Source organism: Siminovitchia acidinfaciens (genome assembly GCF_003605385.1).
GTDB lineage: Bacteria > Bacillota > Bacilli > Bacillales > Bacillaceae_C > Siminovitchia > Siminovitchia acidinfaciens.
The window spans coordinates 1-57,671 of sequence record NZ_QYTV02000014.1 but is presented as its reverse complement, the minus strand read 5'-3'; the positions used below and the strand labels follow the sequence as shown (position 1 = coordinate 57,671).

At 44.0% G+C, this 57,671-nt stretch carries 55 protein-coding genes, 1 other RNA gene and 1 other annotated feature (1 of these 57 running past the window's edge); of the genes, 4 read left to right on the top strand and 52 right to left on the bottom strand.

Features of this window, described 5'->3' with window-relative positions:
• The 30 genes from D4T97_RS19480 to metG form a co-directional block, all read right to left on the bottom strand.
• Positions 1–804 carry the 5' portion of a serine/threonine protein kinase gene (locus D4T97_RS19480; RefSeq protein WP_126052450.1) on the bottom strand. 135 nt of this gene lie to the left of the window's left edge, so only the first 804 of its 939 coding nucleotides appear in the window; it begins with the start codon at positions 802–804; its stop codon lies beyond the left edge, outside the window.
• Entirely contained in the window at positions 776–1,516 is a 741-nt protein-coding gene (locus D4T97_RS19475; RefSeq protein WP_328588787.1) for a VWA domain-containing protein, read from the bottom strand. The genes D4T97_RS19480 and D4T97_RS19475 overlap by 29 nt, the downstream gene beginning before the upstream one ends.
• A gap of 192 nt (positions 1,517–1,708) precedes the next feature.
• Entirely contained in the window at positions 1,709–4,204 is a 2,496-nt protein-coding gene (gene spoIIE, locus D4T97_RS19470; protein WP_126052448.1) for a stage II sporulation protein E, read from the bottom strand.
• A 1,104-nt stretch (positions 4,205–5,308) separates the two neighbouring features.
• Complete coding sequence (locus tag D4T97_RS19465) at positions 5,309–5,707, bottom strand: S1 domain-containing RNA-binding protein (RefSeq protein ID WP_126052447.1); 399 nt, start codon at positions 5,705–5,707, stop codon at positions 5,309–5,311.
• Positions 5,708–5,797: 90 nt separating this feature from the next.
• Positions 5,798–6,187 (bottom strand): FtsB family cell division protein, encoded by a 390-nt coding sequence (locus D4T97_RS19460; RefSeq protein ID WP_126052446.1) that lies wholly within the window; start codon positions 6,185–6,187, stop codon positions 5,798–5,800.
• A gap of 11 nt (positions 6,188–6,198) precedes the next feature.
• The gene (gene yabQ, locus D4T97_RS19455; RefSeq protein ID WP_126052445.1) at positions 6,199–6,819 is read right to left on the bottom strand and encodes a spore cortex biosynthesis protein YabQ; all 621 of its coding nucleotides are present in this window, start codon (positions 6,817–6,819) and stop codon (positions 6,199–6,201) included.
• Positions 6,816–7,121 (bottom strand): sporulation protein YabP, encoded by a 306-nt coding sequence (gene yabP, locus D4T97_RS19450; protein ID WP_120075636.1) that lies wholly within the window; start codon positions 7,119–7,121, stop codon positions 6,816–6,818. The genes yabQ and yabP overlap by 4 nt, the downstream gene beginning before the upstream one ends.
• A gap of 499 nt (positions 7,122–7,620) precedes the next feature.
• Positions 7,621–7,947, bottom strand: coding sequence for a YnfA family protein (locus D4T97_RS19445; protein ID WP_126052444.1), 327 nt, complete (start codon positions 7,945–7,947; stop codon positions 7,621–7,623).
• A gap of 71 nt (positions 7,948–8,018) precedes the next feature.
• Complete coding sequence (locus D4T97_RS19440) at positions 8,019–8,282, bottom strand: RNA-binding S4 domain-containing protein (protein WP_126052443.1); 264 nt, start codon at positions 8,280–8,282, stop codon at positions 8,019–8,021.
• Positions 8,283–8,303: 21 nt separating this feature from the next.
• A complete protein-coding gene (gene yabN / locus D4T97_RS19435; protein ID WP_206435592.1) occupies positions 8,304–9,767 on the bottom strand; it encodes a bifunctional methyltransferase/pyrophosphohydrolase YabN in 1,464 nt (487 codons plus the stop codon).
• Positions 9,767–11,365 carry a putative polysaccharide biosynthesis protein gene (locus D4T97_RS19430; RefSeq protein ID WP_164525653.1) on the bottom strand — a complete coding sequence of 533 codons (1,599 nt, stop codon included), beginning with the start codon at positions 11,363–11,365 and terminating at the stop codon, positions 9,767–9,769. The genes yabN and D4T97_RS19430 overlap by 1 nt, the downstream gene beginning before the upstream one ends.
• Positions 11,366–12,212: 847 nt before the next feature.
• On the bottom strand, positions 12,213–12,749 hold the full coding sequence (gene spoVT / locus D4T97_RS19425; RefSeq protein WP_126052440.1) for a stage V sporulation protein T: 537 nt from the start codon (positions 12,747–12,749) through the stop codon (positions 12,213–12,215).
• Between the two features lie 421 nt (positions 12,750–13,170).
• Positions 13,171–16,692, bottom strand: a complete 3,522-nt coding sequence (gene mfd / locus D4T97_RS19420; protein ID WP_126052439.1) for a transcription-repair coupling factor — start codon at positions 16,690–16,692, stop codon at positions 13,171–13,173.
• A gap of 71 nt (positions 16,693–16,763) precedes the next feature.
• Positions 16,764–16,994: an anti-sigma-F factor Fin family protein gene (locus tag D4T97_RS19415; RefSeq protein ID WP_126052438.1), complete on the bottom strand. Its 231-nt coding sequence runs from the start codon at positions 16,992–16,994 to the stop codon at positions 16,764–16,766.
• Between the two features lie 63 nt (positions 16,995–17,057).
• A complete protein-coding gene (pth, locus tag D4T97_RS19410) occupies positions 17,058–17,624 on the bottom strand; it encodes an aminoacyl-tRNA hydrolase (RefSeq protein ID WP_126052437.1) in 567 nt (188 codons plus the stop codon).
• Positions 17,625–18,453: 829 nt separating this feature from the next.
• Positions 18,454–19,080, bottom strand: coding sequence for a 50S ribosomal protein L25/general stress protein Ctc (locus D4T97_RS19405; RefSeq protein WP_126052436.1), 627 nt, complete (start codon positions 19,078–19,080; stop codon positions 18,454–18,456).
• A 366-nt stretch (positions 19,081–19,446) separates the two neighbouring features.
• Positions 19,447–20,406 carry a ribose-phosphate diphosphokinase gene (locus D4T97_RS19400; protein WP_126052435.1) on the bottom strand — a complete coding sequence of 320 codons (960 nt, stop codon included), beginning with the start codon at positions 20,404–20,406 and terminating at the stop codon, positions 19,447–19,449.
• A gap of 12 nt (positions 20,407–20,418) precedes the next feature.
• Entirely contained in the window at positions 20,419–21,792 is a 1,374-nt protein-coding gene (glmU, locus tag D4T97_RS19395; protein WP_126052434.1) for a bifunctional UDP-N-acetylglucosamine diphosphorylase/glucosamine-1-phosphate N-acetyltransferase GlmU, read from the bottom strand.
• 165 nt (positions 21,793–21,957) lie between these two features.
• Complete coding sequence (gene spoVG / locus D4T97_RS19390) at positions 21,958–22,251, bottom strand: septation regulator SpoVG (protein ID WP_018708548.1); 294 nt, start codon at positions 22,249–22,251, stop codon at positions 21,958–21,960.
• Between the two features lie 224 nt (positions 22,252–22,475).
• Positions 22,476–22,850: a RidA family protein gene (locus D4T97_RS19385; protein ID WP_126052433.1), complete on the bottom strand. Its 375-nt coding sequence runs from the start codon at positions 22,848–22,850 to the stop codon at positions 22,476–22,478.
• A 15-nt stretch (positions 22,851–22,865) separates the two neighbouring features.
• Positions 22,866–23,699, bottom strand: a complete 834-nt coding sequence (gene purR / locus D4T97_RS19380; protein ID WP_126052432.1) for a pur operon repressor — start codon at positions 23,697–23,699, stop codon at positions 22,866–22,868.
• Between the two features lie 627 nt (positions 23,700–24,326).
• Complete coding sequence (ispE, locus tag D4T97_RS19375) at positions 24,327–25,181, bottom strand: 4-(cytidine 5'-diphospho)-2-C-methyl-D-erythritol kinase (protein ID WP_126052431.1); 855 nt, start codon at positions 25,179–25,181, stop codon at positions 24,327–24,329.
• A 249-nt stretch (positions 25,182–25,430) separates the two neighbouring features.
• Positions 25,431–25,601, bottom strand: coding sequence for a small, acid-soluble spore protein, alpha/beta type (locus tag D4T97_RS19370; RefSeq protein WP_126052430.1), 171 nt, complete (start codon positions 25,599–25,601; stop codon positions 25,431–25,433).
• 366 nt (positions 25,602–25,967) lie between these two features.
• Positions 25,968–26,237: a biofilm formation stimulator Veg gene (gene veg / locus D4T97_RS19365; protein ID WP_126052429.1), complete on the bottom strand. Its 270-nt coding sequence runs from the start codon at positions 26,235–26,237 to the stop codon at positions 25,968–25,970.
• A gap of 369 nt (positions 26,238–26,606) precedes the next feature.
• Complete coding sequence (yabG, locus tag D4T97_RS19360; protein WP_126052428.1) at positions 26,607–27,485, bottom strand: sporulation peptidase YabG; 879 nt, start codon at positions 27,483–27,485, stop codon at positions 26,607–26,609.
• A 77-nt stretch (positions 27,486–27,562) separates the two neighbouring features.
• Entirely contained in the window at positions 27,563–28,450 is an 888-nt protein-coding gene (rsmA, locus tag D4T97_RS19355) for a 16S rRNA (adenine(1518)-N(6)/adenine(1519)-N(6))-dimethyltransferase RsmA (protein ID WP_126052427.1), read from the bottom strand.
• Positions 28,450–29,007 carry a ribonuclease M5 gene (gene rnmV, locus D4T97_RS19350; RefSeq protein WP_126052426.1) on the bottom strand — a complete coding sequence of 186 codons (558 nt, stop codon included), beginning with the start codon at positions 29,005–29,007 and terminating at the stop codon, positions 28,450–28,452. The genes rsmA and rnmV overlap by 1 nt, the downstream gene beginning before the upstream one ends.
• A gap of 412 nt (positions 29,008–29,419) precedes the next feature.
• Positions 29,420–30,634, bottom strand: a complete 1,215-nt coding sequence (locus D4T97_RS19345) for a G5 and 3D domain-containing protein (protein WP_126052425.1) — start codon at positions 30,632–30,634, stop codon at positions 29,420–29,422.
• Between the two features lie 244 nt (positions 30,635–30,878).
• Complete coding sequence (locus D4T97_RS19340; RefSeq protein ID WP_126052414.1) at positions 30,879–31,646, bottom strand: TatD family hydrolase; 768 nt, start codon at positions 31,644–31,646, stop codon at positions 30,879–30,881.
• A gap of 178 nt (positions 31,647–31,824) precedes the next feature.
• Positions 31,825–33,786, bottom strand: coding sequence for a methionine--tRNA ligase (gene metG, locus D4T97_RS19335; protein ID WP_126052413.1), 1,962 nt, complete (start codon positions 33,784–33,786; stop codon positions 31,825–31,827).
• Positions 33,787–34,124: 338 nt separating this feature from the next.
• On the opposite strand from metG, the gene D4T97_RS19330 reads away from it, so the two are divergent.
• Positions 34,125–34,418 (top strand): AbrB/MazE/SpoVT family DNA-binding domain-containing protein, encoded by a 294-nt coding sequence (locus D4T97_RS19330; RefSeq protein WP_126052412.1) that lies wholly within the window; start codon positions 34,125–34,127, stop codon positions 34,416–34,418.
• A gap of 475 nt (positions 34,419–34,893) precedes the next feature.
• On the opposite strand, the gene D4T97_RS19325 is transcribed toward D4T97_RS19330, so the two are convergent.
• The 17 genes from D4T97_RS19325 to dnaX all read right to left on the bottom strand — a co-directional run bounded on the left by D4T97_RS19325 (position 34,894) and on the right by dnaX (position 46,748).
• The gene (locus D4T97_RS19325; protein ID WP_126052411.1) at positions 34,894–35,361 is read right to left on the bottom strand and encodes an S-ribosylhomocysteine lyase; all 468 of its coding nucleotides are present in this window, start codon (positions 35,359–35,361) and stop codon (positions 34,894–34,896) included.
• On the bottom strand, positions 35,358–36,008 hold the full coding sequence (locus D4T97_RS19320) for a class I SAM-dependent DNA methyltransferase (RefSeq protein WP_126052410.1): 651 nt from the start codon (positions 36,006–36,008) through the stop codon (positions 35,358–35,360). The genes D4T97_RS19325 and D4T97_RS19320 overlap by 4 nt, the downstream gene beginning before the upstream one ends.
• 127 nt (positions 36,009–36,135) lie before the next feature.
• Entirely contained in the window at positions 36,136–37,008 is an 873-nt protein-coding gene (gene rsmI / locus D4T97_RS19315) for a 16S rRNA (cytidine(1402)-2'-O)-methyltransferase (protein ID WP_126052409.1), read from the bottom strand.
• On the bottom strand, positions 36,986–37,273 hold the full coding sequence (locus D4T97_RS19310; protein ID WP_126052408.1) for a GIY-YIG nuclease family protein: 288 nt from the start codon (positions 37,271–37,273) through the stop codon (positions 36,986–36,988). Before D4T97_RS19310 ends, rsmI begins: the two co-directional genes overlap by 23 nt.
• Positions 37,257–38,003, bottom strand: coding sequence for a tRNA1(Val) (adenine(37)-N6)-methyltransferase (locus tag D4T97_RS19305; protein WP_126052407.1), 747 nt, complete (start codon positions 38,001–38,003; stop codon positions 37,257–37,259). Before D4T97_RS19305 ends, D4T97_RS19310 begins: the two co-directional genes overlap by 17 nt.
• 420 nt (positions 38,004–38,423) lie before the next feature.
• Entirely contained in the window at positions 38,424–38,759 is a 336-nt protein-coding gene (yabA, locus tag D4T97_RS19300) for a DNA replication initiation control protein YabA (protein WP_232019464.1), read from the bottom strand.
• A 51-nt stretch (positions 38,760–38,810) separates the two neighbouring features.
• Positions 38,811–39,638 (bottom strand): PSP1 domain-containing protein, encoded by an 828-nt coding sequence (locus tag D4T97_RS19295; protein ID WP_126052405.1) that lies wholly within the window; start codon positions 39,636–39,638, stop codon positions 38,811–38,813.
• Entirely contained in the window at positions 39,631–40,629 is a 999-nt protein-coding gene (gene holB / locus D4T97_RS19290; RefSeq protein ID WP_126052404.1) for a DNA polymerase III subunit delta', read from the bottom strand. Before holB ends, D4T97_RS19295 begins: the two co-directional genes overlap by 8 nt.
• Before the next feature lie 19 nt (positions 40,630–40,648).
• The gene (locus D4T97_RS19285) at positions 40,649–41,086 is read right to left on the bottom strand and encodes a YaaR family protein (protein WP_126052403.1); all 438 of its coding nucleotides are present in this window, start codon (positions 41,084–41,086) and stop codon (positions 40,649–40,651) included.
• Between the two features lie 9 nt (positions 41,087–41,095).
• Positions 41,096–41,425, bottom strand: coding sequence for a cyclic-di-AMP receptor (locus tag D4T97_RS19280; protein WP_126052402.1), 330 nt, complete (start codon positions 41,423–41,425; stop codon positions 41,096–41,098).
• A 229-nt stretch (positions 41,426–41,654) separates the two neighbouring features.
• The gene (gene tmk / locus D4T97_RS19275; protein ID WP_126052401.1) at positions 41,655–42,299 is read right to left on the bottom strand and encodes a dTMP kinase; all 645 of its coding nucleotides are present in this window, start codon (positions 42,297–42,299) and stop codon (positions 41,655–41,657) included.
• Positions 42,300–42,441: 142 nt separating this feature from the next.
• A complete protein-coding gene (locus D4T97_RS19270) occupies positions 42,442–42,615 on the bottom strand; it encodes a sigma factor G inhibitor Gin (RefSeq protein WP_126052400.1) in 174 nt (57 codons plus the stop codon).
• A 598-nt stretch (positions 42,616–43,213) separates the two neighbouring features.
• A complete protein-coding gene (locus D4T97_RS19265) occupies positions 43,214–43,480 on the bottom strand; it encodes a pro-sigmaK processing inhibitor BofA family protein (RefSeq protein WP_126052399.1) in 267 nt (88 codons plus the stop codon).
• Between the two features lie 385 nt (positions 43,481–43,865).
• Positions 43,866–44,081, bottom strand: a complete 216-nt coding sequence (locus tag D4T97_RS19260; protein WP_126052398.1) for a YaaL family protein — start codon at positions 44,079–44,081, stop codon at positions 43,866–43,868.
• 15 nt (positions 44,082–44,096) lie between these two features.
• Positions 44,097–44,696 carry a recombination mediator RecR gene (recR, locus tag D4T97_RS19255; RefSeq protein WP_126052397.1) on the bottom strand — a complete coding sequence of 200 codons (600 nt, stop codon included), beginning with the start codon at positions 44,694–44,696 and terminating at the stop codon, positions 44,097–44,099.
• 12 nt (positions 44,697–44,708) lie between these two features.
• Complete coding sequence (locus D4T97_RS19250) at positions 44,709–45,026, bottom strand: YbaB/EbfC family nucleoid-associated protein (RefSeq protein WP_126052461.1); 318 nt, start codon at positions 45,024–45,026, stop codon at positions 44,709–44,711.
• Positions 45,027–45,050: 24 nt separating this feature from the next.
• Positions 45,051–46,748 carry a DNA polymerase III subunit gamma/tau gene (gene dnaX, locus D4T97_RS19245; RefSeq protein WP_126052396.1) on the bottom strand — a complete coding sequence of 566 codons (1,698 nt, stop codon included), beginning with the start codon at positions 46,746–46,748 and terminating at the stop codon, positions 45,051–45,053.
• 445 nt (positions 46,749–47,193) lie between these two features.
• On the opposite strand from dnaX, the gene D4T97_RS19240 reads away from it, so the two are divergent.
• A complete protein-coding gene (locus tag D4T97_RS19240; RefSeq protein WP_126052395.1) occupies positions 47,194–48,198 on the top strand; it encodes a DUF3231 family protein in 1,005 nt (334 codons plus the stop codon).
• Positions 48,199–48,522: 324 nt separating this feature from the next.
• Here the strand turns inward: D4T97_RS19240 and ffs are convergent.
• Positions 48,523–48,787, bottom strand: an RNA gene (gene ffs / locus D4T97_RS19235) — signal recognition particle sRNA large type.
• A 71-nt stretch (positions 48,788–48,858) separates the two neighbouring features.
• Positions 48,859–49,326, bottom strand: coding sequence for a tRNA adenosine(34) deaminase TadA (gene tadA, locus D4T97_RS19230; protein ID WP_408021630.1), 468 nt, complete (start codon positions 49,324–49,326; stop codon positions 48,859–48,861).
• Between the two features lie 113 nt (positions 49,327–49,439).
• Between tadA and D4T97_RS19225 the strand changes: the two genes are divergently transcribed.
• Positions 49,440–50,726 carry a LysM peptidoglycan-binding domain-containing protein gene (locus D4T97_RS19225; protein ID WP_126052393.1) on the top strand — a complete coding sequence of 429 codons (1,287 nt, stop codon included), beginning with the start codon at positions 49,440–49,442 and terminating at the stop codon, positions 50,724–50,726.
• A gap of 188 nt (positions 50,727–50,914) precedes the next feature.
• Here D4T97_RS19225 and serS read toward each other — a convergent pair whose 3' ends face one another.
• From serS to guaB, 3 genes are all read right to left on the bottom strand, one after another.
• Positions 50,915–52,189: a serine--tRNA ligase gene (serS, locus tag D4T97_RS19220; protein WP_126052392.1), complete on the bottom strand. Its 1,275-nt coding sequence runs from the start codon at positions 52,187–52,189 to the stop codon at positions 50,915–50,917.
• 422 nt (positions 52,190–52,611) lie between these two features.
• Positions 52,612–52,829, bottom strand: a binding site (T-box leader).
• 248 nt (positions 52,830–53,077) lie between these two features.
• Positions 53,078–54,373 carry a serine hydrolase gene (locus D4T97_RS19215; protein WP_206435593.1) on the bottom strand — a complete coding sequence of 432 codons (1,296 nt, stop codon included), beginning with the start codon at positions 54,371–54,373 and terminating at the stop codon, positions 53,078–53,080.
• A 269-nt stretch (positions 54,374–54,642) separates the two neighbouring features.
• A complete protein-coding gene (gene guaB, locus D4T97_RS19210) occupies positions 54,643–56,109 on the bottom strand; it encodes an IMP dehydrogenase (protein WP_126052390.1) in 1,467 nt (488 codons plus the stop codon).
• 113 nt (positions 56,110–56,222) lie between these two features.
• On the opposite strand from guaB, the gene D4T97_RS19205 reads away from it, so the two are divergent.
• Positions 56,223–57,176, top strand: coding sequence for a YaaC family protein (locus D4T97_RS19205; protein ID WP_164525651.1), 954 nt, complete (start codon positions 56,223–56,225; stop codon positions 57,174–57,176).
• Positions 57,177–57,671 lie beyond the last annotated feature (495 nt).

Below are 57,671 nucleotides of genomic sequence, written 5' to 3'. Positions count from 1 at the left end.
TTGTGCAGAAAGCGTTACTAGCAGTTCTTCTTTCATATCACCGGCACTTACATATTTTCCTTCAAGGGCTTTATGCAGAATCCGCTCGAAACGAAGCAGCTCCGGATTCTTTTTTATCACCTCGGTTAATTGTCCCAGCCCGCTTTCTTTTCTGGTGAACCTGGAAGGGTAAAAGATATTAATCATCAGCATCGCAACGGAAAATATATCATAGGAGGGCTCCGCCTTTCTGGATCCCATACCCCAGTAGCCACGGTCGAAAAACTCAGTAAACTCCTTGATGGAGCGCCCCTCTTTCGTTGTTCCGCCTACGTCTATGCACCGAATTCTTGTCCGGGGGTGGGACACAATCAGGTTTTCCGGTTTCAAATCACCAAAAATCCAGCCTTGACGGTGCATTTGATCCAAAATATTCAACAGCTGCACAATTAATATTCCAGCCCAATGTCGGCCTTTTTCACGTACAAAAGTGAGCAAATCCGGCCCTTCGATATATTCCATCACATAAAATGGAATCGTCTTGCCAGGACCCTTTTCCCAATCATCCACATCCAATAAAGAAGGTCCAAGGACTGGCCCCTGGACCTTAGAAAAAGCTTTGAGCACATTTACTTCGGATATGATGGACATGCTGTCGTCACTCATTTTGAGTGCGGTATAGCCACCCCTTCCCTCGGCGAGGTAAACGACGCCGTTTGCTCCGCTCCCAAGTTTTCGGATAATCTTATAGCGCTTCCTGTGCCATTTTCCTTCAATAAGAGTTCCCCGCGGAAAATTACATCGATTCGTCCAGGTATTCTTCATCCCTCGAGAGAAGCCCCCTTATTGAGCGGTTTTTTGAGAAAGAGGCAACAGCTTCTTGAATGGCTGGTCCTGTAGGTGTAACGCCGCCCGCGGCTAATTTTGGAAAAATGCCGGTCAATTTGTCTAGATGCGGTGTCCAATCCAACAACTTTTCCACATCCCGTCTTTTTCCGGGAAAGACATGCACAGAAAAGGAATTGCTGCCTGAACGGGCATTCAAGCTCAGTGAGAGATCCAAAAGTGCGTCCTTCACTGTCGGAAGCTTGAACTTCATGCTGGCGCTTGTGTCAATAAGAACCAAGACCTCCAAGTCGGATGTTTCCCCGAGTTCATCAACCACTTCCATCACTTCTCCCCTTTGATCAGGTGGAAGCTCCTCAAGAGAAGTATTGCTGCCCAAAATTTGCCGCAGCTCCCGGTTCACGACTCCTTGCAACGTCTGTGTCATCGCTTTCCTTGTTACCATTTGAACCGTTTCTGATAATTTTTGCGCGTAAACGATTTGGCTGATTCCACCGCCGGCCATGGCAATTCCTTCGATTTCTGCCATCCCTTTTTCATCTATCGCATCGTTTTCCATCACGCCAATCACATTGACGGTAATGCCTTTTTCCCGCGCCAGCGATGCCATGGCAACCGGGTCTTCCCCCTTATTGGAACAGCCGTCGGTAATTAACAATATTTGTTTTAATGTGCCTTTTTTCAATTTCATTTCCTCCGTTTCCGTTAGCGGCGCAGCAGCCGTTCGACATGCTATCATCCTCGCCGGATCAGGAGGTTTTTATACTCGCAAACCAGAACTCCGTGACTAATAATAGTGTGATGAATGGGTACAACGTTCTGTTAAGTTTAAGCTGGAAACTCAATGAAAATATTTGCCCATGTACATGTCATTGCGTATAAACTAACTTGCTCCCGATAATCTGGCAGTTTTTTTTCTGACAGGGATTGCCGCCCATTTCGGTGTATTGCGTTTGACTTTTGCCACAACAATCGTCATATCATCCTGTATCACTCCGGAACGTGTACGGATCACTTCCTCCATAATGAGGTCTGAAACAGCCTGCGGATCATCCGTCTGCAGCTCTTTCAGCTTCCTCTTCATCCATAACTCATAATTTTCCACATGCTTCGGCCCTTCAAAAACACCGTCACTCATCATGATGATCAAATCTCCGTCCTTCAACTGCTCAGAGACAACATCAAAATCGAATTCATCCAATATGCCAATCGGCAAGTTGCCCGACTCAACCTTTTTGATTTTATTCCCGCGTTTAATAAAGCTCGGTGTGGAACCAATTTTTAAAAACTTGGCTTCAATCGTCTGCAAATCAATCATGGCCAAGTCCAGGGTGGAAAAAATCTCATCATCGGTTCTTAAAGAAAGTACAGAGTTGATTGATTTAATAGCCACTTTTTCCTCAATTCCCGATTGAAGGATCTTTTGTAATAATTTCAATGTTTCATTGCTTTCCTTGTGGGCCCTCTCACCATTGCCCATTCCGTCGCTGATAGCCAGCGCAAATTTTCCTCCCCCCAATTCAATGGTCGAATAACTATCTCCTGACAGAAAGCCTCCCCCTTTTGCCGCATGGGCCACGCCAGTTTCAACGACATAGGCTTTGGCAGACCGCAGCGTTACATAATGGTATCCATTGGGATATTGAACATCTTCTTTGTTTTGGACAATCACCGTTTCCCCCATAATATCCGAGATAAGCGGAGCAATAAGTTTTTCACACTCTCCATTTCCATACCAGTTTGGAATCATCAAATCTATATCAATACTCCCCGCTTCCAAGTTATAAATTTCCACATATTCAATATCTATCCCGAAATCCTGCAGGGTATCAAGCAGCATCTCCTCCTGTTTGTGATGATTATTCTGTTCGCGCTTAATTTCTCTCGCGAAGTCGCCCATGACTTCCGAAACGCCCAGAAGTTGCTCTGCCACAAGCTTCCTGCTTTCCTGCACCTGTTTTTTCAACTTTTGGTTTGCCTGATAGACTGCTAATTCTTGGTGAATGGCATTTTTCACATTGGCCGCTTTGTTGCAGTGCTGCTCCAGCTGCCGGTGTACAGGTTTTGGCAAAGCCCCGGACTCCTCGTCTATTTCATGCATAATATTTTTCATCAAGTCATATGTTTTATCGAAGTTCTCTCCCCAGCATTTGTTTTTCCTAAAACATATTTGACAGGTTTTCTCGGTGACATTGCTTAAGAACAAGTCGAATTCCTGATCATCATTTACGGAATCCTTCCATTTTTCCGGTTCAGAGAAACTGTCTGAAAGCGCTTCAAAAACAGAGGAGAACTGTTCTACTCTCCTGACAGTGATATCACGCACTTTTCTGGCATACTGCTGCTGGTCCTGTGAGTATTCTGCTGTTCCCGGAATATGGCGTGCCAGCTTTTCTATTAATGTATATGGAGTGAGGAGCAATAGAATTGCAGCCGCGGAGGACTCATATATCGTTGTTGCCAGTATGCCGGTCCCTTCCCCGTATATGCCGACAAGCAATGTGGCAACGAGAAGGCCCACCGCCGTGCCCGCACGCTTGCCTTCTTTTAGGAGGCCTCCCAGAAGGCCGGCAAATGCAAGCAAGCTCATCTGGTAAAAACTGGACATGCTGGCTAGACTGAAGATAAGGCCTGTCACAACTCCGACAGTGGACCCGACGGTGGCACCAGCAGTAAATGCAAACAAGATGACAAGATATCTGGATAATATATGTTCAATGGACAAACCGTATATGTTCCATCCTATTGTTCCCGTCATGACTGAGGCAAGCAGGATAATCAAGCTGATCACTTCTTCTGTCTTTAGCGCTTTGGCTCTTTTTCCAGTCGTTAGAAAAGGTGTACTCTGGAGAAAAATAAAGACAAGCACCAGTGAAAGTCCGGCTTCCACAGCAGCCATGACAGCATCATAATTTGTAAAGGCCTGTCCATTCCGCGCATAAATGAAGAGACACTTCGTAAAGAAGGAAATAAAGAATACATAGTAAGGCATTGCCTTGATAGGTACGGAGTGAATTCTCTCAAGCAACCGGAAACTCACAAGGAAAATAGCACAAATGGAGAAAATAAATAGCGTATTGCTAATTGAAATTGTAAGAGAGCCGGCCAGCAGTCCAAACAATACAAGAGGCGCATTCCTTCTCCTCGTCATAAAAATGGCTGCAAAAAATGGTAAAGCGAACGGAGTCAACTGTGATAAAATTAATGCTCGTCCCAGCAAGACGCTTACAATCAACAATGCGAGCCCTTTTTGCAGAAACCAATACTCCATCTTTTGCTGGAATCTCTTTAACCCGGTTGAAAAATCCAGATCTGCCCCTTGCAAATCCGCAGTCCCGACGGAATCGACGATACCTTGATCTCCCTTTTCCAATTTCATCTCTCCCCCGCATTAAATAATTGGTTCCAATTATAAAGCGGCCAAATATAAAACTTTGTCACTTTAAAGGGTGCATGCCATAGAATCGTTCGACTAATTTGGGCAATAACATGAGTTATCGACCTGGAAAGTCGAGAGAAATAAAGAGGCGTCGAAAGGGATAAAAAAACAGTGCAGTTAACAAGTCGATGTCCTGATAGACTAGTCACAAGCGAACGGGAAAGCCGGCTGATCCATGAAAGAGCCTGATCATAAAAGACGGCGGCTTAAGCAGTACTATGTCATCCGGCCCGTCGAAAATGGACGCATCAAAATATGAAAATGTAGGATAACCATTTTATGTGTTGTAATTTAATAATTTCCGTTGACGTAACACGGCCAAGATTGCCATGGGCCCTTCATCTTGCCCGTGTTTGCGCTAATTTTCTACTTGCAGGGGCATGATTAGCCCTTAATGTTGCCCATCTTTGATATTTTTCTGCCGACACGGGCATGATCAGCCCTCAATGTTGCCCATCTTTGTATTTTTCTGCCAACACGGGCATGATCAGCCCTCAATGTTGCTCATCTTTGCTGTTTTTCTGCCGACACGGGCATGATCAGCCCTATAAGTCCTAAAAATATCAAGATTGTACCTTCAAATGATTTTAAAATCTACAGGTTTGATAAAAATATCATTCAACTTATATAAATAAAAAGCGAAAGAACTTTTTTATCGTTCTTTCGCTTTTCCTTTTTTATGGAATTAGTCCAGTATGATTCATCAGGATCTTTCGGTCAATACATAATTTAAAAGGTATTTTTGCTTTAATTATTGTCCAGCTACAGGGCTGGGGCTCGTTCGAGGTCGCTTCAAAAAAACAGTGAAGGCAAAGAGCGCCTTCACTGATTCTTTTTCCAGCACTTGTCACTTCTGGACAAGCACCTTTCGCTTTTCTATATTGTCTAGCTACAGGTGCCAACGACTAGCAGACTTCGCGCCTCCTCCTACGATAAGTCAACATCGGCTCCTACGTCGCCGTGTTTCCTTTATCTCGTCAGAGACACTCCAGTCTGTACGTCGCTAAACGGCACCTTTCGCTTTTCTATATAATAGACAGCAAGTTACCCCCGCCTGGAGCCACGTCCACCTCGTTTAGACTCGGTGTGGCGCTTTAAAGATGACAACCGATCTTCACTGTCTTTTAAGAAACGATTCATCTTTTGCTCAAAGCTTTCCTTTGAACGAAAATCGTTCGCCCTGCTTTGTCTTGCACGGGCTGGTGGCTGATCTTTGGCCTTGCGGATTGACAACCCGATTTTTCCGTCCTTCTCTACATTCAAGACCCTTACAAGTACTTCTTCGCCAACTTTTAGATGCTCGTTAATATCTTTAACATAATTGTCGGCTACTTCACTAATGTGAACGAGTCCTGTCGAGCCACCGGGCAACTCTACAAACGCCCCAAAATGAGTAATGCCTGTTACCTTACCTTGTACCTTGCTGCCTACTTCAATCGACATAAAAAAATTTATCCTCCTTAAAGTGTTTACAAAATAAACTTTACTTTATATTATAACGAAATTAAAAAAAAAGTGTCAATATGAGCCTGTTCAATCCTTTTTTTTCTCTTTTTCCTTGGGAATATTAAAAATGATTTCACCTTTATCGGATAGGAAATATTCACTCCTGGCCAGCTTGGCTATATATTCATCATCATTCAGTTTGACAATCTCGTTCTCAAGGATCAATTGCCTCTTCTCAAGCTTGGCCAATTTTTCCTCCGCACGGGCTTTTTCGGCTTCTTTGGCCTTTAGGACAGACTCCCTTGAAATTACGGTTGAGATTAATAAAGTGCAAACCACAACCGCGAACACGAGGAAAACGGATAGGCGCCGGATCAACAGTTTCCTTCTTCTGGCTGCCGAGCGTGCAAAAGCCTCTTGCTCTATCATATATTTATTTTCCAGTGAAGTAACAGTGTATTTTGGCTTGACACCCATCCATAATCCTCCTATCTCTTTTTTTGAAAAAAGTTCAAAGCTTTAATGAATGTATTCTTGCTGCCTTTTAAATATCCTGCTATTTTTTTTCGCAATTGAGCGACAAGTTTTTTCGCTGATTCAGGGATGAATTTTTTTAATATCCATAAAACTGGCGTAAAAAGAGTCTTTGTCATCCATTTTACCATTATCCAGACTATTTTTACAAGAGACAATAACAAGCCATATAAATAAAGAATAATAGCAATTAGTAGAAGGCATAGTCCCTTAATTGGCTTGTACACCAATAAAAAAACCGTCCTGTAAGTCAATCTGGCCATCATTTTGACAAACCTGATCAATGACTCCAGCAGACTTAAGTAGATTTTTTTAAATAATGCCTGATAGGCTGAAAAGCCGCAAAGAAGTGCCAGAAAAAGATAAAATCGCAGCTCACCATAATTTACCAGAAAAAGTACGTAAAAGATGATGATCCCTTGTATAAACCAAAACAGGAGATCATTCAAAAAGACTATCCACTTTTTTCGGTTGCCCCGCTTTAGAAATCTCTGATACGTATCGAGCATGGCTCCAAAGAGTATACCCATTCCGATCATGGACAGCAGTGTATAAAATTGTACCGGGAGACTCATTTGAACAGCTTGCCAAAGAACCCTTTAGCTTTCCCCCCATCGTGATCATCGAGGTAAACAATATCATAGACTTTCCCTTTGATGGAGACGATGCCTTTGTCGACATCCAAGTTTTTCATTTGCAGGCTATGGCCCCTAATCGCCAGAAAGCCCATCACTGTCTCAAGCAAAAACTCCTCATTATCAAAGCTCTCTACCTGCTTTACTCCAGTAATATCAATTAATCTGCGCCCCCGCATAACAAGATCATGGTCAGGAACCGTCCCTTTGCCGGCTTGGTTCGGATCATAGTATTGGCTCATCTTCATCCCTCTTTTTCGCACCGATTTTGATACATATTTATGTGCCGAGGGAATCAAATAGAACAAGCCCTTTAGAAAAGCGGAAACGCCTTGATCAGCCCCGACAAGCATAAGACGATTCCCGAGGTGGCAGTTTTTCAGCCACCACAGGGAATTGGCTTATGACCTCGAGCCGATGGCACTCGGCAGGCTCAAAACGCGACATCCTGTCGCTTCGCTTGCACTAGCACATCCTGTGCGTCGCAGCCGGACAACACGCGGAACGCAGTAGAGCGATGTTGACTTATCGTAGGAAAGCTGCTGATTTCAATCACATCATGTGAGACATCCTTGAAAATGCTTCGTGCAGCTTTGCGACAAGGTAACATAGCTTCCTGAAAAAGCTTTGCCTTAGTCCGCGAAGTCTGCTAGTCGATAGGCACCGCAACTGGACAAAAAGATTTTTAATTTTTAAACCAGATGCTTAATTATTAACACTCGATTGCTGTCACTTCTGTATCTAATTGCGCGGAGCAAATAGGATGACAGCCACACCGGCCAAACAGATAAGCGCGCCTATCCAATCGTACAGATCAGGCGTCTTCCTGTCGATGCCCCATCCCCAAATAACAGATAAAATGATAAATACTCCACCGTAAGCGGCATATACCCGTCCAAATGTTGGAAATGCTTGAAACGTAGCAATTACACCGTAAAGTGCTAAAGCTAAACCGCCCAGCATTCCCCAATAAAACGGCTTGCCCTCTCTCAACCAAAGCCAGATCAGATACCCTCCGCCAACTTCAGCAATTCCCGCGATAATAAATAAGATGATTGCCTGTAACATTTATATCACACCCCGTATCCGTCAAAATAAAAATCGAGTGCCACTACATCTGCACCCGATCAAAATACATCCTATTCTTCTTCCACACGCTCTTCCTTCAACAGGCGGTACATGTTGGCTGAATCTTCCTTTTTCGTGGATTCCTGCAATTCCTCCACTTTGACTGTCACGATCTTCTGCCCGAAACGAATAGACAGCTCGTCACCGACCTTCACATTGGAACTTGCCTTCGCCTGCTGGCCGTTAATTGATATCCTCCCCTTATCAGCAACTTCCTTGGCAAGGGGACGTCTTTTAATCAGCCGTGACACTTTTAAAAATTTATCCAACCGCATGGTTGCCACTCTACTCACCCTCTATTTTCCCTGTTTTTTTGCTTCATTCCAATATTCATCCAATTCTTCTAGTGAAAAATCATCGAATGGCCGTCCGCTTTCCTTTACTTTTTTCTCTATGAAAGTAAACCGCCGGTAAAACTTTTCATTGGTTGCCTGCAGAGCTTCTTCAGGATGAATTTTCGCCAGCCTAGCCGCGTTGACCACAGCAAAAAGCAGATCTCCGAGCTCTTCCAACTGCCCCCTGCCTTCTTGTTTCGCCAGCTCCTCTTGAAACTCCTTCGTTTCTTCTCTTACTTTTTTCATCGCTTCTTCTGCATTGCCCCAGTCAAAGCCGACCTTCGAAGCTGCTTTTTGAACTTCGTAGGCGCGCAGCAAAGCCGGAAGCCCCTTTTCAATTTGATCAAGCAAAGACATGCTATTCAATGGACTCCCTTTTTCTTCTGCTTTGATCTGCTCCCAGTTCGCAACAACTTCATCCGCATTTTCAGCGTCTGTTTCCCCAAACACATGAGGATGCCTGCGAATCATCTTTTCTGAAATGCTTTCCAGGACATCGTCAATGGAAAACATGCCGTCATCCTCGCCAATCTGCGCATGAAGCATCACCTGCAATAGCACATCGCCGAGTTCTTCAATCATGTCATCGATATCATCGCGATCAATGGCATCGAGAAGTTCATACGATTCTTCAATCAAATATTTTTTCAAAGAAAGATGGGTCTGCTTTTTATCCCACGGACAACCGTTTGGTCCACGTAGATCGGCAATAATTCCTCTTAGTGTCGAAAACTCTTTCATCGTCAAATCTCTTGTTATAACCGGTGGAACATATACGCTTGTTAAATTATCCAAAAAAGGCTGCCTGTCCAATTCAAACAATGGAATCGTACTGATCTTTTCACCTGAGCTTCCTGCCGCCGTCACCACAGTAATTTCATAATCATCCGGGTATTTCTCCATCAATGTCAGCTTGACATCTGAAGCGACCATCTGGTCATACACCTGCCCGATGATAATATGCTGGCGGATTTGTATATCTTCCGGCCTCATCGACGTTCCGTCAAGCAACTGAAAACCGTCGATTGGATCAACACGGACAGCTGTAAACAAAGCGTCCAGAAAACTCTGGCCCCCTTCAACCGTCACTTCAATACCGCGTTCACCGCTTCCGTCTAAAAGCAATTGAACTGTTTTTTCAGCAATCAGCGGATGGCCCGGGACTGCGTAGATGATATCTCGTTTGGTTGCCTCGTTGAATAGAACTTCGGTAATTTCTTCGTATACAGCTTCGAATTGATCGTGTTTTTCATATATGTCATCAAATGATTGGTAAGATAGCCCTTCTTCCTCCAATTGTTTGACGACAGGGTGTTCTTTTGTCCTCAAAAATAAACGATCTGCGCCTTTAAGTAGTCTATATATGCCGAGGGGAAGCTGATCCAGATCGCCTGCACCCAGTCCCGCAATCTGTATTTTATTCATCATTGTTGCCCCCTTCTTCCGACTCCAACGAGTTTTTTTAACTTTGAAAAATATGGAACATGGTTGATTTCCACTTCAGTAAACAAATTGGTCCGGACTGTGACGATTAGAAATACAAACCCGCCGATTACAACTCCTGTCAGTGCTGAAACCGCACTCATCAGGCGCCCAGTCAAATGTAAATAATCAAATATATACAGCCATCCTTGCAAAACTACCGTCATGGCTACAGCAGCCACTGCCAGACGGGTAAGCGAATGCCCTAGAACGGAATTGATGGAAAAGAAGCTTTTCAATCTCAATAAAATGAGCAGACTCGCTCCAAGCAGTCCAATAACCGTGGCCCATGCAGCACCTTCCAAGCCCCAAATCGGCACAAGGAGAAGGTTTCCTATATATTTGCAAACAGTACCGAACAATATATACTTTGCCGGCGCCATCATCCTGCCTAGTCCCTGTAACACTCCTGACAAAGTAATAATTACCGATGCAAAAAAAATAGCTGCTGCCAATACAGCAAGAGCAGCTGTACCATCTGCATTTTTAAAAAGCATGATGTTAGTAGGCTTGATAATATTGATAAGACCTACAGCCGCTCCTAGACCGATTGTCATGCTCACCTTTAATGACGTATCCACTTTCTTTTGAAGCATTTCCACATTTCCCTGCGCCCACGCCGCTGTCACTGTCGGAACAAGCGCCAATGACAAAGAGGTAGCTGCTACTGTCCCAAGCTGGATCAGCGGCTGGCCTCGGTCGAAAACACCTTTTAAAGCCTTGGCTTCTTCGCTTTCCAAGCCAGCTTGGACAAGAAGCGAGTATAAATTCAGTGAATCGACTAACTGAAACAATATAAGAAGAAGTCCGCTGAAGCATATGGCTGTGCCATGGACAAGGACTATTTTCCCTGTAGACAGCAGTTCCCGAAAAGACAGCCGCTGCATTGCAAACAGATGCCAGCCGGTTTTTCGGACGTACAATCCCAGCACAAGAAGACCTATCACGCCGCCAATTATCGCGCCAGTCCATGCCCCTCTACCTGTATCGTAAAGAGAATGCCCTTCGTTTACTAAAAAATAGGAAATGACTAATATTGCAGCCACCCTGATAAACTGCTCCGTCACCTGGCTGATTGCTGTAGGCGCCATATTTCCAAGCCCCTGAAAAAAACCTCTCCAAACGGATAAAAACGGAAGGAGCAAAAAAGGAAATGCGATCACTTTTACAACAGGGGCAAGCAACGGGTCACCCATCCAGCCTGCAATCGTTTGAGCGCCAAAAAACACTAACAAGAATAAAGACACTCCCAGGAAGAGAAGCACAACAAATACCGATTGCAAGATTCGCTGTAAGTCCCCTTGCCCTTTGACTGCACCATTTTGTGCAACGAGCCTCGATATGACAACAGGGAAACCGGAAGCTGCCAAGACGGAAGCAATGCCGTACAACGGATATACTTGCTGATATATGTAAAAGCCCGTATCACCTACAATATTCTGAAAAGGTACGCGGTAAACCGCGCTTAAAATCTTAATGACAAAAGCTGCCACCGTCAGTATGACGGCACCTTTCACCAAATGTCTCGAATCATCCGGCAAGCTCTCCCTCGCCTTTCTGCATAATTTCATCCGGATGCAATTATAACATATTAAAAAAGCGGAGGGCGACGTTCAGCGACGTACAGACTGGACGACTTCTGACTNGGGCGACGTTCAGCGACGTACAGACTGGACGACTTCTGACTAGATAAAGGATAAGGAAGTGCGAGAGTGCCTGCTTATCGGCGACAAGCATAAGACGAGCGCTGGCGAAGGTGTGGTTTGCCTTCAGAAGCGATTGGCTTATGACCTCAAGCCGATGGCACTCGGCAGGCTCAAAACGGCGACATCCTGTCGCTTCGCTTGCACTAGCACATCCCTGTGCGTCGCAGCCGGACAACACGGCGATGCCAGAGGCGAGCCGATGTTGACTTATCGTAGGAAAGCTGCTGACTTAAAGAACATCGTGTGAATCTTCCTCGAGTAAACTTCAAGCCGCTTTGCGACAAGGTAACATAGCTCCCTGAATAAGGCTATACCTTGGAGCACCCAGAGGAGGAAGTCTGCTAGTCGCTGGAGCCCGTAGCTGGACAGAAGAAAAGCAGAGGGCGGCTGCCAGGGACGGCAAGCTGAATCTCGATAAATTTGGCGCAGTTTCACACACCGACAACTGTCATTGGCTTATGCTGCCAATGACAAGGTGGGTGTTACTTAACGAAAATGAACATTTGCGTTTTCCATAAAACCCATTTGAAGTTGCTATATAGGTCGGAATTAAAAAGATGCATTCATGATTTGACTCCCGGCAATTAAACCTAAAGAAAAAGCCGTCCAGAAAAGTCACTGTTCACAGACTTTCCGGACGCCTCCGTTCGTTTTATTAAAAAGATATTAATTCAAGATTAATTCAAGATTCCATTTGCCTGGCTAAAAAGCTGGCTGCAGTCTCTGCTGATTTCTGTTCAATTTCTCCGATAGTTTTATCCTTGGAAAAAATGACAACAGCACCGATTGGGTCGCCGCTTGCAATGATGGGAGCAATTGCGTAGGAAGCTATCTCTTCGTCAAAACCTTCCACAAGAGACAATGTACCGGCAGTAGTTTCCAATTTGGATGTACGGTTGGCCATAGCCTGCTCAATCATTTCACTGTTGTTTTTATTCATATAATCCTTCTTTGAGCCGCCAGCGACGGCTATCACCGCATCCCTGTCGCAAATCAGGACCGAGCTGCCAAGGCTGTCGAACAAAGCTTCACCATATTCTTTTGCGAAATCGCCTAATTCATTAATGGGGGAGTATTTTTTAAGTATGACCTCGCCTTCGCGGTCCACAAAAATCTCAAGTGGGTCTCCTTCCCGAATTCTGAGAGTTCTCCGAATTTCTTTCGGTATTACTACTCTTCCCAGATCATCAATACGACGAACTATACCTGTTGCCTTCATCTCTAAGTTGCCTCTCTTTCATCAGATGATTTTCCGGATTGCCAAAAATGGAATTCAAGGGTGCCCACTGGATGAGGCAGCCCTTTTCCTTTACCTGCAAAGACCTCTTTTTTCAATACATTATCTTCTGGTGTTGGAAATAGTATTTTTCAAAAAAATAGGTTCTATACATATTCTGTTCATTTTTGGCTCAAATTTCTTTTTTTTTTACTTTCTCTGATGAAATAAGGGGCATGGGATTGTCTTCTATTTTCTAGCTCCTGAGTTAGGGGATCGAGGTCGCTTCCGCTTTCCTTGCTGTCCAGCTGCAGCGCCCAGCGACTAGCAAACTTCGCACTCCTTCACTACGATAAGTCAACATCGGCTCCTTCGTCGCCGTGTTTCCTTTATCTCATTGCGGAGTGCTCCAGTTTGTACGTCGCTAAACGGTCGCTTCCGCTTTCCTTGCTGTTTTTAATTCTACGATTATATCCGATGCTATGGAGAGCCACTCATCTGTTGACAGCCGGTTGATTTGAAGGCTAATTTTCAATTGGCTGCCCTCCATTCCAAGACCCACAATCCTTCCGTAGCGGTTCGTCACCTGGAATACTTTACTGCCGTCAATTTCATTCGTGCCTTCCTCCGAAAAATAAATGACGACTTCCCCTTTGGACTGCTTAATGGATGTAAGTTTAATAGCCCTGGCATGTACTTTCATTTCGGCCACTGTGAACAAATAGCTCACTTGCTCCGGATAATCGCCGAAACGGTCGATCATTTCCTCTTTGAGCTCTTCTATTTCTTCCAATGACTCTATATTTCGGAAACGCTTATACATCTCAATTTTCTGCTGGCTGTCGCCAATATATGCATCTGGAATATAGGCATCCAATTCCAATTCCACTTCGAACAAAGGAGCAGTTGCCGGAGCTCCTCCCTTACGCTCATCTATGGCCTCTTTCAGCATTTGAGAGTACAGGTCAAAACCGACAGAGTCGATGAAGCCGTGCTGCTGTGCCCCGAGCAGATTTCCTGCCCCCCGGATGGATAAATCACGCATGGCAATTTTAAAACCTGAACCCAGCTCAGTAAATTCTTTAATGGCCTGAAGCCTTTTTTCCGCAATTTCGGTCAGTACCTTGTCTTTACGATAAGTAAAGTAGGCATAAGCAACCCTATTGGAACGTCCTACCCGTCCCCGCAGCTGATACAACTGGGAAAGCCCCATGCGGTCTGCATCATGGACAATTAATGTGTTGACGCTCGGAATATCTACGCCTGTTTCAATGATCGTAGTTGTCACGAGCACATCAAATTCACCGTCCAAGAAGCTTAAAATGACCGCTTCTAACTCCGATTCTCCCATCTGTCCATGGGCATAGGCAACCCGGGCATCAGGGACAAGCATGGAGATTTCCTCAGCTTTCCTTTCAATGTCCTCCACACGATTGTAAAGGAAATAAACTTGACCATCGCGGGCCAACTCACGTTCAATCGCTTCTTTTACAAAAATTCCGTTATACTCCATGACATATGTCTGAACCGGGAAACGGTTTTCCGGCGGCGTTTCAATAACGGATAGGTCCCGAACTCCAAGCATGGACATATGAAGTGTTCGCGGGATAGGTGTCGCCGTCAAAGTCAGGACATCTACATTTGTTTTCAGCTGTTTGATTTTTTCCTTATGGGTAACACCAAAACGCTGTTCCTCGTCAACAATTAGCAGGCCGAGATCCGCAAATTTAATATCTTTAGATAACAGACGATGGGTTCCAATGACAAGATCAATCGTTCCATTTTTCAAGCCTTTAGTTGTTTCAGTCTGCTGTTTCTTTGTTCTGAAACGACTGAGCAGGCTGATGTTAATGGGATAACCGTTGAATCGTTCTTTTATTGTTTCAAAATGCTGTTGGGCAAGAATAGTTGTTGGTACAAGAACAGCCACCTGTTTTCCGTCCATGATGGCCTTGAAAGCCGCCCGGATGGCGACTTCAGTTTTTCCATAACCGACATCTCCACAGAGCAGCCGGTCCATCGGGCGCTCCCTTTCCATATCACGCTTGATTTCAACAATCGACCTTAGCTGATCATCCGTTTCCTGATATGGGAATGATAATTCAAACTCCCGCTGCATATCGCTGTCCGGTGCAAATGCGTACCCTTTTGTCGCTTCCCTCTCCGCATATAGTTTGATAAGTTCATCAGCTATGTCCTTGACTGATGACTCTACGCGTTTTTTGACACGCTTCCAGTCATTTCCGCCAAGCTTGTACATTTTCGGATCTTTACCTTCAGATCCGACGTATTTCTGGACAAGCTCAATTTGATCCACCGGAACGTACAGCTTATCGTTCCCCTGGTAGGAAATGTGCAAGTAATCTTTGTGGACACCTTTGATCATCAACGTTTCAATGCCTAAATACTTTCCGATCCCATGATTCACATGAACAACATAATCCCCCGGGTTCAATTCGGAATAGCTTTTGATCCGCTCGGCATTGGACAATTTTTGGCGGCGTTTCATTTTTCTTGTTTTTTTATTGAAGACTTCTTCCTCAGTTATAACAGCCAGCTTTAATGATGGCAGCTCAAATCCGGTATTCAAGGCACCTCTTACAATTTGTACACCGGCAAACCTGCCCGGTTTCTCCGAAATGGCCGCTTCCACCCCATAATCACGCAAAACTGACTGCATTTTTTGGCTGCGCTCTTGATCAGGTGCCAGGAAAACAACAGACATCTCATTTTTTCTCCAACGCTCCACTTCGGCAGCAAGCAAATTCATCTGTCCGTGAAAATTTTGCATCAGCTTGCAAGGAACATTTGCAATGTTTTGCGGGCTTGTATTGGGAATATGACGTAAAAACAAAGATAAATAAATCCGAGGCAAAGAGGTTTCCGCCAAAAGCTCATTAAGGGAATGAGCAAGTTTCAAGTCATGGGTGATCTCCCCATGTTCCAGGACAGACATGAACCACTCCGCCTCTTCCTTTTCCAACCGCTCGTTCATTTCCTGGATCCGGCTCAATTCGTCAAATATTAACAGACTGTCGGAAGAAACGTAATCTAGCAAACTTACAGACGGCTCATAGGCTAATTGCGTATACTTAAAAAATTGCTCAGGCTTTTGGCCATTTCGCATTTTCTCGATATCAGCTTTAATATTTTGCATCAGCTGTTCTTTTGTCATTTCTTTTTTAACTTTCTTTAAAGAACTGCTCAAGCTTTTTTCAAGCTGTTCCGCCGCACGGGACAGCTGTACAGCATCAACAGGCGACTCTGTTGCCGGTCCGATGATAACATGTGACAGCTTTTCCTTTGATCGTTGGTCTTCGATGGAAAAAGTCCTTATTGAGTCAACTTCCACATCAAAGAGTTCTATTCTGACAGGGTCCTCCTCAGTCAGCGGATAAATATCTAAAATCCCCCCACGCAGACTGAATTCCCCCGGTGCACTTACCATGTCCGAACGGCTATACCCCATTTGGACAAGGAGTGGGAGTTCCTTTTCCAAATCAAGCTCTGAACCCATTTCAATATGAAGCTGAAGCTTTTTCCATACAGTTGAGGGCGGCAAAGCTTTTCTAAGTCCGGCCATGGGCACGACAAAAACACCCTGGCGGCCGGACACCATATGATTAAGTGTCTCAATCCGTTGTGACCTGAGCTCCGGGCTTGCTACACCGAGTTCGGACGCTATCAGTTCATTTGCAGGGTATAAAAACAATTGGTCTTCTTCAACCAGTTGTGAAAGATCTTCATAAAGTTTTTGCGCTTGAAGCAGGTTATGAGTGACAACAATCAGTGATTTATCCGTTTCTTTAGCTGCTGCAGCAATAACCAAGGTCCTCATCGACCCTGAAAGCCCTGCAACAAGCTGCTCGCCTATTCCTTCCTTGACGCCGTCAATCACTGACTGCAGCTCATTTTGCTGTAATATTAGTTTTCGTAAACCTTGCATGACTTTCTCCTCTTTCCAGAAAATGGAACACAGGTCGGAACGGAAAAATGCTTTGGTCCATGGCCAAAGCTTTAATGGATCAGATAATCATATTCATGCAGGTTGGGATTACGCGAAAAAGCCTCGTGGCAGTCTTCGCAAATCGCCTGGATATGAACATCTCCGTCCGGTTGATATGTGATCATTTCCTGTCTTTCTTCTTCCGTTAGTTTGTGTAAACCCAATTGCTGGGATTGTATCATATTATTTTCGATTGAGCCTAATTTTGCCGAACAATGACGGCAAAAATAATGAACAGACATACATCTCACTCCTGTCGCAGGCAAATTTTACTTTTTAGTATAAACGCCTGCACCGGGAGTTATTCATCCTTTGGAATTAAACCGATTCATCACTTCAAGAAAAGGGGCTTCCATCCATTCTTCACACGCATCTGCACATGTTTGAATGACTGACTGCATTTCCTCCCACTCTTCTCGGGAAAATTTCCCTAAAACATAGTCAGGGACCTTCATGTCTCCCGGCGGTCGGTTAATCCCGATCCTAATCCGGTTAAACTCAGGTGTACCCAAATGCTGAATTGTTGACTTTATGCCGTTATGCCCGCCTGCACTTCCTTTTTGCCTCAGCCTAATTTTACCAACCGGTAAATCAAGGTCATCATAGATAACAAGTACATTTTCTATAGGAATCCTAAAATAATCCATCAACGGGCGGATACTTTCCCCTGATAAGTTCATATATGTCAAAGGTTTCAATAAAATGACCTTTTTACCATTATTGCGAACATTGGCATATAAGCCGTTAAATTTTGATTCGTTTAACGTTGTTCCGCTTCTATTGGCTAATTCTTCAATGACTTCAAAACCGATGTTGTGTCTCGTTTTTTCATAACGGGAACCGGGATTGCCCAGTCCGACAATCAGCTTCATCCAATACACCCCAAACCTTTAATCGGCAAATTGTTTTATACTTTTCATATTTAAAAGTATAAAACTTCAAGTAAATGACTGTCCAGCTTCGACACACACGAAGTGCTAGTACCACCGAAGCGACAGGACAAAGAAAGCTTCAGCACCGCTGCCTCCTCGGGTATCGTCTTGTGCTTGTCGGGGCTGAGCAAGGCGCTTCCGCTTTTTCTTTTTGTCCAGCTCCTGCGCCTAGCCCCATCGAGGTCACAAGCCGCTTCCCTGTGGTGGCTGTAGAGCTGCCTCCTCGGGTATCGTCTTGCGCTTGTCGGGGCTGAGCAAGGCGCTTCCGCTTTTTCTTTTTGTCCAGCTCCTGCGCCTAGCCCCATCGAGGTCACAAGCCGCTTCCCTGTGGTGGCTGTAGAGCTGCCTCCTCGGGTATCGTCTTGCGCTTGTCGGGGCTGAGCAAGGCGCTTCCGCTTTTTCTTTTTGTCCAGCTCCTGCGCCTAGCCCCATCGAGGTCACAAGCCGCTTCCCTGTGGTGGCTGTAGAGCTGCCTCCTCGGGTATCGTCTTGCGCTTGTCGGGGCTGAGCAAGGCGCTTCCGCTTTTCTAGTGTCCAGCTCCGGGCGGCAGGGGCTCGAGGTCGCTTCGATCAAACCAATGAAGCCAAAAAAACGGCTTCACTGGTTTGATCTCCGACGGACAGGAAGTCCTAGTGCCACCGACGCCACAGGATGTGGCGCCTGGAGGCGGCCAGCGCTTGTCGCTCCTAGGCAGCCGCCCTTCGCTTTTCTTTATACAAGCGGGGAAAAAGCGCAACCGCTTTGGCTGCGCCTGTATTACATATGAACTTATTCCCCTTCTTCCGAATCTTTGGTTTCTGCACTTGGTGCTTCCCCCGATTCAGCGCCTTCTTCTGTATCTTCTTCAACTCTCGGAGTCAAAATCGTTGCAACTGCTTCATCATCTTCGTGATTGATTGTCACCGAATAGTTTCCGCGGATTTCCCCGATTGAAATTGAATCTCCGACTCCAAGTCCGGAAATATCAACGCTAATTACTTCAGGAATCTCATCCGGCTTCGCGGTAACAACTACTTCGTGAAGAATCTGTTGAAGCACTCCTCCGTCTTTTAAACCCTCTGCGTCTTCAGACAATTCAACGCGGACATTCGCCTCAATCTCCTGAGACATGTCGACTGCTAAAAAGTCAGCATGAATGACTTCTTTTTTAATCGGGTCTTCCTGGTATTCATGCAAGACGACATTAAACTTTTTCCCATCAACATCAAGGTTAATTACGCCGTTTCGGCCAACCTCTCGCATTGTTTTAATAAACTCAGCATTGCTGATTGAAATTGGGGTATTATCCGTTTTATAACCGTAAACGATTGCCGGAATACCTCCTTGCTCCCTCAGTTCCCTAATCTGGGAACGTCGCTCGCTTGTCCTTTCTTTTGCCTTCAATACATTAACCATGAGCACCTTCTCCTAACCATTTGTTGTCAAAAGTACATTACCCATATTTATACCTTAACATACATTCAGATAAACCTCTAGGCTTGAATGTAATCAATATTCTGATTTATTAACGAGGAATAAGACGGAAGGCGCAATAGACCCGTCAATGTGACGAGCCTTTCGCGCGTTCCGCTTTTTAAAAAGTAAAGAAAGTGTAACTTGTTACGAGAAGCTTTATTTAAAATGAAGCTTTTCTTTGTCCAGCTAGGGGCTGCAGGGGCTCGAGGTCGCTTCGGTCAAGTCAATGAAGTCAAAGAACGACTTCACAGACTTGCCCTCCAGCGCTTGTCGCCCCTGATCAGCTGCCCTTCGCTTTTCTTAATATTAATCAAATAAAGTACTTACAGATTTGTTTTCATGAACCCTGATTATAGCCTCGGCAATCAAAGGTGCCACTGAAAGTTCTTTAATTTTGTCGATTTTCTTTTCTTCCGGTAATGGAATAGAGTTTGTCACAATCAATTCTTTCAAATCGGAGTTTTCAATGCGCTCAATGGCTGGTCCAGAAAGAACCGGATGTGTACAGCAGGCATAGACATCTTTTGCTCCTGCTTCTTTTAGCGCATTGACCGCCAATGTGATTGTGCCGGCTGTATCGATGATATCGTCAATCAAAATAGCCGTTTTTCCTTCTACATTCCCGACGATATTCATCACTTCTGCAACATTTGGACGCGGACGGCGCTTGTCAATGATTGCAATTGGAGCTTTCAAGCGATCAGCAAGTCTTCTTGCACGGGTAACTCCACCATGGTCAGGAGAAACAATGACAAGATCATCATTGGCCATTTCTTTCTCTTTAAAATAGTCGGCCAAGATTGGCACACCCATCAAGTGGTCAATTGGAACATCAAAGAATCCTTGGATTTGCGGGGCATGCAAGTCCAATGTGATGACACGTGTTGCACCGGCTGTTTCAATTAAGTTGGCGACAAGTTTCGCGGTGATTGGTTCCCGTGCACGGGCTTTTCGATCTTGGCGGGCATAGCCATAATACGGTATGACAATATTGATTGTTTTTGCGGACGCACGTTTTAAAGCGTCAATCATGATGAGAAGCTCCATCAAGTTTTTGTTTACAGGTTCGCATGTTGATTGGATGACATAAACATCACATCCACGAATGCTTTCTTCAATATTGATTTGAATTTCTCCATCGCTGAATTGGTTGACCGTACATTTGCCCAGCTCCAAACCGATTGCACTTGCAATTTCCTGTGAAAGGGCACGATTAGAGTTTAGTGAAAGAACTTTCAATGTAGGGTCAAGGTATTGATTAGACATGTGGAGCCTCCATTATTTTTTAGATTTTAGTTTTTCAGCATAATTTTCTTTGTTTACTTGTCGTGCACGTGCTATTGCCAGCGCCGATTCCGGAACATCGTCTGTAATCGTTGATCCCGCTGCGATATACGCGCCTTCTTTGATTGTCACTGGAGCCACCAAGTTGGAATTGCAGCCTACGAATACGTCGTCGTTTATTTTGGTCAAAAATTTATTTTGGCCATCATAATTCACCGTAATGGATCCGCAGCCGATATTTACATTGTCGCCCACTTCTGCATCTCCGATGTAACTTAAATGTGAAGCTTTACTTCCTTTGCCGAAAGATGTCTTTTTAATTTCAACAAAGTTTCCGATTTTCACTTCATCCTGAATATTTGTTCCAGGACGAATATGAGCAAATGGACCGATTTTCACATGGCTTCCAACAGCGCTATCGGAAAGGACCGATTGCTGCACGGTAGTATTGTGAGAAATTTCACAATTGTGAACCTCAGTATTCGGACCGAGTTTACAGCCATCTCCAATTTTTGATTTGCCCTGAATGACTGTTCCGGGCAAAATCACAGTATCGCTTCCAATGATCACATCCGTATCAATGTAAGTATTGGCTGGATCGGTAATTGTTACACCATTTTTCATATGTTCCCTGTTAATGCGGGTTCTCATGATTCTTTCAGCTTCTGCAAGCGCAATACGGTCGTTGACTCCAAGAGTCTCTTCAAAGTCTTCCGTTACATAAGCCGTGACAAGCTCTTTTTTCTTTTTCAGAATTTCTATCACGTCTGGAAGATAATATTCCCCTTGCGCATTTTCATTTGATACATTGTCAAGTGCCTCAAACAGGGCTTCATTATCAAAGCAGTATGTACCTGTATTGATCTCTTTGACTGTCAATTCATCTTCATTTGCATCCTTGTGCTCAACGATTCTTTCTACTTCGCCTTGTGCATTTCGGATAATTCTTCCATAGCCGCTTGGGTCTTCGGCAAGGGCTGTCAGTACCGTCGCTTTTGCCCCGGTCTCTTCATGCTGCTTTACCAAAGCCGACATGGTTGCCACTGTAATCAGTGGTGTATCTCCACAAATAACCAAAGTCGTACCTTTTTGACCGCCTAATGCATCTTTCGCCTGCATTACCGCGTGGGCTGTTCCCAATTGCTCTTCCTGAACCACAAACTCGCTTTTGCCTTCCAGGTGCTCTTTAACCATTTCCGCACCGAATCCAACGACAGTTACCGTATGATTCACCTCAAGCTGTGAAATATTATCCACGACATGTTCCACCATCGGTTTACCGCAGACTGGATGGAGCACCTTATAAAGTTTGGACTTCATTCTGGTGCCTTGCCCCGCTGCCAATACTACAGCGAATCTATTTATCATAAAAGGTCCCCCAATAATTTTTTTCCATTATGAATATAGCTTAAAAGTGGCTTTTTTTCAAGGAAATTTCAAATATACTGGCACCTGTAAAAATGTGGAGAGAGGTTATTTCACAATGAAAAAGAGCCATACTCCGAAGGTAGGCTCTCGATGCTTTTTATATAATTAGGAAGCGCCGGCTTCTTCTAATTCCGGTTCTTCTATTTCACCCAAACGGTGGTATTCCGCCAATACGACATCCTGGATTTTGTTTCTGGTGTTCGAATTGATCGGATGGGCGATATCCCGAAATTCTCCATCTGGGGTGCGTTTGCTTGGCATAGCCACAAACAGCCCGTTGTTTCCGTCAATTACACGTATATCGTGAACAACAAATTCATCATCTAGGGTAATTGAGGCAATCGCTCTCATTCTGCCTTCAGTATTGACACGGCGCAGTCTAACATCGGTTACTTCCATTGTGTTCACCACCTTCTCGCTCTAAATGAAATACTATATGTATGTATTCAACAAACTTTGAAAATCTCCTTCTTTAATTAGAGAAATTTTTTTGAATCTTTTCTATTACTAGAAAAACGCAAGCGCTATCATTTGCGCCGTATTGCTTTTTATTAAAAAGACTACTAAAGCGCTTACTATATAAAAATTTATATGGAACCGCCGTTTTAAACGGCGATTCATTATTATTTCACTAAAGCAATAACTTCCATTTCAAGAAGAACATCTTTTGGCAGTCTCGCCACTTCCACACAGGAACGTGCAGGTTTATGTTCGGAAAAATACTGAGCATAGATTTCATTAATAGCACCAAAATCGTCCATGTTTTTTATGAAAACAGTTGTTTTGACGACAGAATCCAAAGATGCACCGGCAGCCTCAAGCACTCCTTGAACGTTTCGAAGAACCTGATGTGCCTGTTCTTCGACACTCCCTCCAACAAGCTCCCCTTCAGGAGTCAAAGGAATTTGTCCAGAGCTGTAAAACATGTTATTGACAATGATTCCTTGTGAATATGGTCCAATGGCAGCAGGTGCATTATTTGTTTCAACTATACGCATATGTAACGGTCCCTTCTATAAAAAATTTGTCATTTTAGAAAAATAATTGCCTTTGACTACATTGATCTGTTTTTCTTTCGAATTGACGTCCGATAATTTGACCAGGGAAATATAATCTTCAACCAGTCTTTCTTCCACGTGTTCAGACTCAACCAATACTGCAATTCCGGCTACGGAAGCCTTAAATTCCTCCAAAAGGTTGACCATTCCATTAATCGTTCCTCCAGCCTTCATGAAGTCATCGACAATAAGAACATTGGCCCCTTCTTTCAGGCTCCTTTTGGACAAGACCATTGTTTGAATCCTTTTTGATGAGCCTGAGACATAGTTGATTGTCACAGTAGGCCCTTCCGTCACTATCTGATCTCTCCTGACGATTACGAACGGAACGTTCAAAAAGGCGGAAACCGCCTGAGCAATCGGTATCCCCTTTGTGGCAACGGTCATGATGACGTCAACTTTTTTGTCAGCCACTGCTGCAGCCAAATGCCTGCCCACTTCATTTAATATTTCCGGGTCACCCAAAAGGTCGCCCATATATAAGTACCCCCCGGGCAATAAACGGTCGGGGTCAGCAACTGCTTTACAAAGACGTTCTACAAATTCTGATGCTTGTTCCTTATTGACCATGGGAAAGAACTTGACCCCGCCGGCTGCTCCTGGTACCGTTTTCAGCATGCCAATTCCCTGATGCTTAAATATATCACTAATGATCACCAAGTCCTCACTGATGGAAGACTTTGCGGACTGGTACCTCTGGGCGAACCAGGTCAAAGAAACAAGCTCCCGTGGATGATTCATTAAATAATGCGTCATATCAACGAGCCGCTCGCTACGGCGAAACTTCATTCTGTAACCTCCCGTGTAACGTATACGCGAATATTATTATAGAAAATATACACAATTGTACGCCTTTAGGCAAGTGTACGAAAAGAAATCCAACGAATTATTTCTTGTGCCAAATAATAGCCTTCGCGCAAGTCAAGCAACGGACTGAGGTGTTCGATGGGTTTCGATCCAATGCCAGCAGCAAAGGCTAAAAAATATAAGTTTAGAGCGGTGTAAACAACCATATAAGGTTTAGAATGGGCGGCAGGGGCTCGAAGTAGCGTTCTGAACCTACCAGCGCTTGTCGCCCCTGAGCAGCCGTCTTCCGCTTTTCTAATTGTCTAGCTCCATGCGTCAGCGACTAGCAGACTTCCTCCCTCTGGTGCTCCAAGGCATAGCTTATTCGAAGAGGTTGTGTTACCTTGTCGCAAAGCTACATGAAGATTACTCGAAGAAGTTTCTCACGATGTGGATGTAATCAGCAGCTTTCCTACGATAAGTCAACATCGGCTCCGACGGACAGGACGTCCTAGTGCCACCGAAGCCACAGGATGTGGCGGTCTGAGGCGGCCTTCGTCGCCGTGTTTCCTTTATCTCGTCAGGAGTCGTCCAGTCTGTACGTCGCTAAACGACGCATTCCGCTTTTCTTTATACCCCCAACATCCTCACCGCAAATACCTGGTCACAAAAACCGCGCAGTCCATTATATATTCTCTGCAGCCTGGAATCATGGCGTACAAGGCCAAACACAGTTGGTCCGCTGCCGCTCATCAATACAGAGTCAGCTCCGAACCTTTCCATCTGCTTTTTTATATGCAAGACTTCAGGATACATGCGAAGGGTGACACTCTCCAGGGCATTGGACATATTCGCGCAGACACCTTCATAATCATTGTTTTCTAGAGCCTGGATCATGCCCTTTGTATTGGGATGGCTGATATTCCTAACATCCACGTTTCGGTATATTTCCGAGGTGGATACCCCAATAGATGGCTTTGCAAGAACAACCCAGCAAGCCGGGGGTGCTGGCAGTTTCATCACTTTTTCTCCTCTGCCTTTGGCAAGAGCTGTTCCGCCGTATACGCAAAAAGAAACATCCGAACCGATTTCCGAGCCCAATTCGGCTAGCTCATTCAATGACAATCCGAGGTCCCACAAATCATTCAGTCCCCTTAACGTTGCAGCGGCGTCACTGCTTCCCCCCGCCAACCCGGCAGCAACCGGGATGATTTTGTTTATAGAGATTTCTACACCTTTATCAATTTGATATCTTTCTTTCAGCAATTTGGCTGCTTGGTAGGCCAGATTCCGTTCATCGGCCGGTACGAAACGATTGCGGGAAAGGATAGCCACTTGATCCTCTTTGATTTCAGTCAATTCCAGCCGATCAGCCAAATCGATTGTCGTCATGACCATTTCTACTTCATGAAAACCGTCTTCCCGCTTTCCTAGCACGTCCAATGACAAATTGATTTTTGCCGGTGCCTTTACCAAAAGCTTCATTCACACTCACCTGCTTCACTTAACGGACAAGCAACAGAGGCCTCCTGCTCCTCCCTTTTCAAAAGCGGGAAGGGATCGTCCGGGTACCCTTGTTCGTCTTACGTCCATACATAATGTCCATTTTACCATGAACTTTTCCCGAACTCCAAGTAACCAAAAAGAAAAAGCCGAGGCTTTTTTTCGCCTCGACTTTTGCGGATGGTATTTGTTCGTTGTCTTTAGGTTCAAAGTGATCATTCTTCACGATTGTTATTGGCCGAGCTGCCGTTCCGCTATTTCAATTGCACGTTTTACCATATTTCCTGCATCCCTGGCCTTGATGCCGCCCCAGCCCTCTTTCTGGACGACATCATAAAAACCCAACTCTTTTGCCAATTCCTCTTTCAATTGATCCGACATGACTCCTCTTCTTCTTCCCAAAGCCATTTCCCCCTTTGCATCCGCCTTTGTATTTTGTGCAAAGGGATTGTGAATATCCAAGAAAAGTGCAAGCCTCCGTCAAGCGACGTACAACTGATATGCGGACGACGACCGCTTAGAGGCAATACGCTGCTTAAGGCGTAGCGTCCCCTTCAGCAATACTTGGCTTATGGCCTCGAGCCGAGACTCGGCCGTCTCTAGCACCACATCACTGGTACTAGTACGTCCTGTGCCGTCGCATCCGGACAACACGACGACGAAAAAAGCCACCTCAGACCGCCACACCCTCGAAGGAGTACGAAGTTCGCTAGTCGCCCGACGCTAAGCTGGACAAAGAAAAGTAAAAACAGCAGTAAACCTTATCGGTTACTGCTGCCCTATAGCTATATTACCTGCTGTTTCATCGTAAAAAGTAAGTTCAACCGTTTCAGTCAGAACATCTGCATAACTGTATGATACCCGTTCAAATGCATTTTCGTCCTGATCTAACTCAACTACAAAAACTGATGGATATGTTTCCGCCAAAACGCCGGAACGTTCGATTGTTTTCCTGCGTCCTCCGTTGGCTTTTAACATCAATCTCTTGCCCAAATTTGAATCAAGGGATTTTTTAATGCTCGCTAATGTTTTCGGCATTTTTTCGCTCCACCTCACTGTATTTCAGTATAACACGCGGTCCGATAAATGTCAAATAAATTTATAATTTTATCAATGAAACATCATCTTTGTCAATCATTTTTTTTCTACAAGTAACGTCTTTTTACAACAATAGTAGTATATCTCTCTTAAATGAAAAATATGTATAAAGAAAAAAATAGGCGAACAACCTTAGGCGACAAGGAAAACATGTGCTCCATTGAATAAGCCCCTCTCAACTTGTAACCTCGACCCTATGGCACCTTTAGACGGACATATCACATCATTATTAAATAAAAATCCCATCTAATTTTATATTTTCTTTTAAAGAAAAAAAGAAAAGCATTGGCTGATTTCCCAATGCTGATTCTACTCCTCCTCTCCAAGTGGCCTGAAAGGCATCCCGGTCCGGAGTATGCCCTTTGTTTCCAGGCCGCCAAGACCTTTTTGCCCTGTAATTGTATTACGCAGGACGTCCCACACATTGATTCTATCCGTAAAAGGTGTGAAGCTAATTTTGGATACGATATAAACCGGATCCAATGCATGGATGTTCACCCGTTGAGGAGAACTTGCAAAGTTGGCACCTGCAAAGATAAGAGACTCAAAGTGAGATTGGCAAGCGCCGGCAAAAATGACAAGTTGGTCGAGATGGGGCACTTTTTTACGTGCTTCCTTTACTGCCTCCACAAAGTATTTGGAATGGCGGTAAGCATTCAAGTCAATTTTCTTCCCCTTTGCTTTGGAGTAAGCATCATGTCCCGTTATAACTAGAATATCCGGGCGGTACTGATCAATTAGGGATGGCACGAGCTTATACATTTCTTTTTCGTTACAATGAACTCCCTTTACCGTTACCCCAATCTTTGAATATAGATCAAGACACCTTTTCAAATAGTTGGGGTCGCCATCAAGATGGAGAACACGGCCGGGCATTTGAAAGTAATTATATTCCCTTTTATAACCATCTGTAGCTGTATATTCCTGTCGGGACCTGAAAAGGTCCAAATCTTGTCGAAATAATTCCCAAGATTGCTTCTCAAGAGAGCGTACTTTAGATGACCTTGTCAGCTGTTCTTCTTCTGTAAAAGGGACAAGGTCTTCAATCGGCGCATTAGCCACAAGCCTGTAATCTTCCCCATAAAGAATAGCTGTTGTTTGACCGTTAATCTCCTGGATGTCGATGACTCGAAATAAAAGATCACATTGGTGAGACAAGCGGCCGACAATCGTATTTTTTGATATCACGGTCGTCAACTCCAATAAACAGCGCTAGTTATCTATCTGTCATAGGCTATGCTGTTTACCGACTCATTGTGTCTGTTTCATTCAGAGTTGCCAAATATCGGGAAAAGGGCATCACTTAAAGTTCCAAATTCCCCCATTGATAAGGTCTCCCCACGTCTAGACGGCTCTATACCGGCAGCATCAAGTGCATCGGCAATCTCTGATTTTCTCTTCTTTCCATCTGGCAGGCCGCTCGTTAAGTTGTTCATGAGCGTCTTCCTGCGCTGCGCAAATGACATTTTGGCAATGTTAAAGAAAAAGCGTTCATTTTTTACGGACACAGCCGGACTTTCCCGCAAAAGCATTCTAATGACTGCAGAATCCACATTAGGCTGCGGGATAAAAACCGATTTTGGGACGATCATAACGGTCTCAGCGGTCGTATAGTACTGGATGGCAATCGAAAGAGACCCATATTCCTTCGTTCCCGGCTTCGCTGCAATCCGGTCCCCCACCTCTTTTTGAAGCATGACGACAATCCCGCGGATAGGCAAATTTTTTTCAAGCAGCTTCAAAATGATAGGCGTTGTCACATAATACGGCAAATTGGCTACAACCATGATATCTTTGACATCAGCAAACTCTTCATCAATCATTTGGTTAATGTCCGCTTTCAATACATCTTCATGGATGACTTTCACATTTTCGTAAGGTGAAAGGGTATCAGCCAAAATCGGCAGAAGGCGCTGATCAATTTCATATGCAACAACCTTTTTGGCCGTCCTTGCCAGATGCTCTGTCAATGCACCGATTCCCGGCCCAATTTCAATGACGCCGGTCTCTTTGGTCAGACCGGCATTTTCGGTGATATTCCGTAGAACATTTGGATCAATTAAGAAGTTCTGACCAAGGCTTTTCTTGAATGAAAAACCGTATTTTTCCATAATTTCTTTCGTTCTGACCGGTGTTGCGATATCTTTTTGCATTATTGTTTTTCCTCCCGTAGTACGTGTTCAAGAGCATCTGCAAACTCCCGCTGGGAAATTTGGAACATCATCAGCCGTTTGTGCAGCTGCTTGCCGTTCGTATAGCCAATTTTCAACAGTTCTCCAAGCCTTTCCCTGCGGCTTGCAGCCTCTGGCCCTCCGATCAATCCCGCATCGATCAGGTCTTCCCTGGTAATGTCCTCCACTTCTGTATCCACCATGGGATGGGCATCCTTCAATGCAAGGCGGATCGCTTCAGGAGAGGCGTGCTCTACACCAATTCCACGCCCGCTGTTCGGCCGTGCATCTTTTTTATCAAGAAAAGCATGTTTACATCCAGGCACATGCTCAGTGATTGCCTTGCGGATTTTTTCTCCCGGAAAATCCGGGTCAGTCAGAACAATGACCCCTCTCTTTTCATGGGCCAATTTAATTTTCTCCAACGTTTCCTCGGAAATGGCCGAGCCGTTCGTTTCAATTGTATCTGCATCCAGCGACCGCTGAATGGCCCTTGTATCATCTTTTCCTTCTACTACAATGATTTCCTTGATTTTCATGTTTCCTCCGGTAAACAGTTTTACTACTTTTATTATTATAACCTGCTTTGTACAACAAAAACGCAAGCGCCTGTTCATCCACGTATAGCCGGAATGCGGAAATGCCTTGTGAAACTTCTTTGAGTTGCTTCGCTTTGCAATGATTTGAACAAGACTTCTTCGAATAAGCTATGGCGCAGGAGCACATTCTTCTTATTAGCTTAATTGCAGGCTTGTGACCTCGAGAGGCTGGTAGGCATTGACGCTAGACTAGAGCACTCTGTAATGGAACACGGCGACTCGGCTGCCTCAAAGCACCACACCACGTCGAAGTCTAAACCTGGCACATTCTAATTCACATAGAAGACTTAGACTAATTTTATACTTTATTCACTTTTAAAAAAAGAAAAAGCAGAGGAGAATTCTCCTCTGCTTAGTCAATGATACGCACTTTCACACGTTTTCTGCCAAAGTTAATTGCTTGGCCTTTGGATTTGACATGAACGTCAATCTTGTTTCCTTTGATCGCTCCGCCTGTATCTCCTGCGACAGCATAGCCGTATCCTTCCACCCATACTTTGGAACCTAAAGGAATGACGCTTGGATCTACTGCAATCACTTTTGCATTAGGATTGGCATTCAAATTGATGCCGGTAGAGGTGACGCCGGAGCAGCCGTTGCAATCCGCAGTATAAGCTGTGGCATTCATATATAATTCTTTTCCTCCACGCGCAGGTGCCGCATTTGACGGCTGTTTGGAACCGGCAGCCGTTGCTTTCCTTTGCGGAGTCAGTGCCGGCGTCACTTTTGTTCCAATAGCAACAATCTTATCTTTGCTGTCCTTAATATTTTTTTCAGAAACGAGTGAACGTTTGACTTCTTTCCCGTTTTCTTTCGTAACTTCAAATTCTTTTTTTATTAAGCCCTCTTGGCCTTCTTGGATGACTTTTTCAGTCCCTTTTGCCAATTTAGCGTCTTCTTTTTTGACAACATCATAATCGAGCGACTCTTCCACTACATCGGTGACCTTTTCTACTCGGATGACATCAATGGATTTCTCAGATGAAACCATCTTTTCAAGTCCCGGTTCTACACGATCCATTTCTCCCAGCTCTACACTTTGCTGTTGTAAAAAGTCAGCGACAGTAGTCGAAGTTGTCCATACCTTTTCTTTCTTCTTTCCGTTATTAAAAACAACTTGAAACGCTCTCTCGATTTCAATTGTCATGTTGGCAAAAATATTTTTTGAAGGTGATATATTGATTTTATCATGTTCACTCAGCTGTATATCCTCGTCTTTTAAAAGCTGCTGAACTGTTTCTGCAGTGGTCATGAGTTTCTCTGAGTCATCCCCGACTGTTATTGTTACCGGCTTAGCCGGCTCCCAGATAAGAGATGAATTGTTTTTAACCACCGATCCTGGCGCATGAGACAAGTAATCTGAAGCTGTTACATCGACATCCAGCTCCTGCAGCATTTCACCGACCGTTTCAGCATGGGTTTTTACTACAACCTGCTCTCCATCAAGTGTAACGGCAACAGTCTTTTTGGTTCCTTCAGTTATTAAAATCATCAGGGTGGCAGTGAACACAAGAAAACTTGCCACTGCCAACCCTAATTTCCTTCGGTTTTTCAAGATAGTACTCAAAGAAAAAACTCCTCCTTCTTCCCCATTGGCTGCTGCCTTGTCCGGCATGAGCCTTGATGAAGAAGTAAAAATTATATTTAAAGAATCCCATTTTGAATGATGGTATGATACGTCCAGCTTCAGCGCCTAGCCCCTCGAGGTCACAAGCCGCTTCCCTGTGGTGGCTGAAGAACTGCCTCCTCGGGAATCGTCTTGTGCTTGTCGGGGCTAAGCAAGGCGCTTGCGCTTTTATTTATTCAGCCAGTCAAGAAATGCCGAACAGTTTCATTGCATTTTCTGTCGTCTTCTTTGCAACTTCCTCATAGCTGATTTCCTTCAGCTCGGCAATCTGTTCAGCAACCAACTTGACATAAGCCGGTTCGTTTCTTTTACCCCGATAAGGATGCGGAGCCAGATAAGGGCAGTCGGTTTCAATCAACAGCCGATCAAGCGGAACCTCCATGGCCACTTTTTTCGGCTTTTTGGCATTTTTAAAAGTGACAGGCCCGCCGAGTGAAATGTGAAAGTTCATTTCAACACACTCTTTGGCAGTTTCGGCGCTGCCGCTAAAACAGTGCATAATGCCTCCGACTTCTTCGGCCTTTTCTTCCCTTAATATTTGAACAACGTCTTCAGTCGCATCACGGTTATGTATGATGATCGGAAGCTTCAACTTCTTGGCCAGGCCGATCTGCCTGCGGAAAACTTCTTTTTGAACATCTTGAGGTGATTTATCCCAATGATAATCAAGCCCCATTTCCCCAAGTGCCACAACTTTCGGATGAACTGCCATCTCCTCAATCCAGGCCAAATCCTCATCTGTCATATCAATTGCATCCACCGGATGCCATCCGATACTTGCATAAAGGAAATCGTATTCCTCCACCAGAATGATGGCTTTTTCAATTGTCGGCCTATTGAAGCCAACAACGACCATATAGGAGACTCCTGCTTCCTTGGCGCGTTCAATTACTTCCTGAAGATCTTCATTAAATTGTTCGTCATTCAAATGGACATGTGTATCAAATAACATGGCTCAATCTCCTTCAATAGAGTATAAAGTAATTTAAAGTAACATAAGTCACAGCAAGATAACATTTAGATTACAAAAAAAGAACATAGAGAAATGGCTTAAACTCCACGTTTAATAAGCCATACCCTCTATGTTATCAATAATCCCTCTATTATCTGAATATTTATCTATATTAAATTTAGTTTACAATTGCCCCGTTTGAAAGAGTTTGATCCACGGATGCAACTGATAAAATGCCGTCTTTTTCCCCGGCAAGGATCATCCCCTGCGAAAGTTCACCGCGCAATTTTACCGGTTTTAGGTTAGCAACGACAATCAGCTTTTTCCCAATCAAATCTTCCGGCTTGTAAAATTCGGCAATCCCGGAGACAACCTGTCTCTTTTCATAGCCGAGATCAAGCTGCAATTTGAGTAATTTATCCGCCTTCTTCACCGGCTCGCAGTCAATGACCTGGCCTACCCGCAGTTCTATTTTCCTAAAGTCATCGATCGTGATTTCAGGAGACTGCTCTGCTTCTTCCTCTTGCTTCTGCTCTTTTTCCGGAGCGGCAGGGCCCTTCATTTGATCTTTGATATATTGAATCTCCTCTTCCATTTCAAGTCTTGGGAATATTGGAGTACCTTTTGAAACGACTTTCGTATCGGAAGGGATATTGCCGAACGTTTCAAGGCTTTCCCATGTTTGGAATTGCTCTTCCATAATATTAAGCTGTTCAAACACCTTTTTCGGCGTCTGAGTCAGGAACGGCTGCAGTAAAATTGCTGCTCTTCTGAGCGACTCCGCCAGATGTACCATAACGCTGCCTAATTCATTCCGTCTTGCTTCATCTTTTGCGAGGACCCAAGGCTCAGTTTCATCAATATATTTATTTGTTCTGCTAATCAATTGCCAAACTGAAGAAAGGGCTACGGAAAACTCCATGTTCTCCATCGCTTCCTCGTAATCTCTCACTGTTTGAGTGTTCATTTCCAGCAAGTCTTTGTCGAACGGTGTAACTAATCCTTCGTAGGAAGGAATGTCACCGTCAAAATATTTATTGATCATTGCAACTGTTCTATTTAATAAGTTTCCAAGGTCATTTGCGAGGTCGTAATTGATTCGTTCGACAAATCCTTCAGGAGTGAACACACCATCGGATCCGAATGGTACTTCTCTTAAAAGGTAATAACGGACAGCGTCCAGCCCGTAGCGGTCGATCAGCATGACCGGATCGACAACATTCCCTTTGGATTTGGACATTTTTCCATCTTTCATAAGAAGCCATCCATGGGCAAATACCTTTTTCGGCAGTGGCAGATCAAGTGCCATGAGCATGATTGGCCAATAAATAGTATGGAAACGAACAATTTCCTTTCCGACAATATGGACATCAGCCGGCCAATATTTAAGATATTTGGAGTCGTCATCAGTCCCATAACCAAGCGCAGTGATATAGTTGGTCAATGCGTCAATCCAAACATAGATGACATGCTTGGGATCGCCGGGAACTTTAATGCCCCAGTCAAATGTTGTTCTGGAAACAGCCAAATCTTCCAGTCCAGGTTTGATAAAGTTATTGATCATTTCATTTTTTCTTGATTCGGGCTGGATGAAATCAGGATTGTCTTCATAATATTGAAGAAGCCTGTCGACATATTTGCTCATTTTAAAGAAGTATGACTCTTCTTTAACCAATTCTACCGAGCGACCGCAGTCCGGACAGTTGCCTTCCTCCAGCTGGCGCTCCGTGAAGAAAGACTCACAAGGTGTACAATAATACCCTTCGTATTCATCAAGGTAGATATCCCCTTGGTCCAGTAGCTGTTTAAAAATCTTTTGGACAATCACTTTATGCCGGTCTTCGGTTGTGCGAATGAAGTCATCGTAGGAAATATCTAGTTTTTTCCATAACTCCTTAATTCCACTAACAATATGATCAACATATTCTTTTGGTGAAACATTATCCTTGGCTGCTTGCTTTTGAATTTTTTGCCCATGCTCGTCAGTCCCTGTCAAATACATGACATCGAAACCGCGCATGCGCTTATAGCGAGCCATCGCATCACCAGCTACTGTTGTGTATGCATGACCAATATGCAAATTTCCACTTGGATAATAGATGGGTGTTGTTAAATAGAACGTTTTAAGCTTTTCCTTCACCAATGTTTCCTCCCTCTCGCTAACAGCGATGCCATTTATATACATGCTGCAAACCCACTCTTTGCATCTTGTCCTCTTCTACATTAAAAATATACGTGAAATCAACGATTACTGCAACTTACGCCTGCTACCAAGGAAACATGAAGATGGAACCTTTGAACATATGTATGATTTTAGTAGACATGGATACATAGGAGTTTCTATCTAAGAATTTGACATTTTTTTTAACTTATAATTGACTGGCATAGGAAAGACTGGTACGATAAATCTGATAAAAAGTGTGACAAATAGTATATTTTTTGATATAAAAACAAGATTCTTTGAGAGGAGAAAGTAGCATGAAATCTACTGGAATTGTGCGAAAAGTCGATGAACTCGGCCGAGTAGTCATACCTATTGAATTGCGGCGCACTTTGGGGATTGAGGAAAAAGACGCACTGGAGATATACGTAGATGATGAAAAGATCATCCTTAAGAAATACAAGCCGAGCATGACTTGCCATATAACTGGTAATGTGTCAGATGACAACGCCTTCTTTGCTGGTGGAAAACTGGTCTTAAGCCGTGAAGGTGCAGAGCAATTGATACAGGAAATCCGTAATTCATTTGACCTTAATAAAGTGAATAATTAATAGAAATCAAAAAAACCCCTTCAGAGGAAGGGGTTTTTTTGATTTCTATTTGAAACGATCCTGGACAGGCGCCTACGCTTTTCTATTGTCTAGCGACGCACAGGATGTGCTAGTGCAGGCGAAGCGACAGGACGTCGCAGCTTGAGCCTGCCTCCGGGCGGCAGGGGCTCGAGGTCGCTTCGAAAAAAGCAATGAAGGCAAAGAACGCCTTCACTGTTTTTTCTCCGACGGACAGGACGTCCTAGTGCCACCGAAGCCACAGGATGTGGCGTTCTGAGGCGGCCAGCGCTTGTCTCCCCTATGCAACCACCCTACGCTTTTCTACTGTCTAGCTGCAGCGCCTATCGACTAGCAGACTTCGCGGACTTCTCCTACGATAAGTCAACATCGCTCCACTGCGTTCCGCGTGTTTCCTTTATCTCGTCGAAGCCGCTCCAGTCTGTACGTCGATGGACAGGCGTTTCCGCTTTTCTATTTACCCGAAAACCTCTATCCACTCATCCCGGTGAGCGAGCATATTTTTTGCAAGTTCTTTTGCGCCTTCCAAGCTATGGCTAGCCGCCCATCCGCACTGCACCTCGTTGCATGCTGGTACCTCTGTCGCCACCAACACATCGTTCAGTGTTTTTTCCAAAATGTTTAATACGTCCTCGTAGTCATCATGGTTGACCAAAGACAAATAATAACCTGTTTGGCATCCCATCGGGCTGATATCAACAATTTTATCGGAATGATTTCTACTGAATTCCGCCATCATATGCTCTAAGGAATGAATCGAAGGCATTTCCATGTGCTCCTTATTCGGCTGAGTGAAACGAAGGTCATATTTACGGATGATATCTCCGTTTTCCCCTTCCACCACGCCCGCCAGGCGGACATAAGGAGCCTTCACTTTTGTGTGATCCAAGTTAAAGCTTTCCACGTTCATTTTTTTCTGAGTCATTGATTTTCTCTCCTTTTTTCGGCATCCATCACCCACACAAAAGCATTCATCTGCGTAAAAGTGACTTGGAAGCCATTCTCTTCAAATATCTCCTGCAAAACTGGAATGGTTGTGTAATATTCTGTCTGTAAATCTTCAGCAAGACGGTTATGATTGTTTTGCAACGCTTCTTTTATTATAGCTTGTTTTGCCTCTTCATCGATAAAAACCGTGTCGGCAAAGACAATTTTCCCCGTTTCATTAAGAATGTCACTATACAAGGCAATGGCCCTGCTCTTCTCCTCATCCGTCAAGTGATGGAAAGCGTATGTGCTTACGATTGTATCCGGATGCTCTTCAGGCATAGGGAATGTTAAAAAGTCACCCTCAACTACCGGCACATGAGGAAGCTTTTCCTTTGCCTTGTTCCTCATTCCTCTAGAAGGCTCTACACCGTAGATTTCGAAGCCTTCCTTCAGAAGCTTTTCTGTCAGATTTCCCGTTCCGACTCCAAATTCAACTATATATCCTTTTGACTTTTTTGCAACCTCATCAAGAATTTGTTCATAATGCGCGAAAACTTCCTTATATTCAACATCGCCACCTACGACTGTTTGATCATATGTGTTGGACCAGGCATCAAATAGTTGGTTGAAATCTTTAGCCATTCTTAATCCACCCTTTTCATATAAAAATAATCGGAATTGATTTATCAATTAATTTATCATGTGTTTTAAAATAAAGCAACACAAAAATAAAAAAGCATGAGCCCTTTTTAAACGGGGCTCATGCCTTCTAATCTATATGGTACGCCTGATATACGTCGCGTTTGGACACTTGGCGGTCGCTTGCCGCCCGCTTGATGGCCTCTTTTGATGGCAGGTTCTCGTTTTCGATGTAATGCTCAACATGCTCTTTCAATCCGAGCGGCGCCCACCATGGCGGCCCCTCCTCAAAATCTGGATCCTCATTACCTTCCACAACGATGCAGAACTCGCCCCGAACTTCCTCCTTCTCAGCCCATTCGACCGCCGAGAGAAGTGTTCCACGCAAAAATTCTTCAAACTTCTTTGTCAACTCCCTGCACAAGACAATCTTGCGGTCTCCAAGAAGATTCAACATATCTTTTAACGTGTCTTTTAATCGGTGCGGTGCTTCATAAAAGAGAATTGCTCCGCCCTGGCGCCTTAACCTTTCTAACTCCGCCTTTCTTTCTTTTTTTCCTCTGGGAAGAAATCCATAAAAATAGAAAGGCTGGGGCTCGATGCCTGATGCGACCAAAGCGGTCAACGCAGCGTTCGCGCCCGGCAGCGGCACAACCGCTATACCCGCTTCAATGGCCGTTTGAACGATTTCATATCCGGGGTCTGAAATACAAGGCATGCCTGCATCGCTGACAAGCGCTATATTATCCCCTTTTAAAAGCCGCTCGACAAGCTGACGGCCGCTTGTTTCCTTATTATGCTCATGATAGCTTGCAAGCGGTGTTGAAATTTCAAAGTGGCTGCACAGCTTTTTCGTATTCCGTGTATCTTCCGCAGCAATCAGGTCTGCTTCCTTCATCAAGCGAATCGCGCGAAAGGTCATGTCCTCCAAATTACCAATCGGTGTCGGTATTAAATATAGGGTTCCCAGATTTATAGGATCATTGCTTTTCTGACTGCGCATTTCTTTCACCGGCCTCGTCTAAAAATTTCTCTTTTTTCGACCTCGTCAGCTGCTTGAAAGCATACTCTGCTTTAAGCGCTTCTCCTTTTCCATCGAACTCTTCCTTATAAATCATCGTGACAGGGGTCCTCGTCCTGGTATATTTGGACGCTTTGCCGCTGTTATGCTCAGAAAGCCTCCGTGAAGGATCCACTGTATACCCACCGTAAAAAGAGCCATCACTACACTCCAGCACATAAAAATAATGCCTATTCTTCTTTTCCATACAAAATCTCTCTTACTTCCGGAGTATACTGATTTTCATCGTCGTAGACAAATAGGGGAGGCAATGCTTTCAAACCGGAATTCCCGTTTTTGATTCCCTCAACTAAAATCGTGTTTGCTTCTTTCCCTGCTTTAGGATAGACAAACCGCAGACGCTTCGGCTCCAGCCGGTATTGCCTCATAATAGTCAGTATGTCCATCAGCCGCTCGGGCCGGTGGACGAAAGCCGCTTTGCCGCCTTGGCGGAGAAGCTGGCTGCTTGTGCGGATGACATCTTCCAACGTACAGAGGATCTCATGGCGGGCAATAGCCAAATATTCGTTTTCATTAATAATGGACGGCTCCGCCGAAGTAAAATACGGCGGGTTGCATGTCACTACATCATATTTTCCGTGCCCGAGCGTTTGAGTAATATCTTTTAAATCACCATGGATCATATGAATTCTGTCTTCCAGGCGGTTGTATGTGATGCTTCTTTCCGCCATATGATAAAGACGCTCTTGAATCTCCACGCCCGTGATAGTCGCTTTTGTTTTCCCGCTCAACAGCAGGGGAACCACTCCATTGCCGCTGCATAAATCAATAATCTTCCCTTTTTGGATAGGGACATAGGCAAAACGGGCCAGCAGAACGGCATCAAGGGAAAAAGCGAATACAGATGGACTTTGTACAATCCGTAAGTTTTCCGCGAGTAAATAGTCCAGGCGCTCGTCGCCAATCAATTCAACCATATAAAACACCTCATTTAAGAAAAGCGCAAGGCGCCCGCTTCGGCGACAAGCACAAGACGAATTGCGAGGAGGCAGGTTTTCAGCCACCACAGCAAAGCTAATTACTTAGATTACATCGTGTGAAGCTTCTTGAATGGACTTCATGAAGCTTTGCGACGAGGTGAACTGCTCTTCCTCGAATTCGCTATGCCGCAGGAGTACATTCTTCCTGAATAAACTTCCTCGTGGCTTGTGACCTCGAGCCGATGGCGCCTGAAGCTAGACATAACATAATCTTGTTTAAATAGAAAACTTGGTCTAATCTCATACCTTATTTAACCTAGAAAAAAGCTCAAACGCCCTGATCAGCGCCTCTGTTTGATTAGTCTATACAATAAAATAGCCTTCCCCAATCAAACAGGAAGGCCTACCTATTATCAATTATTTTTTATTCAAAAAGGAAAGGCAGAACAGGCAATCCTCATCCCTGCGGGGGCTGCCGAAATGAACGTTGCAAATATGGAAACCTTCTTGATATAGACGGGCCAGATTATCATAGCCCTCTCCAATATCAGTTTCATTCATTTTATCAAAAGCAATTCGTTCGTGATTCTCTCCATCAGGCAATATGAGACCGGGCTTTTCCATCCCTTGATCCAGATGTCGTCGTAATTGGTCATTTTCCGACTTTAACGCATGGTTTTCTTCGATCAATTCGACCAGATACTGCTTGAGTTCACCAAGCTGCTGATAGAGCTGGCCGATCTGCATTTCCATATTGCTTACTGAATCGAAGAATTCCTTTTTATCCTTCACCTTACCACCTCATTATTCCGTGGCCTGAACAGACGTCACACTTTCACTCATAATCTCTTCGAGTGTATATTCCAACACCCGCTCCTGGTCAGACAGCTCCACTTGCATAATACGCTCCAATATATTTAAACCAACCACTCTTCCCGAACCATTCGGTGTACGGATAACCTCTCCAACATCAGGAAGTGCAGCCTTCGCCGCTTCATACTCATCATTTTCATATTTCAAGCAGCACATCAGCCTGCCGCATAAGCCGGAAATCTTTGTCGGGTTTAAAGAGAGATTTTGATCTTTGGCCATTTTAATTGATACAGGTTCGAAATCTCCCAAAAAAGTCGAACAGCAAAGCATGCGCCCACACGGGCCAATGCCGCCGAGCATTTTCGCTTCATCTCTTACACCAATTTGTCTCAGTTCAATTCTTGTCCTGAAAATGGATGCCAAGTCTTTGACAAGCTCCCGGAAATCAACTCGGCCATCAGCTGTAAAATAAAAAACCACCTTGTTGCGGTCGAATGTATATTCCACATTAACAAGCTTCATATCCAACTGGTGTTCCGTGATTTTCTCCGAACAAACTTCATATGCCTCTTCGGCAGCTGCTTTATTTGCCTCCACATTCTGCTTGTCTTCTTCATCCGCAAGTCGGACAATTTTTTTCAAAGGAAGCACGACGTCATGTTCGCTGACCTGCTTCTTTTCGGTCACGGCTTTTCCAAATTCGATGCCCCTTGCAGTTTCTACAATGACATAATCATCTTTGCGGACTGGATGATCCAACGGATCAAAATAATATATCTTACCGGCTTTTTTAAACCGGACTCCTACTACGTTATACAAAAGAAGGTCCCCCCTGCAAATTCAGCACAAGCTGTTCCATTAACAGCTGAGGATTCATATTTGCGTGTAATTTTCTCTTGGCTTCCAAAATTGCAGTCATTTGTTCCGACAGCCTTTTCATTGAGGTTTGAAGTGCATCCTTCTCCAACGTCTGGCGCTGATCAGGATATACAAGCTGCCGATCCTTCCCCAGTTGTATGTTAAGTACGTCTTTATATATATATAATAAAAGAGACAATCCCATGTCATGCTGGGCTTTCTCTTTAAAATGCCCAATCCAGTCAACTTGTAAAGTAGTCATGGCATAGAGCGGATTATTCAGTACTTCATATAATTTTAACACTATTTTTCTGGCTTGTGCAAACCAATCATCGTCATTAAGCCTTAAAGCTTCCTGCAAATCGTTGGTAATGGCAGCAAGAAGGAAGGTTTTCCCTTTAGGCACCCCTGCTTCTTCCAATCTTTTTGCAAAAAACTCAGGTGTCAATGGATGGAATGGGACGGATTGACAGCGTGAAATAATTGTCGGCAATAATTGCTGAGGCTGATCAGTAACAAGGACAGCCGTCGTTTCTGCATGTGGCTCTTCTAAAAACTTCAGTAAACTGTTCGCCGCCTGAACCGTCATCTTTTCAGCATCAATAATAATATATAGCTTTCTCTTCGACTCCATGCCTGATTTACTGAATTCTGTCCGCAACGCGCGAATTTGATCTATTTTAATGGAAAGCCCGTCCGGTTCCACAATATGAACATCCGGATGGTTCCCGCTTTTGATTCTTTTACAGTTTCCGCAATGGTCACAAGGAGTTACATCTTGTCCATTTTCCTCGCAGAACAAGCTGGCTGCCATTAACAGGCTTGCTTCTTTTTTCCCGGTACCATGTTCGCCTTCAAACAAATAGGCATGGGCGATCCGGCGATTGACCAGACTGTTTTTCAAAAGCCTGGCCGCGATCGGCTGTTCCTTTTCAAATTGATCCCAATTCATATCCCCGGTATTCACCCACCTACGTATATAAATTAACCAGCAGCCCTTTTATTTCACCGACTTTACCCAATATATCAATGGACTGCTTTTCATCCTCTAACATTTCTTCCGTTAGTTCAACCAATTTCTCATCAATCAATTCAACAGTCTGCAGTACTCTTCCTTCAGCAAATCTGTTCCAGCTGTGCGACTGTTTCAACTCCATTCCGGCTTCCACAGTTTCCTTCACAAGCTGTTTAACAAGCGACTTATATTTAACCAGGTCTTGAAAATTCCTCGATTTTCCAAGCCGTTCCCCTGCAAATTGGACATCTGCCAACAGCCTGTCTAGCTGTTCTTTGTACAGCTGGACCTCCTGGCGCGAGATGATTTCAGAGAACTTGGTCCCGCTGCTGCCCGACCTTGGAACCGATGAATATTGTCCTGTCCTTAATCCGGCCAAATCATTTACTTTCATGGACTGCTCCTAAAATTGGTGGAACTGCTCGATTGGGAGAACAAATACAGTTGCTCCTCCTACCGATACTTCCACTGGGTATGGGATATATGAATCAGCATTGCCTCCCATAGGAGAAACAGGCGCCATTAGCTGCTCCCGTGATTTACAGCTCTCTCTTATTACTTCAAGCGCTTTCTCCACGCGAACGTCCTCTGTACCTATCATAAAAGTCGTATTTCCGGACTTCAAGAAGCCGCCAGTAGTTGCCAATTTTGTTGCCCTGAAGTTATTTTCAACCAAAGCATTCATTAGACGGTTGCTGTCCTGGTCCTGAACTACAGCCATAATTAATTTCATTTTGCTCACTCCTTAGAAATAAAGTGAAAAACAAATTTGTTATTATTCTTATTATATCAGCTAATCTAATATGTGACATTGTTATTCGTCCATGAGGCCCAATACTTTCAATAAAAAAAAGCTATTTTTTATAAGAAAAGCGGAAAGCCTTGCTCCGCCCCGGCAAGCACAAGACGGGCAGCACATCAGCCACCATTGCAAATCAGTGGCTTTTGAAAATTTCAATTCTTTATTTTAGCATCCCTGCCTGTGCCAGCCGCTTTTTGACTGTTTCCTTCGCCTGCTCATAAACTGATTCAATCGGCTGAGCAGCATTGATTGAAGTGATTCTTTCAGGAAACTTCTTAAGTAAAAGGTGATATCCTTCCCTGACCTTGTGGTGAAAATCAACTTTTTCCAAATCAAGCCTGTTTACTTCACGGCCTGCATGCTGAGCTATGCGTTTCAATCCTGTTTCAGGTTCAATATCGAAGTACAAAGTGACATCCGGCATGGCGCCTTGGATTGCAAATTCATTGATGGCAAACACTTCCTCCATACCGAGGCCCCTTGCATATCCCTGATAGGCGAGGGAGCTGTCGATAAAGCGGTCGCACAAGACGACTTTTCCCTTTTGGAGTGCCGGCAGGATTTTTTCTGTCAAATGCTGACGTCGTGCTGCCGCATACAGCAGTGCTTCCGTCCTAGGATCCATCATCGTATGCTGCTTATCAAGAATGATTGTCCTAATTTTCTCTGCAATTTCAATTCCGCCCGGTTCCCTAGTTGCCAGCACCTCGACTCCGTCCGAAGCGAGATCTTCTGTTAATTTTTCAATGATTGTTGTCTTGCCCGCTCCTTCAGGCCCTTCCAATGTGATAAATAAACCGCCCATCCAACTTCCCCCGATCACTAATGGTTACAGCGTCTAGTATAACATCGTGATACTAATAAAAGTAGTGACCATCACCTGTCAGGATTGACTGTTTTTTATCCAAAAACACAAAAAACCAGGCCACTTAAGCGGTAGCCCAGTTTCACGTGACAATCTTTGTTTCTTTAATGACCCTCATCTGTTCCACATAATATTTATATTTGGGGTCATCTGTATCTGTTTGGACGATCTCCTGCTCACAGTCGGTACAAATAAAAGATGTATAAAGATGAATCCCAGCATCCTGTGCCTTTTTGCAAATTATGCACCTTTCCATTTCTCCACCTCCACACATTTTTATTATGTCCACTGCGAGATAATTGCATACACAATTAACAACATTTCACCAGTTAAAAAACCTTTCTGTTCATTCTATGCCCATAGGACACCCGCCGTGTTTGTCTAGGGATATTTTTATCAACAAAAGCGCAAGCGCCTGTTCATCGCGTACAGACTGAGCCGATATGCGGAAACGCCTTGATCAGCGCGGGCCATATCGTGTGCGTCGCAGCCGGACAACACGGACATAGGCCGCCTCAGACCGCCACATCCTCGAATAAGCTGACGCTTTTTCTTCGTGCAATGTAACGCTGCCGAAGCTTTCTTTGTCCTGTCGCTTCGCTTGCACTAGTACTTCCTGTACGTCGGTGGTACTAGGACGTCCTGTCCGTCGGAGCCGATGTTGACTGAAGCTTCGCGACGAGGTAAAAAAACCTCCTCGAATAAGCTATGCCTTGGAGAACCAAAGGTGCGAAGTCTGCTAGTCGATAGGCGCTGAACTGGACGCAACATAATGTGATAACATGCTTATTCACTTAATACTGATTCTATGGGTTCAATAAAAAAGAAAAAACACCCGCTATTGAACGGATGTTTTATGCGATAATCCATAACTGGATGACTGACAGTGCTGCCACCCCTGGCAGTCCTAGCAAACCAGAAATGGCCGCTGTCACGAAGTTGATCGGAATATATAAGCCGAATTGATTTCCGATGGCATTTAAGAAAAATAAAAACAGAGCACCGATCATCAATTTTATGAAGGATTGTCCGACCACTTTAAAGACACTGCCGGGTTTAACGGCCATCAGTAAAAAAATGATCAGGCCGATCAGCGAAGCAATAATAAAAATTGAATCCAAACGTTTCCCCTCCTGCCTTCTCGTCCTTTTTACATTGTATGAAAGGTTTGTCCGAAAAGAACATAAGAAAAGCGCAAGGCGCCCGTATATCGGCGACAAGCAAAAGGCGAATTGCGAGGAGGCAGTTTTCCAGCCGCCACAGCAAAGCTGCTGATTTCAGTTACTCCGTGAGAGACATCACCGAATTTGCTTCTTGTAGCTTTGCGACGAGCTGAACAAGGCTTCCTCGAATAAGCTATGGCGCAGGAGCACATTCATCCTGAGTATGCTTCCTTGCAACTTGTGACCTCGAGCCGATGGCGCCTGGAGGTAGACATAAAACATATTTTTTCTAAAGATAACACTTAGTCAATTTAATATTTTCTTTCCATTTAACAGGGCGAGTTCATTGATCTTTTATCGAGAGTTTTCGTTTCTTCGCTTCTTTGAATAGAAAAACATATTTAGCTTTGGACAATTGCATCCGGTACTTCAATTCATCATCGGGCTCATAGCTCATTCGTAGCATTTCGCTTTTTTGATCCCAATCCTTTTTAATATTTCCCATAAGGTCTATTAACCTGTGGTCGAATTCTTTACGCAATTTTTGTTTACGGAACATGTTCAGGACCTCTCCTTACAGAACTTCTCTTCGGCCTTCCAACGCTTTCGAGAGAGTCACTTCATCCGCGTATTCAAGATCTCCTCCAACAGGCAGTCCATGGGCAATCCTCGTTACCGTGATGCCTGACGGCTTGAGAAGGCGGGAAATATACATGGCCGTTGCTTCCCCTTCGATATTCGGATTTGTCGCCAAAATCACTTCCTGAACAGTTTCGTCCTGCAGTCTTTTCAACAGATCAGGAATATTAATATCTTCCGGACCGATCCCTTCCATTGGGGAAATAGACCCATGGAGAACATGGTACAACCCGTTATATTCCTTCATTTTTTCCATGGCGATAACATCTTTTGGCTCCTGCACGACACAGATGACACTGCGGTCACGTCTTTGATCTTCGCAAACATAGCACGGGTCCCTGTCGGTGATATGGCCGCAAACCGAACAGTAGCCAAGATCCCTTTTGGCATTGACCAAGGCCTTCGCAAAATCAAGTACTGTGTCCTCTTTCATGTTAAGAACGAAAAACGCCAGGCGGGCTGCTGTTTTCGGCCCGATTCCCGGCAGTTTCATAAAGCTGTCAATCAGCTTGGATATTGGTTCTGGATAATGCATGATGGTAACCTCCTAGAAGCCAGGAAGGTTTAATCCTTTTGTAAATTGTCCCATCGTCTGGCTTGATAATTCTTCCGCTTGTTTCAAAGCTTCATTGGTTGCAGCTAGCACAAGGTCTTGCAGCATTTCAATATCATCAGGATCTACAACTTCTTCATCGATTTGAACTTCAAGCACTTCTTTATGGCCGGAAACAATCACTTTTACCATTCCGCCGCCTGCAGTGCCTTCAATTCTTTTCTCTCCAAGCTCCTCTTGCGCCTCCGCCATTTTCTTTTGCATTTTTTGCATTTGTTTCATCATGCCTTGCATGTTTCCCATTCCTCGCATCATCGTTAATTACCTCCACCAATTTTATTTTTTTATTTCTAGAAGATCTTTTCCGACAAGTTTCAAAGCTTCAGAAACGAGTGGATCCTGTTCCTCTGCAGTGCTTTCGTCGCCTTCATTCTTGCTTGTTTGTAAAAATTGCTCACGGATCTCTTTCCATTGAACTTCGGGAACACCGATAATTTTAAAATCGGTTCCTGTTTGACTTTCCAGTATTTGAGAGATTGTTTGGATAAATGTATGATTTTCCATCGCCATTTGGCAGTGGATGTCATATTTGAACTTCACGACAATGGCATCCGCAGATGCTGCAGCCGGTTCCGCATCATTAAGAAGGGCTGCCTGGGAACGCATTTGCCGCTCGTTCAATATATTCAAAAATTCACCCCAATGACTTTTTACATCATTTAGTTGCTGCCTTGTAGCTTCCTTCAACACCTGTGTAACAACGCCCGGGCTGACTCGGAATTCCTTTCCGGCATTTCTAGCCGGTCTCCTTGGAGCCTGCGCCGGCTGTTTCGGAGCGCTGTCCCCGACAGGTTGGCTATTACTTTTTAACCACTTGATTTCCTTTTCAAGGGCCTCGATTTTCTTATATAGTTCCTGGAATTGCGGCCCATCCACCTGCGTTTGGGCTCTTTCAGTCTGGCAAAGCTTTACCAGGCATACTTCCAGATAAATCCGCGCATGATTCGAAAACCGCATCTCCTGCTGGGTTTTGCTTAATATATCAATGTATTCATAGATTTGCTGAGGCAATACCTCTTCCGAAAGAGTTTTGAATTCTTCATCTTGAAGGGCTTGCTCAGCTACTTCATCCAAATTCGGGGCTGTTTTATAAAGAAGAAGGTCGCGGAAATACAAGATAAAGTCCTCTACAAACCGAGAGGGATCTTTCCCCTGCATAAGGAGCTCCTCAAGGGTGCCTAGTGCTTCGGAGATCTTCTTTTCAAAGATGGCTCGCGCAAGCTTGTTCAAACTGTTTTGCGAAATCGAGCCGGTGACAGTCAAGGCATCTTCTACAGTGACTTTCCCAGTACTGAAAGAAATGGCTTGGTCCAGCAGGCTCAGTGCATCCCTCATTCCGCCTTCTGCAGCTCTTGCAATGGTTTGCAGCGCCTTTTCATCATATTCCAATGACGTTTCATTTGCAATATGGACCATCCGCTTTGATATATCCTGTGCAGTAATTCTTTTAAAATCAAAACGCTGGCATCTGGAAATGATGGTTAAAGGAATTTTGTGTGGCTCTGTTGTTGCCAATATGAAAATAACATGTTTCGGCGGCTCTTCCAATGTTTTCAGCAAAGCATTGAATGCGCCAATCGTAAGCATATGCACTTCGTCAATGATATAGACTTTATACTTTACCGCGTTGGGTGTGTACTTGACTTTGTCACGGATATCACGGATTTCCTCCACTCCATTATTGGAGGCCGCGTCAATTTCAATGACATCTGGCACCGAACCGTCGGTGATTCCCAGGCAGGCGGGACATTCATTGCACGGCTCAGATACAGGCATTTTTTCACAGTTCACCGCTTTTGCCATTATTTTGGCTGCACTTGTTTTTCCGGTTCCGCGAGGGCCGGAAAACAAATAGGCGTGCGATATTTTTTGGTGGAGGAGAGCATTTTGCAACGTTTTCGTCACATGTTCCTGCCCGATGACATCCGCAAATGATTGCGGCCGCCACACCCTATATAGCGCTTGGTAACTCATGCTCTGCCTCCTTTTCAAGTAATTATGCTACCTAATATTATACCTTAATTGGAAGGGAAATTACAGGAAGAGTATTGCCGAAAAGTGATATTAACCAAGTTGAGGGGATAATCTATGCCCACTCCTGATCAGGTGACAGTGTTTCACCAGTTTTTTTCACTTTCGTCATAAAACTACTTATTTCCGCACATTATGTGGAATATTTCCCGGGCAATCCCATTAAATTTTCTGTTTAGAAATAATAAGTATGTCGATTATTGACATGTTGATATTGGCGCTCCATTTTTCCACATATAGTTTATATCCGAACAAAGGAATGAAAAAAGGGACCTATTCTAAGGGTCCTTTCTTCATTAGACGTAATAGATAAGTTATTCATTATAATTTCCACTATTAAGGAAATTATATTCTACGATGTATTAATTGAAAACAGGAGGTTGTTTCGTTGGAAGATAAAACTAATATTCCTTTAACTGCCGCGGAAATAGCTGGTTTGTGGACTCATTACATGGGCGATTCAATAGCTGTCTGTGTGTACAGCTATTTTTTAGAAAAAGTGGAAGATGAAGAAATACGCCCTATTATTGAATGGACACTCGATACAGCAAAAGAGAATATTTCCATTATGCAGGAACTGTTTCATAAAGAGAATTTCCCGATACCCCTTGGATTTACAGAAAAAGATGTCAATACAAAAGCTCCAAGACTTTTTACAGATACATTTTTCTTAAGGCATTTAAGTCAAATGGCTGTATTTGCAATTACAGCGAGCAGTGCAGCCCTAACGGTTGCAACACGTCCAGATGTTATTCATTTTCAAAAGCGTATCTTAAATAAAGGAGTTGAATTGCAAGACAGGACACGCGATTTAATGTTAGAACAGGGGATTTATATAAAGCCTCCTTCAATACCTATTCCTGAGAAGGTGGACTTTGTAGAAAAACAACATTATTTAGGTGGCTTTTTTTGGAAAAAGAGATCTATTAATTCACATGAGATCACTCATCTATACTTAAATACCCTAATAAATAGTATTGGTAAAGAGGTTGTAACTGGCTTTGCCCAAATTGCTCAAAATGAAGATGTTAAGCAGTACTTGTTAAGAGGGAAAGAGCTTGCCCATAAATATGTAGATTTATTTAGCAATTCTTTAACCAAGGAAGATCTGCCTGCCCCTATAAGTTCAGATTCGGCTGTTTTAGATACAACCGAGTATATTTTTTCAGATAAACTAATGATGTTTCATGTTACATCCATGGTTGCGACAGGAATTGGATATTATGGAACGGCATTAGCAGCAAGTAGCAGGAGGGATTTAGGACTTAAATATATGTCATTGATTCCAGAAGCGGCACTGTATGTAGAAGACGGAGCCAATATTATGATCAAACACGGCTGGATGGAGGAACCTCCACAAGCGATCGACCGTGATAAATTAATACAGAATTAACGTTTTGAAATTGGATGCCGAATTGAACTTGGACACCCTAAAAAATCGGGCAATCCTTTTCAATGGCTATATCCGATAGTTTGTATCCAACGAATTTTACCCCTTTTTATTTTCAAGTGAGTGGATCTTTATGGTGGAATTCATTTGCACGGTAACTCCAGTCTATAAACTGCTTCTCAACAATTCGAGTATAAGAGAATTGGATGTTTGGGTTTTTTTCTTCAATTTGTGTGGAAACACCAACAGTTAGTATAGAGCCTTTAAGATAATACAAAAAACCCATCCGCCTTATGCGAATGGGTTTATCATTATTATGAATCAAAGCCGCGCACCTTCCTTCGACAGTGCTTCATCTGCGTTACTCAAGCAGTTAGCTCGACCCAGGCTGCCCCGCGGCACATGAGAGGTTCCACTTAATGCTGCTTCCTTCCGGACCTGACATGGTTCGTGGGTTCCCATTGCGCAGGACCCGGGTGTCTACACCACTTACTTGAGGCAGACCAGACAAAACAGCAGCCTCTGGAAGGGATTCAACCCCGCTGGAGCGGATTTCGGGTACAGGGCTCCGCTACATCCCCGTCTAGCACGGCATAACCTATTTTACTACTTTTCCGTTCAAAAATCAACGCTTGTTGGTTTCGGAATAAAATTTACCAAAGCTTACTTCTTTTTCTTTCTCTCTCGTATGGAACGGAAAAAATCACTTAGCATTCCACCGCATTCTTCTCCCAACACCCCGCTTACGACTTCACTTTGATGATTGAACCGTTCATCGGTCAACAGGTTCATTAGTGTCCCTGCACACCCTGCCTTTGGATCTGTCGCACCATAAACAACCTTTTTTACCCGGGATAAGATGATTGCTCCACTGCACATCGGACAAGGCTCTAATGTAACATACAGCTCGGCATCTTCCAGTCTCCATGTACCCAGTTTTTTACAGGCCTCTTCAATAGCAATCAATTCCGCATGAGCGACTGCGTTCTGGTCCGTCTCCCGCCTGTTATGTGCGGCTGCAATCACATCATCATTTAATACAATAACAGCACCAATGGGAACTTCCTGCATTGCTTCAGCTTTCTTCGCTTCGGCAATGGCCATTTTCATGTATTTTTCTTCTCTATCCATCTGTATCTCCCTGATTTCGTGATAAAAACATTCACTGGTCTTTTATTTTTACATAATACATACAATGGGACAAGGTGAATTATATTTTTTGATCAGCCGTAAGGAGGAGAAACATGCAGATTCATGTTGTCGAGCCCAATGAGACATTGACCTCGATTGCCGCTCGTTATAATATTTCACCGGCCATTATAACAGATGCGAATCAACTCCCTAATCCAAATCAGCTTGTTGTCGGCCAGGCAATGGTCATTCCAATTTTTGGACAGTTTTACTGGGTCCAGCCTGGTGATAGCCTTTGGGCCATAGCCCAAAGATTTGGGATATCCTATCAAGAGCTTGCACGAATCAATGGTATTCAAGTCAATCAGCCTATACAAGTCGGTATGCGGCTTTATATCCCGCAAAGACCAAAAAGAGATGGGGAATTTTTGGCCTACGTGGAACCGCGGCGCGTAGGAGAGGTATCTCCGCAGCTTGAATCCAGTGCAAGGGAAGCATCCCCCTATCTGACTTATCTTGCTCCCTTCGCTTATTTCCCAAAACGGGATGGGTCATTGGATCCCCCTAATCTGAACCGCTTTCCCGAAATAGCTAAAACAAATAATACATCACTCGCTATGGTACTGGCCAATCAGGAAGAGGGACAGTTCAATACAGAATTGGTCCATATCATCCTTACAAATGAACAGATCCAAACGACTTTTCTAAATAACATCGTCACTGAGGCGAAAAGGGTCGGTTTCACAGATATACATTTTGATTTTGAAAGAATAGCAGGGGAAGACAGGGAAGCATATAATAACTTTCTTCGGAGGGCAAGGGACCTTTTTCACAAGGAAGGTTTTATCATCTCTACAGCCTTGGCTCCAAAAACAAGCGCCACACAAGTAGGAGAATGGTATGAAGGTCATGATTACAGGGCTCACGGTGAAATAGTAGATTATTCACTGATCATGACATATGAATGGGGATACAGCGGCGGACCTGCCATGGCTGTATCACCGATTGGTCCTGTCAGACAAGTGCTGGAGTACGCCATTACTGAGATCCCTTCTGAGAAGGTAATGATGGGCCAAAACCTATATGGCTACGATTGGACGCTTCCTTTCGTAAAAGGAACGACAGCAAGAGCCGTAAGTCCGCAAAGGGCCATCCAAATTGCAGCTGAGAACAACGTAGCTATTGAATACGATACACGCGCCCAGGCACCGTTTTTCCATTATACAGACCAGGCCGGAAAACAGCATGAGGTATGGTTTGAAGATGCGCGATCCATCCAAGCCAAATTTGATTTAATCAAAGAACTGAACCTACGTGGGGTCGGCTACTGGAAACTCGGACTGCCTTTTCCACAAAATTGGCTGTTGATCACGGACAACTTTAATGTGGTGAAAAAATAAACAACAAAGAAGCGGCCCCTATAGTCAGAGCCGCTTCTTTATATTACGATTTTTTTAGATAAGTGTCTTCTTGTTTAACGGTTTATTTATTAAATTTGCGATATTACCGATAGTGTTGGATACGGGCATTCATTGTGCGAATGCTTTTTTCGGTTAATTTCCCGCAATCAATTTTTCCTATAACGCCTCTATCCAATCACTTCTTTGTTTCTCATATATGGACGGAGCACTTCTGGAATTTCCACAGTGCCGTCTTCACGCTGGTAATTTTCCAAGATTGCAGCAACCGTCCTCCCAATTGCCAATCCGGAGCCATTTAAAGTGTGTACATGCTGAGGCTTGGCCTTCGGTTCTGAACGGAAGCGGATATTCGCTCTTCTTGCCTGGAACGCTTCAAAGTTAGAGCAGGAAGAAATCTCCCGGTATGTGTTATAGCTTGGGATCCATACTTCCAAGTCATATTTTTTGGCGGCTGTAAAACCAAGATCCGCGGTACACATGCTCATCACGCGGTATGGCAATTTAAGCAGCTGGAGCACTTTTTCGGCATGGCCGGTCAATTTTTCAAGCTCATCATAGGAATCTTCCGGCCTCACAAATTTGACCAATTCCACTTTGTTGAACTGGTGCTGGCGGATCAATCCCCGTGTATCACGGCCTGCTGACCCGGCTTCCGACCGGAAACACGCGCTGTAGGCAGCATAGTTCAATGGCAGGCGTGATCCATCAATAATTTCATCACGATGGTAGTTGGTCACAGGCACTTCTGCTGTCGGAATCAGGAAAAAGTCTTCGCTTTCAATATGAAATGCATCTTCTGCAAATTTCGGCAGCTGTCCGGTTCCGGTCATGCTCGCGCGGTTTACCAAATACGGTGGCAACATTTCTTCGTACCCATGTTCTTCAACGTGAAGATCCAGCATGAAGTTGATCAGCGCCCGCTCTAGCCGTGCTCCAAGCCCCTTATAAAAGACAAAGCGGCTTCCCGTCACTTTTGCTGCCCTTTCAAAGTCTAAAATTCCTAATTCCGTTGCCAAATCCCAATGCGGCTTTGGTTCGAATGAAAAGTCGCGTACTTCTCCCCATTTCCGGATTTCCACATTGTCATCTTCTGTTTCGCCGACCGGAACACTTTCATGAGGTATATTGGGAATCGACATCAGGATCCTTTCCAATTCATCTTCTGCACTACGAAGCTCCCCGTCCAACTGCTTGATTTGCTGCCCTACTTCTCTCATTTCGACAATCAGATCATCCGTATTCTGCTTATCCTTTTTCAACTGGGCAATTTTTTCGGAAACTTCATTCCTCCTGCTTTTCAATTGCTCTGCCTGGACGATTATTCCTCTGCGCTTTTGATCTAGCTCCTCAAACCTGTCTAAATCCCCCAAATCTTCACCGCGGTGTTGCAGTTTCTTTTTCACTTCCTCTAAATTTCCACGAAGTATCCTTATCTCTAACATGATAACAACCTCCTATTTTTTTAAAACGTTAAAGAAATTATAAAATTAGATGAAAACTTTTACTCGAATGACCAAGGGAAATATCTAGCTCCGTCGCCGTGTTTCCTATCCTTCGTTTGAGCCACTATTGTCTAGCTGCTATTTGCAAAGAAGACTAATCTTGGAAGTATGTGCTCCTGTGTCAAAGCTTATTCGAGAAAGTGACTGGAACATCATAGTTAAGCTGCATGAAGCATATTCAATGATGCATCACGCGATATGAGTGAAGTCAGTTGCTTCCCTATGGTGGCTGAGGTACCGCCCTCTCGGGAATCATTTTGTGCTTGTCGGGGCCGAGCTGGCGTTTCCTCATCTTGGCTCAGTCTTTACGTCGATAAGCAGGCGCTTGTGCTTTTCATAAAAAACAAAAAACTCCCGCCCCCAGAAGGGACGAGAGTTTACCCGCGTTGCCACCCAAATTGAAAGCATGTCTGCTTTCCTCTTCATTGGATAACGGGTTTGACCCGAAAATGCTTACTAGCCAGGAGCATTCGGCATTTTGCTCAAGGATGGATTCGCAGGCTGCGCCGTCGGTTCTCACCATCCACCGACTCTCTGACAGACACTTTAACCTGCTACTATTTCCTTTCAACACAATCGCTCATATCAATTTTCTGATACTATACTATATCTTTGCCATAATTGCAAATGTATAAAAGTTATAAAGTATGTGCTCTGTCTAGCTGCTGCCGCCATCGGTTCGAGGTCGCTTCGGTCCAGCCAATGAAGTCTGCAAAACGACATCACTGCCTGGACCTCCGACGGACAGGAAGTCCTAGTTCCACGATGCCACAGGATGTGGAGCATGAGGCGGCCAGCGCTTGTCAACGAGCGCTGGCGCTTTTCTTATTAGAACCAGCCTTTGACCGTCTTTGCGGCACTGTTCCAAACATCCCCAAGGAAACCGCCGATGCTGCGCATAGAAAGGACAAACCAATTAGCCTTATCTACCTTTTCCGCAGTAACAATATTGGCGGAAGCTGGTTTTCCGATATAGCCGTAATCATTTTCCCCTACATATTTCGCTTCAAGCACTCCGACTTTTTCACCTTTCTTGACAGGTGCAGTCAATTGTCCATCCTTGTTCAATAACTTCTTATTCACTTTAATTTCAGGCTTGTACGATTTCTCTTCCCCATTTTTCACAACAACCTGAATTGGTGCATCGGATTGGATGCTGACCTTTTTTTCTTTCCCGTTAATGACAGGAAGAGAATCATGGCCCTTGACTGTATAATTACCCGGATATAGCTCTTTCATTGAAAAATTGTTGTAAGCATATTCCATCATTTTTTTCGTTTCAACAAAACGGGACTCATAAGCGCCTTTACCGCTTTTATCTTTGGCGTTCATAACAACGGTAATAACCCTCATGTCATTTTTCTTTGCAGTTCCTGTAAAACAGAAACCCGCAAAATCCGTTGTACCTGTTTTCAATCCATCGACGCCTTCATACCCAAAAATAAGAGATGGCAGCATCCAGTTCCAGTTTTTCATCTTGCCAGGCATTCCCGGGAAATCCTTTTCCGGAATGCTTGTGGTTTCAAGAACTTCCGGGTAGTCATTCAGCAATCGTGAAGCCAATTTGGCCATGGACTTTGCTGACATGATGTTTTCATCTTCTGCCCCGGTTCCTTTCGGATGCTTTCCTTTTAAATCCCGGTTATTTAATCCGGTAGAATTGACGAATTTATAATTTTTCAAGCCAAGCTCTTTCGCTTTGGCGTTCATCATATCAACGAACTTTGTTTCAGACCCTGCAATCGCTTCTGCAATTGCAATGGTTGCCCCATTGGCCGAATAAATGGCCATCGCCTCATATAACTGTCTGATTGTATATTTTTTTCCGGCTTCAAGTGGAGCATTTGATAGATTTGTATCGATAGAGACTTCATGAACAAAATCGCTGATTGTCTGTTCTTGGTCCCATTTGATTTTCTTATCCTTGATTGCTTCAAACATTAAATACTCGGTCATCATTTTAGACATAGATGCAATTCCGAGTGCCGTATCTTCATTTTTTGCATATAAAACTTTACCTGTGCTTGCTTCCACAAGAATTGCCGCATCTGCATGAATATCCAATGTATCTTCCGCGGAAGCCTTTGCAGGGATGTTCAACGTGCTGACTAACATGATGGCCATGACAAAGAAAGCTATTAACCGTTTATGCGCTCGTTTTTTCAAAAGTAGACCCTCCAAATATTATGTACCCGCTTGTCATTTTAACACAGTTGGTAATGGATGAATAGCCGGGAAATATGTCATTTCCATTACGGTAAAAGTTGGAAAATAAAAATACTACAAAAAAAATGGCAGGACCTGTGAACAAACATTGTTTACAGGCCTGCCATTTTTCTTTTTTCTTAGATTCTGCATGAAACAACAATAAGTTTAACTAAGCAGAGACTTTCTTAAGATAATGAATAGTTTGGTGCTTCCTTCGTAATCTGCACCTGGTGCGGATGGCTTTCACGCAATCCGGCTCCCGTCATTTTGATGAATTGGGCATTTTCGCGGAAGTCCGCCAGATCAGTCGCTCCACAGTATCCCATACCTGCACGGAGGCCGCCGGTCAACTGGAATAATGTATCTGCAAGTGGCCCTTTGTATGGAAGGCGCCCTTCAATTCCTTCCGGAACAAATTTCTTCGCGTCTTCCTGAAAATAACGGTCTTTGGAGCCTTTTTCCATTGCCCCTTCAGATCCCATACCTCGGTATACTTTAAAACGTCTGCCTTGGAAAATTTCTGTTTCCCCTGGGCTTTCAGAAGTTCCGGCAAGCAAGCTTCCAAGCATGACGGCATGTCCACCGGCAGCAAGTGCTTTTACAATATCTCCAGAATACTTGATACCGCCATCTGCAATAATGGTTTTACCGTGTTTTCTGGCCTCTGTCGCACAATCATAAATTGCAGTGATCTGTGGAACTCCGACTCCAGCTACGACTCGGGTCGTACAAATGGAGCCAGGTCCAATACCTACTTTAACAACATCTGCGCCCGCTTCAAATAATTCGCGGGTGGCTTCAGCTGTTGCCACATTTCCTGCAATGATATTCAAATCTGGATACTGCTTACGAATTTCTCTTACAGTGCTCAATACGCCTGCTGAATGGCCGTGCGCCGTATCAACTACAATGGCATCAACTTGTGATTGGACGAGCTGTTCGATTCTCATGAACGCATCTTTTGAAACGCCGACGGCAGCGGCGACGAGAAGTCTTCCTTTCTCATCTTTTGCGGAATGCGGGAATTCAATTACTTTTTCAATATCCTTGATGGTGATCAAGCCTTTTAGGACGCCTGATTCATCAATTAAAGGCAGCTTTTCAATCCGATGTTCCTGCAGTATTTTTTCGGCTTCTTCCAAAGACGTACCGACAGATGCTGTCACAAGGTTCTCTTTTGTCATGACCTCAGTGATTGGCAAAGAATAATCCTGAATGAAACGCATATCACGGTTGGTAATGATGCCTACCAGGATTTTATCCTCTACATTATTTACGATGGGCACGCCGGAGATCCGGTACTTTGCCATGAGGTGTTCAGCATCAAACACTTGATGTTCCGGAGTAAGGAAAAATGGATCGGTAATGACTCCGCTCTCCGAGCGTTTTACCTTGTCCACTTCCTCTGCCTGCCGCTCAATGCTCATATTTTTATGAATGACGCCTATCCCGCCCTGCCTTGCCATGGAAATCGCCATAGAGGCTTCCGTAACAGTGTCCATGCCTGCACTGATAATAGGGATTTTCAAACCGAGAGTATCTGTCAACCTCACCTTGATGTCTACATCTTTTGGCAAAACTTCAGATTTTGCCGGGATTAACAGGACATCATCAAACGTTAACCCTTCTTTAGCAAATTTAGATTCCCACATTTTTTTCGTCCCCCTGCCCAAAATATTATTAGTAGGTTATCAATTGGTTAAAATACTGTCAAGGAATACTGACGATGTTCCACTTTTCAAATTATTCGGAGGTGATTTTTCTGTTGAAACATGATGAAATATGGCTTCAATTCAATTATTTTCAATCCGCCTCCACCGTGCAATTTTATTTAAAAAAGTGTTACCAAAACCTTGGTTCCGGTGAATCCGACAGAAAGAGTTATTATAATTGTTACCCTTTCATGTACTATTTAGAACAAGCTCAAGCCTACTATGCCCAAGCTTCGTGCTCGCCTTTTTCTATCAAGCCTGTTCTTCTGTTTTATGGCTTTGTCCACTTGATCAAGGCTGGCTTACTTACCGTAGACCCATATTATCCAAGCTCCACCTCTGTCTTAGCCCACGGAGTTTCCACCAGGAAAAGAAAAAAAAGGAATTATCAATTCCTTCATGATGAAGTGAAAATCCAAAAGCATGGGTTATGTACACATTTTATGGAAGAAATGTTCCAGATGGAGCATATGGAAGGGGAAAAATTTAACATGGGGCAGCTTTTGGCCCTCGTTCCCGAACTGGATGACTTATTTCAATTCATTTACCGTAAAAGAAATATAATTTTATTCAATAAAATGGATAACGATTGGGACATACCTCTCGAATTGGCTCATGCATACCATATAGGTGAAGAAAGACTGAAGCAGTTCCTGGATGACAAGCATCGTAGAGCCATTCCCTGGAAAAACTGCGGAGCGGGGAAGATAGTTATTGATGGAAGTGAATCGGATCTTAATCCACCATTCAGATATCACCAATTTAAAGGTTTGTATGGCATCAACGCATCTATTGAAGAACTCAGCAATATTCCAGACCTTCTAATACACTACTTGTTGCTCTATAACCTAAGCATGATTGCACGCTATGAAACGGAATGGTGGTTTGATCTCATCAAAACAGCCGCTGACCATACATATCCTTTTATCCATACATTTTTGGAAATAACGGAGATAAAAAGCCCAGCGATGATTCTTGAATTTTTGTTGAAAAAATGTACGGGTTAAGTATTATGGGGAGAGAAAGAGCTCGGATAGAAGATTTGGATAGATACGTAAACCGATGATTGCATGAGTCAACGGAGGAATTGCACGAACCTGGCTGGGAATTGCACGATATTCTCATTAATTGCACGAAACTCCCCATGAATTGCACGAATGCCTTTTAAGTGACTGTAAAAGCAGACCAACTATCTAAGAGTGATTCTAAGTGACCGTAAACGTAAAAAAATTGATCTCTTGTTCACTTAAAAATATTAATTAAATTCTCTTTGTTTTTTTAAAAAAATGCTCTATTTCGAAACGTCGGTGCCTTCACACCTACTATTCCTCTGTTAGCTTTGTTGTATTGAAAATTGGTGGATAAAATAAGAAATGAAAGACTGTTTTGCATGCACAAAGGAGATCCAGCTCATTAAATGAAGAGCTTTGAAAAGCACAAAAAAACATGAAGCCAATTGACTCCATGTTTTTCATTTGCCCGGCGACGTCCTGCTCTCACAA

Coding starts and splice junctions, on each gene's coding strand:
- rnmV (WP_126052426.1), bottom strand. CDS start 29,007: ATGAAAATCAAGGAAATCATTGTAGTAGAAGGAAAAGATGATACAAGG.
- glmU (WP_126052434.1), bottom strand. CDS start 21,792: ATGATAAATAGATTCGCTGTAGTATTGGCAGCGGGGCAAGGCACCAGA.
- yabQ (WP_126052445.1), bottom strand. CDS start 6,819: ATGAGTCTCCCGGTACAATTTTATACACTGCTGTCCATGATCGGAATG.
- purR (WP_126052432.1), bottom strand. CDS start 23,699: ATGAAGTTTCGCCGTAGCGAGCGGCTCGTTGATATGACGCATTATTTA.
- yabP (WP_120075636.1), bottom strand. CDS start 7,121: ATGAGCCAATACTATGATCCGAACCAAGCCGGCAAAGGGACGGTTCCT.
- holB (WP_126052404.1), bottom strand. CDS start 40,629: ATGAATTGGGATCAATTTGAAAAGGAACAGCCGATCGCGGCCAGGCTT.
- D4T97_RS19285 (WP_126052403.1), bottom strand. CDS start 41,086: ATGAAAGTAAATGATTTGGCCGGATTAAGGACAGGACAATATTCATCG.
- D4T97_RS19415 (WP_126052438.1), bottom strand. CDS start 16,994: ATGTCTGTTCATTATTTTTGCCGTCATTGTTCGGCAAAATTAGGCTCA.
- rsmI (WP_126052409.1), bottom strand. CDS start 37,008: ATGCGCAGTCAGAAAAGCAATGATCCTATAAATCTGGGAACCCTATAT.
- D4T97_RS19320 (WP_126052410.1), bottom strand. CDS start 36,008: ATGGCTAAAGATTTCAACCAACTATTTGATGCCTGGTCCAACACATAT.
- D4T97_RS19330 (WP_126052412.1), top strand. CDS start 34,125: ATGAAATCTACTGGAATTGTGCGAAAAGTCGATGAACTCGGCCGAGTA.
- tadA (WP_408021630.1), bottom strand. CDS start 49,326: ATGGATAGAGAAGAAAAATACATGAAAATGGCCATTGCCGAAGCGAAG.
- D4T97_RS19475 (WP_328588787.1), bottom strand. CDS start 1,516: ATGAAATTGAAAAAAGGCACATTAAAACAAATATTGTTAATTACCGAC.
- spoIIE (WP_126052448.1), bottom strand. CDS start 4,204: ATGAAATTGGAAAAGGGAGATCAAGGTATCGTCGATTCCGTCGGGACT.
- D4T97_RS19280 (WP_126052402.1), bottom strand. CDS start 41,425: ATGAAATTAATTATGGCTGTAGTTCAGGACCAGGACAGCAACCGTCTA.
- D4T97_RS19270 (WP_126052400.1), bottom strand. CDS start 42,615: ATGGAAAGGTGCATAATTTGCAAAAAGGCACAGGATGCTGGGATTCAT.
- dnaX (WP_126052396.1), bottom strand. CDS start 46,748: ATGAGTTACCAAGCGCTATATAGGGTGTGGCGGCCGCAATCATTTGCG.
- D4T97_RS19400 (WP_126052435.1), bottom strand. CDS start 20,406: ATGTCTAATCAATACCTTGACCCTACATTGAAAGTTCTTTCACTAAAC.
- D4T97_RS19325 (WP_126052411.1), bottom strand. CDS start 35,361: ATGACTCAGAAAAAAATGAACGTGGAAAGCTTTAACTTGGATCACACA.
- D4T97_RS19260 (WP_126052398.1), bottom strand. CDS start 44,081: ATGTTCCGTAAACAAAAATTGCGTAAAGAATTCGACCACAGGTTAATA.
- D4T97_RS19310 (WP_126052408.1), bottom strand. CDS start 37,273: ATGGAAAAGAAGAATAGGCATTATTTTTATGTGCTGGAGTGTAGTGAT.
- spoVT (WP_126052440.1), bottom strand. CDS start 12,749: ATGAAGGCAACAGGTATAGTTCGTCGTATTGATGATCTGGGAAGAGTA.
- D4T97_RS19385 (WP_126052433.1), bottom strand. CDS start 22,850: ATGCGTATAGTTGAAACAAATAATGCACCTGCTGCCATTGGACCATAT.
- D4T97_RS19225 (WP_126052393.1), top strand. CDS start 49,440: ATGCAGATTCATGTTGTCGAGCCCAATGAGACATTGACCTCGATTGCC.
- serS (WP_126052392.1), bottom strand. CDS start 52,189: ATGTTAGAGATAAGGATACTTCGTGGAAATTTAGAGGAAGTGAAAAAG.
- D4T97_RS19340 (WP_126052414.1), bottom strand. CDS start 31,646: ATGTTATTTGATACACATGTCCATTTGAATGACGAACAATTTAATGAA.
- veg (WP_126052429.1), bottom strand. CDS start 26,237: ATGCCGAAAACATTAGCGAGCATTAAAAAATCCCTTGATTCAAATTTG.
- pth (WP_126052437.1), bottom strand. CDS start 17,624: ATGAAGCTGATTGTCGGACTGGGCAATCCCGGTTCCCGTTATGAAAAA.
- yabA (WP_232019464.1), bottom strand. CDS start 38,759: ATGGAAATGCAGATCGGCCAGCTCTATCAGCAGCTTGGTGAACTCAAG.
- D4T97_RS19305 (WP_126052407.1), bottom strand. CDS start 38,003: ATGGTTGAATTGATTGGCGACGAGCGCCTGGACTATTTACTCGCGGAA.
- D4T97_RS19460 (WP_126052446.1), bottom strand. CDS start 6,187: ATGGGTGTCAAGCCAAAATACACTGTTACTTCACTGGAAAATAAATAT.
- ispE (WP_126052431.1), bottom strand. CDS start 25,181: ATGAAGCTTTTGGTAAAGGCACCGGCAAAAATCAATTTGTCATTGGAC.
- D4T97_RS19440 (WP_126052443.1), bottom strand. CDS start 8,282: ATGCGGTTGGATAAATTTTTAAAAGTGTCACGGCTGATTAAAAGACGT.
- mfd (WP_126052439.1), bottom strand. CDS start 16,692: ATGCAAGGTTTACGAAAACTAATATTACAGCAAAATGAGCTGCAGTCA.
- D4T97_RS19445 (WP_126052444.1), bottom strand. CDS start 7,947: ATGTTACAGGCAATCATCTTATTTATTATCGCGGGAATTGCTGAAGTT.
- spoVG (WP_018708548.1), bottom strand. CDS start 22,251: ATGGAAGTAACCGATGTTAGACTGCGCCGTGTCAATACTGAAGGCAGA.
- D4T97_RS19215 (WP_206435593.1), bottom strand. CDS start 54,373: ATGGCCATCATGTTAGTCAGCACGTTGAACATCCCTGCAAAGGCTTCC.
- recR (WP_126052397.1), bottom strand. CDS start 44,696: ATGCATTATCCAGAACCAATATCCAAGCTGATTGACAGCTTTATGAAA.
- D4T97_RS19250 (WP_126052461.1), bottom strand. CDS start 45,026: ATGCGAGGAATGGGAAACATGCAAGGCATGATGAAACAAATGCAAAAA.
- rsmA (WP_126052427.1), bottom strand. CDS start 28,450: ATGCAAAAAGATATCGCAACACCGGTCAGAACGAAAGAAATTATGGAA.
- tmk (WP_126052401.1), bottom strand. CDS start 42,299: ATGGGCGGTTTATTTATCACATTGGAAGGGCCTGAAGGAGCGGGCAAG.
- yabN (WP_206435592.1), bottom strand. CDS start 9,767: ATGAATAAAATACAGATTGCGGGACTGGGTGCAGGCGATCTGGATCAG.
- D4T97_RS19405 (WP_126052436.1), bottom strand. CDS start 19,080: ATGGTTAATGTATTGAAGGCAAAAGAAAGGACAAGCGAGCGACGTTCC.
- D4T97_RS19465 (WP_126052447.1), bottom strand. CDS start 5,707: ATGTCGATTGAAGTAGGCAGCAAGGTACAAGGTAAGGTAACAGGCATT.
- guaB (WP_126052390.1), bottom strand. CDS start 56,109: ATGTGGGAATCTAAATTTGCTAAAGAAGGGTTAACGTTTGATGATGTC.